At 43.3% G+C, this 57671-nt stretch carries 48 protein-coding genes (1 of these 48 running past the window's edge); 19 read left to right on the plus strand and 29 right to left on the minus strand.

Features of this window, described 5'->3' with window-relative positions; genetic code table 11:
- Positions 1–237 precede the first annotated feature (237 nt).
- From JMY05_RS08525 to ispH, 3 genes are read right to left on the minus strand one after another with little or no spacing between them, the layout of a single operon-like run.
- Positions 238–1056, minus strand: a complete 819-nt coding sequence (locus JMY05_RS08525) for a thioesterase family protein (protein ID WP_201614824.1) — start codon at positions 1054–1056, stop codon at positions 238–240.
- 14 nt (positions 1057–1070) lie between these two features.
- Complete coding sequence (locus JMY05_RS08530; RefSeq protein WP_045444226.1) at positions 1071–1316, minus strand: hypothetical protein; 246 nt, start codon at positions 1314–1316, stop codon at positions 1071–1073.
- Positions 1317–1368: 52 nt separating this feature from the next.
- Positions 1369–2325: a 4-hydroxy-3-methylbut-2-enyl diphosphate reductase gene (ispH, locus tag JMY05_RS08535; RefSeq protein WP_045444223.1), complete on the minus strand. Its 957-nt coding sequence runs from the start codon at positions 2323–2325 to the stop codon at positions 1369–1371.
- Positions 2326–2807: 482 nt separating this feature from the next.
- Between ispH and gmk the strand changes: the two genes are divergently transcribed.
- The 8 genes from gmk to JMY05_RS08575 all read left to right on the plus strand — a co-directional run bounded on the left by gmk (position 2808) and on the right by JMY05_RS08575 (position 14293).
- Positions 2808–3434 carry a guanylate kinase gene (gene gmk, locus JMY05_RS08540; RefSeq protein WP_045444220.1) on the plus strand — a complete coding sequence of 209 codons (627 nt, stop codon included), beginning with the start codon at positions 2808–2810 and terminating at the stop codon, positions 3432–3434.
- 197 nt (positions 3435–3631) lie between these two features.
- On the plus strand, positions 3632–3892 hold the full coding sequence (gene rpoZ, locus JMY05_RS08545) for a DNA-directed RNA polymerase subunit omega (protein ID WP_045444217.1): 261 nt from the start codon (positions 3632–3634) through the stop codon (positions 3890–3892).
- A 412-nt stretch (positions 3893–4304) separates the two neighbouring features.
- A complete protein-coding gene (locus tag JMY05_RS08550) occupies positions 4305–6503 on the plus strand; it encodes a RelA/SpoT family protein (protein ID WP_045444214.1) in 2199 nt (732 codons plus the stop codon).
- A gap of 238 nt (positions 6504–6741) precedes the next feature.
- Positions 6742–7122, plus strand: coding sequence for a RidA family protein (locus JMY05_RS08555; protein ID WP_045444211.1), 381 nt, complete (start codon positions 6742–6744; stop codon positions 7120–7122).
- A gap of 234 nt (positions 7123–7356) precedes the next feature.
- Entirely contained in the window at positions 7357–9642 is a 2286-nt protein-coding gene (locus tag JMY05_RS08560) for a primosomal protein N' (protein ID WP_045444209.1), read from the plus strand.
- Positions 9643–9860: 218 nt separating this feature from the next.
- Positions 9861–11051 (plus strand): cation diffusion facilitator family transporter, encoded by a 1191-nt coding sequence (locus JMY05_RS08565; protein WP_201614826.1) that lies wholly within the window; start codon positions 9861–9863, stop codon positions 11049–11051.
- Between the two features lie 575 nt (positions 11052–11626).
- Positions 11627–12331, plus strand: coding sequence for a hypothetical protein (locus JMY05_RS08570; RefSeq protein WP_045444206.1), 705 nt, complete (start codon positions 11627–11629; stop codon positions 12329–12331).
- A 75-nt stretch (positions 12332–12406) separates the two neighbouring features.
- Entirely contained in the window at positions 12407–14293 is a 1887-nt protein-coding gene (locus JMY05_RS08575; RefSeq protein ID WP_045444203.1) for a monovalent cation:proton antiporter-2 (CPA2) family protein, read from the plus strand.
- Positions 14294–14372: 79 nt separating this feature from the next.
- Here the strand turns inward: JMY05_RS08575 and JMY05_RS08580 are convergent, their stop codons facing one another.
- Positions 14373–15302 (minus strand): pilin, encoded by a 930-nt coding sequence (locus JMY05_RS08580; protein WP_045444200.1) that lies wholly within the window; start codon positions 15300–15302, stop codon positions 14373–14375.
- A gap of 298 nt (positions 15303–15600) precedes the next feature.
- Between JMY05_RS08580 and trmB the strand changes: the two genes are divergently transcribed.
- The 3 genes from trmB to JMY05_RS08595 all read left to right on the plus strand — a co-directional run bounded on the left by trmB (position 15601) and on the right by JMY05_RS08595 (position 19707).
- Positions 15601–16452, plus strand: coding sequence for a tRNA (guanosine(46)-N7)-methyltransferase TrmB (trmB, locus tag JMY05_RS08585; RefSeq protein WP_045444197.1), 852 nt, complete (start codon positions 15601–15603; stop codon positions 16450–16452).
- A gap of 1026 nt (positions 16453–17478) precedes the next feature.
- Positions 17479–18531 (plus strand): recombinase RecA, encoded by a 1053-nt coding sequence (gene recA, locus JMY05_RS08590; protein WP_109591711.1) that lies wholly within the window; start codon positions 17479–17481, stop codon positions 18529–18531.
- A gap of 57 nt (positions 18532–18588) precedes the next feature.
- The gene (locus JMY05_RS08595; protein ID WP_045444195.1) at positions 18589–19707 is read left to right on the plus strand and encodes a regulatory protein RecX; all 1119 of its coding nucleotides are present in this window, start codon (positions 18589–18591) and stop codon (positions 19705–19707) included.
- Between the two features lie 63 nt (positions 19708–19770).
- Here JMY05_RS08595 and JMY05_RS08600 read toward each other — a convergent pair whose 3' ends face one another.
- The 7 genes from JMY05_RS08600 to JMY05_RS08630 form a co-directional block, all read right to left on the minus strand.
- Positions 19771–21228, minus strand: a complete 1458-nt coding sequence (locus tag JMY05_RS08600; RefSeq protein WP_201614828.1) for an anion permease — start codon at positions 21226–21228, stop codon at positions 19771–19773.
- A 307-nt stretch (positions 21229–21535) separates the two neighbouring features.
- Positions 21536–22264, minus strand: coding sequence for a YidB family protein (locus tag JMY05_RS08605; protein ID WP_201614830.1), 729 nt, complete (start codon positions 22262–22264; stop codon positions 21536–21538).
- A 302-nt stretch (positions 22265–22566) separates the two neighbouring features.
- The gene (locus JMY05_RS08610; RefSeq protein ID WP_045444193.1) at positions 22567–23010 is read right to left on the minus strand and encodes a protein YgfX; all 444 of its coding nucleotides are present in this window, start codon (positions 23008–23010) and stop codon (positions 22567–22569) included.
- 92 nt (positions 23011–23102) lie between these two features.
- Positions 23103–23384, minus strand: coding sequence for a succinate dehydrogenase assembly factor 2 (locus tag JMY05_RS08615; protein WP_045444191.1), 282 nt, complete (start codon positions 23382–23384; stop codon positions 23103–23105).
- A 29-nt stretch (positions 23385–23413) separates the two neighbouring features.
- The gene (gene folP / locus JMY05_RS08620) at positions 23414–24310 is read right to left on the minus strand and encodes a dihydropteroate synthase (protein ID WP_045444626.1); all 897 of its coding nucleotides are present in this window, start codon (positions 24308–24310) and stop codon (positions 23414–23416) included.
- 203 nt (positions 24311–24513) lie between these two features.
- Complete coding sequence (gene ftsH, locus JMY05_RS08625) at positions 24514–26409, minus strand: ATP-dependent zinc metalloprotease FtsH (RefSeq protein ID WP_055124711.1); 1896 nt, start codon at positions 26407–26409, stop codon at positions 24514–24516.
- A 401-nt stretch (positions 26410–26810) separates the two neighbouring features.
- Positions 26811–27443, minus strand: coding sequence for an RlmE family RNA methyltransferase (locus JMY05_RS08630; protein WP_045444188.1), 633 nt, complete (start codon positions 27441–27443; stop codon positions 26811–26813).
- 343 nt (positions 27444–27786) lie between these two features.
- Here JMY05_RS08630 and JMY05_RS08635 point away from each other — a divergent pair, with 343 nt between their 5' ends.
- Both JMY05_RS08635 and JMY05_RS08640 read left to right on the plus strand, forming a co-directional pair.
- Positions 27787–28095, plus strand: a complete 309-nt coding sequence (locus JMY05_RS08635) for a YhbY family RNA-binding protein (protein WP_045444184.1) — start codon at positions 27787–27789, stop codon at positions 28093–28095.
- Between the two features lie 228 nt (positions 28096–28323).
- Complete coding sequence (locus JMY05_RS08640) at positions 28324–29052, plus strand: hypothetical protein (protein WP_201614832.1); 729 nt, start codon at positions 28324–28326, stop codon at positions 29050–29052.
- A gap of 114 nt (positions 29053–29166) precedes the next feature.
- On the opposite strand, the gene JMY05_RS08645 is transcribed toward JMY05_RS08640, so the two are convergent.
- Positions 29167–29895, minus strand: a complete 729-nt coding sequence (locus JMY05_RS08645; RefSeq protein WP_045444182.1) for a CHAP domain-containing protein — start codon at positions 29893–29895, stop codon at positions 29167–29169.
- 259 nt (positions 29896–30154) lie between these two features.
- Between JMY05_RS08645 and JMY05_RS08650 the strand changes: the two genes are divergently transcribed.
- The gene (locus JMY05_RS08650; RefSeq protein ID WP_045444180.1) at positions 30155–30670 is read left to right on the plus strand and encodes a hypothetical protein; all 516 of its coding nucleotides are present in this window, start codon (positions 30155–30157) and stop codon (positions 30668–30670) included.
- Between the two features lie 298 nt (positions 30671–30968).
- Here the strand turns inward: JMY05_RS08650 and lpxC are convergent, their stop codons facing one another.
- The 12 genes from lpxC to JMY05_RS08710 form a co-directional block, all read right to left on the minus strand.
- On the minus strand, positions 30969–31886 hold the full coding sequence (gene lpxC, locus JMY05_RS08655; protein ID WP_045444177.1) for a UDP-3-O-acyl-N-acetylglucosamine deacetylase: 918 nt from the start codon (positions 31884–31886) through the stop codon (positions 30969–30971).
- 372 nt (positions 31887–32258) lie between these two features.
- A complete protein-coding gene (gene ftsZ, locus JMY05_RS08660) occupies positions 32259–33464 on the minus strand; it encodes a cell division protein FtsZ (RefSeq protein WP_045444174.1) in 1206 nt (401 codons plus the stop codon).
- Positions 33465–33699: 235 nt separating this feature from the next.
- Positions 33700–34992, minus strand: a complete 1293-nt coding sequence (gene ftsA, locus JMY05_RS08665; protein ID WP_198329470.1) for a cell division protein FtsA — start codon at positions 34990–34992, stop codon at positions 33700–33702.
- A gap of 162 nt (positions 34993–35154) precedes the next feature.
- Positions 35155–35949 carry a cell division protein FtsQ/DivIB gene (locus JMY05_RS08670; RefSeq protein WP_045444168.1) on the minus strand — a complete coding sequence of 265 codons (795 nt, stop codon included), beginning with the start codon at positions 35947–35949 and terminating at the stop codon, positions 35155–35157.
- Between the two features lie 544 nt (positions 35950–36493).
- The gene (locus JMY05_RS08675) at positions 36494–37501 is read right to left on the minus strand and encodes a D-alanine--D-alanine ligase (RefSeq protein ID WP_201614834.1); all 1008 of its coding nucleotides are present in this window, start codon (positions 37499–37501) and stop codon (positions 36494–36496) included.
- A gap of 26 nt (positions 37502–37527) precedes the next feature.
- Positions 37528–38967 carry a UDP-N-acetylmuramate--L-alanine ligase gene (murC, locus tag JMY05_RS08680; RefSeq protein WP_201540480.1) on the minus strand — a complete coding sequence of 480 codons (1440 nt, stop codon included), beginning with the start codon at positions 38965–38967 and terminating at the stop codon, positions 37528–37530.
- Positions 38968–39050: 83 nt separating this feature from the next.
- On the minus strand, positions 39051–40136 hold the full coding sequence (gene murG / locus JMY05_RS08685) for an undecaprenyldiphospho-muramoylpentapeptide beta-N-acetylglucosaminyltransferase (RefSeq protein WP_045444165.1): 1086 nt from the start codon (positions 40134–40136) through the stop codon (positions 39051–39053).
- Positions 40137–40474: 338 nt separating this feature from the next.
- Entirely contained in the window at positions 40475–41458 is a 984-nt protein-coding gene (gene gshB / locus JMY05_RS08690; RefSeq protein ID WP_201614836.1) for a glutathione synthase, read from the minus strand.
- Positions 41459–41516: 58 nt separating this feature from the next.
- Positions 41517–42239 (minus strand): orotate phosphoribosyltransferase, encoded by a 723-nt coding sequence (gene pyrE, locus JMY05_RS08695; RefSeq protein ID WP_413786569.1) that lies wholly within the window; start codon positions 42237–42239, stop codon positions 41517–41519.
- Positions 42240–42300: 61 nt separating this feature from the next.
- The gene (locus JMY05_RS08700; protein ID WP_045444163.1) at positions 42301–43299 is read right to left on the minus strand and encodes a hypothetical protein; all 999 of its coding nucleotides are present in this window, start codon (positions 43297–43299) and stop codon (positions 42301–42303) included.
- Between the two features lie 56 nt (positions 43300–43355).
- On the minus strand, positions 43356–44213 hold the full coding sequence (locus JMY05_RS08705; protein ID WP_201614838.1) for an SDR family oxidoreductase: 858 nt from the start codon (positions 44211–44213) through the stop codon (positions 43356–43358).
- Between the two features lie 83 nt (positions 44214–44296).
- The gene (locus JMY05_RS08710; RefSeq protein ID WP_227678149.1) at positions 44297–46351 is read right to left on the minus strand and encodes a DUF4105 domain-containing protein; all 2055 of its coding nucleotides are present in this window, start codon (positions 46349–46351) and stop codon (positions 44297–44299) included.
- A gap of 291 nt (positions 46352–46642) precedes the next feature.
- Between JMY05_RS08710 and ampD the strand changes: the two genes are divergently transcribed.
- The 3 genes from ampD to JMY05_RS08725 all read left to right on the plus strand — a co-directional run bounded on the left by ampD (position 46643) and on the right by JMY05_RS08725 (position 49716).
- Positions 46643–47230, plus strand: coding sequence for a 1,6-anhydro-N-acetylmuramyl-L-alanine amidase AmpD (gene ampD / locus JMY05_RS08715; protein ID WP_045444158.1), 588 nt, complete (start codon positions 46643–46645; stop codon positions 47228–47230).
- A gap of 194 nt (positions 47231–47424) precedes the next feature.
- A complete protein-coding gene (gene murJ / locus JMY05_RS08720) occupies positions 47425–48975 on the plus strand; it encodes a murein biosynthesis integral membrane protein MurJ (RefSeq protein WP_055124723.1) in 1551 nt (516 codons plus the stop codon).
- Positions 48976–49086: 111 nt separating this feature from the next.
- Positions 49087–49716 (plus strand): hypothetical protein, encoded by a 630-nt coding sequence (locus tag JMY05_RS08725; RefSeq protein ID WP_201614840.1) that lies wholly within the window; start codon positions 49087–49089, stop codon positions 49714–49716.
- 117 nt (positions 49717–49833) lie between these two features.
- Here the strand turns inward: JMY05_RS08725 and JMY05_RS08730 are convergent, their stop codons facing one another.
- A complete protein-coding gene (locus JMY05_RS08730) occupies positions 49834–50433 on the minus strand; it encodes a GNAT family N-acetyltransferase (protein ID WP_045444155.1) in 600 nt (199 codons plus the stop codon).
- 263 nt (positions 50434–50696) lie between these two features.
- Between JMY05_RS08730 and ribF the strand changes: the two genes are divergently transcribed.
- On the plus strand, positions 50697–51737 hold the full coding sequence (ribF, locus tag JMY05_RS08735; RefSeq protein WP_045444151.1) for a riboflavin biosynthesis protein RibF: 1041 nt from the start codon (positions 50697–50699) through the stop codon (positions 51735–51737).
- A 115-nt stretch (positions 51738–51852) separates the two neighbouring features.
- Here ribF and JMY05_RS08740 read toward each other — a convergent pair whose 3' ends face one another.
- The 4 genes from JMY05_RS08740 to JMY05_RS08755 form a co-directional block, all read right to left on the minus strand.
- Positions 51853–52092, minus strand: coding sequence for a DUF2789 domain-containing protein (locus JMY05_RS08740; protein ID WP_045444148.1), 240 nt, complete (start codon positions 52090–52092; stop codon positions 51853–51855).
- A gap of 219 nt (positions 52093–52311) precedes the next feature.
- Complete coding sequence (locus JMY05_RS08745; RefSeq protein ID WP_045444617.1) at positions 52312–53295, minus strand: malate dehydrogenase; 984 nt, start codon at positions 53293–53295, stop codon at positions 52312–52314.
- 377 nt (positions 53296–53672) lie between these two features.
- Positions 53673–54314: a hypothetical protein gene (locus JMY05_RS08750; protein ID WP_045444146.1), complete on the minus strand. Its 642-nt coding sequence runs from the start codon at positions 54312–54314 to the stop codon at positions 53673–53675.
- 529 nt (positions 54315–54843) lie between these two features.
- Positions 54844–56982 (minus strand): lytic transglycosylase domain-containing protein, encoded by a 2139-nt coding sequence (locus JMY05_RS08755; protein WP_201614844.1) that lies wholly within the window; start codon positions 56980–56982, stop codon positions 54844–54846.
- Positions 56983–57368: 386 nt separating this feature from the next.
- Here JMY05_RS08755 and miaB point away from each other — a divergent pair, with 386 nt between their 5' ends.
- A protein-coding gene (gene miaB / locus JMY05_RS08760; RefSeq protein ID WP_201614846.1) for a tRNA (N6-isopentenyl adenosine(37)-C2)-methylthiotransferase MiaB crosses the window boundary here: on the plus strand, positions 57369–57671 show its beginning. It continues 1188 nt past the right edge of the window; 303 of the gene's 1491 nt are visible here — the first part of the coding sequence; the start codon lies at positions 57369–57371; its stop codon lies beyond the right edge, outside the window.

Below are 57671 nucleotides of genomic sequence, written 5' to 3' on the forward strand. Positions count from 1 at the left end.
GATACTATTACAACCCATTACCGTTAATTTGTATAATTAATTAATTACATGCTTTCGTTTTGTTTTTCAGAACCACTTAACTTGTTTTTTACTCATCCAAATACTTTATTCCTTAGGATAGTTGTTATTAACAACGATAAATATTAACAGTGCAAGCACTCTCTATCAGCCTTGCTATCACTTTTTTAAAGCGAATTGACCATATTAAATAGAGCTTAATTAAATACCACAGAGCAATTAACGCGGCATCGGACGAATGGTCAAAATTTGCTCACTACGACCAAAAGGCCCATGAACGTCATGCAACACGGCGCTCGTTAAGCCAATGCCATCATTGCCATACTGCTGCACCGCTTCGATGCCAAGCCAGCGACCTTGCGGCGCGCGGTGCATATGAATTTGCAAATCCGTATTGGGAAACATCCATTCTAATTCTGACAAGCCAAGCCCAAGCCGAGGCACAACGCCATTGGCCGTATCGACCATGCCCAATAGATGCACCAAGTCATCAGTTTGCTTGCCCTCGATCATCTCCACATCATTAGTGATCCAGACCATACCGCGTCCTGGGCGACGCTGCGTATCATCAGCGACCAAGCGCACACTCTCAATAAACCCGCCCGGCCAGCCTTTCATGTCTTCCCAAATGGGCAACTCTTCGGGCTTATGTAACGCTTTTTGGTCTTCAATGCCCGCAATCTCGCTGGTATCTTGGGTCATTAGACGCCATGCCCGCGCAATAATCGCATCACGACCGCGACTGCTCATGACTGCTTCAATAAGCTCAATGGTCTTGCCCGGACGAATACAACGCGTGGTAATGGTAAAGTCATCCAGTGGAATCAATCCTAAGATATCTAGGCTAATGCGAGCGATACGCATGTTTTCTTGCGGCGCATAACCGTTTAGCTCAGCCGTGAGCAATCCTGTCGCTGGTGCCATATGCTGTTCATGCTCATTCCAAGCGCCTTGGGCATGTTTGGTTGGCTGATAATGTGCGACGTTGACGCCGTCTTCTCGCTGTTCGCGTTTGATAAAGTTATAATAAGCTGACATGACTGTCCTATGATTTATTTGATAAGCTCTTGTTGTTTTAACTTAAGAACCTGTCGACTCTTAATGACAAAAAATAATGCAACGACCATCGCGGCAATTAATACGCCATAAAAAACACTCTTTTCTCGCATAAAATGCAGAATATTACTGCCTAACACGAATCCCACCACGAGGATGACAAACAAATTCACTTTCAATTGTTTGTTAACCTCAGCGAGAGTGGCTTCTGCCAATACAAATCCTTTTTTTTGCTTTTTCATTTTGCGTTACCTACTATACGTTACCTATTAGATGTCTTGTACAAAGCCTTATCTACTTACCCACTTGGGTGACTGGGATACGCAAGGCTTTAGGCAGACTGAAAGTGACATTTTCTTCGATGCCTGATAGCTCACTCGGTAAATCGCCACCCCAATCTTGCAGCTGCTGTAGCACTTCTTGAATCAGTACTTCGGGTGCTGATGCGCCAGCGGTGACGCCGATACTCTGCACACCATCCAACCAGCTTTTATCCATCTCACTGGCATTATCGATTAAATACGCACGGCAATTCATCCGCTCAGCCAGCTCACGCAGACGATTAGAGTTTGATGAATTGGGCGAGCCGACCACCAAGACCACCTCACAGCGACTGGCTAAGTCTTTTACCGCATCTTGGCGGTTTTGCGTGGCATAACAGATATCGTCTTTGCGCGGACCTTGAATACTAGGGAATTTTTCACGCAGTGCATCGATAACGCGCGCCGTGTCATCCATAGATAAGGTGGTTTGGGTAACAAATGCCAAACGTTCGGCATTTTGTACGCTCAATGCTGCCACATCGGCTTCGTTTTCAACCAAATGAATGTGACCGCCGTGGCGACGGTTAAAGCGCCCCATCGTGCCTTCCACTTCAGGATGTCCAGCATGCCCAATCAATACCGCATCCATACCCTCTTGCGCAAATTTAGCGACTTCGATATGTACCTTAGTGACCAGCGGACAAGTGGCATCGAATACGGTCAAATCGCGGCGCTCAGCCTCATCTTCGACAGCTTTTGATACGCCATGAGCAGAAAAAATAACGATAGAGCCATCAGGCACTTCATGAAGTTCTTCCACAAAAACCGCACCGCGATTGGCCAAGTCAGAGACGACAAATTTATTATGTACCACCTCGTGACGGACATAAATGGGCGGTTCAAAACGTGTCAATGCTTCGTTCACAATCGCAATCGCGCGATCCACACCAGCACAAAATCCACGTGGATTAGCAAGATAAATTTGCATAAGAGGGCCTATCATTAGATAATTTATTATTAAAGCTTAAATACACAACATTACTGTCAAAAGCTTTAACTCAAAAATTGGGATGAATTCATTACGCTACTTTAGCATAATTTACTTTTATTGCCTTTGAAAATAGCACGGTACTAGAGGCTGTTTTAACTAGAAGCACACACATATTCATACGTTCAAAGTATTTATCCATAGTGGCAGCGTTAACTGCACTCAATGCACCAAAAACGTGATTTATACTAAGTCGCCCTATGCCATCTTTACGCCGCTTCGATGATAACAACTGATCAAAGGCGGCTTTAATTAAAATAAAAGCCACAAAAGCAGTTTATAATAGTGCATCGATGACAATGTCTATCGCCATACATGATGGCGATTTTTCTTTTTACCAGTTTTGAATTGTTTACTAAAACAGCTTTGGCTCTTTTACTCGCACAGATTTGACTAGCACACACTCCATTAGGACACATTGTATGACAGGTTCATTATTTATTATTACTGCCGCCTCAGGTACGGGCAAAACCTCACTGGTAAAGCAGCTACTTGCCACGACTAATGACTTAACCGTCAGCGTATCACACACCACGCGCACGCCACGTCCCGGCGAGATTGATGGTCATCATTATCATTTTACCGACGTCGAAAAGTTTGTGACTGCCATCGGTGAAAACAAGTTTTTAGAACATGCTGAGGTCTTTGGTAATTACTATGGCACCTCGGAGCAAAGCGTGCGGACACAGTTAGAAGCAGGCGTCGATGTTATTTTAGAGATTGATTGGCAGGGCGCACTACAAGTCAAAAAAATCTTTACTGACGCCATTATGATTTTCATTTTACCGCCAAGTATTGCCACTTTACGTCAGCGCTTATCGACGCGTGGGCAAGATACTATGGAGGTAATAGAGCAACGTCTGGCTGGCGCAGTGACTGAGATGGCGCAATATGTCCATTTTGATTTTGTGATTATTAATGACAATTTTGAGGTCGCTTTGACTGAGCTAAAAGCCATTATCGTGGCGGACAGGCAGACGCTTAAGCGTCAACAGCAGCGGTATCATCGCACCATCAGCAATTTACTTAACAATAAAGTAGAAGAGTAAAGCAAGAGCGAAATACTACTGTCAACACAGTCGATGAGCGCTTATTAATAGATACGTTAATAGACACGCAAAAAGCAACTACGCGGCTGGGCAAAAAATGCTATAATGTCTCGCTATCCCCCTTTATATTTTGATATTATTTTTATTGAGTGGCGGGCAAGCTCCGTGACTAATAAAAACAACCGAGGTAGCTACATATGGCACGAGTGACGATTGAAGATTGTTTGGATAATGTTGATAATCGCTTTGAACTGATTTTAGTGGCAAGCAAACGCGCACGTCAATTGGCCAAAGGTATCGCAGAACCATTGGTTGATGTGGATAATGACAAGCCTACGGTATTGGCATTGCGTGAAATCGCTGCTGGTAAAATCACTCGCGATATCCTAAATCAGCCAGAGCACAACTTTGCCACCAGTTCATTAGATTTGGCACTGTCAGGCGATCATGGTTTTTAAGACACTGTATTATTAAAATACCGCATTGAAGATTTGTCGTATGAAGCCTATAAAGCTAACCACTGCCTTATAAGACAAATACACACAGTGATGACATATTGACGAGAGACCACAGCATAGGCTGTGGTTTTTTGGTTGTAATGGCTGGTTGCTGTGATATTGCTTTGACTGTTTTAGTCACCATTTATACCTGAAAACCTACCATTGAGTTAGAATTTCTAAATTTTTATAGCACCTGTTCGCTTAGCAGTTGACATTGAATGCGATTTACGATTAATTAGAGGATGGTCTACCTATTTTTATCTTTTTTCTCGAAATTTTTTATATTGATAGTATTCCAGCATTCATTCAGTCACCATTTACCCGATAGACAGTCAGGCAAACAGGTAATGGAAAATAGGATCGTTACTTTATGAGTCAAACCTTACCCAAACTCAGCCATCATTTAGTCGATGAGGCTCAATACAATTTACTGCGCTCAGTAGGTTACCTCACTGCTGCTGAACGCCGTGATATTATTGATGCCTGTGAGTTCGGTGATATTGCGCACATCAAAGATAAGCGTAAATCAGGAGAGCCTTATATCACCCACCCGATTGCGGTGGCCGAGATACTGGCAGGTTTTCGTTTGGATCGAGATACGATTATTGCAGCGATTTTGCATGATACGGTCGAAGACACCGAGGTGAGCGATGAGCAGATTGAGCAGCGCTATGGCAAAATAGTGGCGAGACTGGTCGACGGTGTGACTAAGCTAAAATCATCCTCACACAATAAACAGCAAAACAAAGCAGCCACCTTTCATAAAATTTTGACAGCTACCCTTGCTGACCCACGCGTATTGATTATTAAGCTTGCTGACCGCTTACATAATATGTCGACACTGGATGCAGTACGCCCAGAAAAACAACGCACCACAGCACAAGAAACGTTGGACTTTTATGTGCCGTTTGCGCGGCTAATGGGTCTTAATGATATTGCCGATTATATCGAGGTGCTCTGTTATCGTAATCTTGATTCTGACATGTACAACAAACTGTCTGACAAGCTACTACAGCACGGACTTGGGCGTAACTTTCAAAGAGAGGCGATACATCGCTATTTAAGTATTGTCCTCAATAATTTGGGGTTGAATGGTCTGGTCAAAGTTTTAGACAATCGCGTGGTCATCTACCGTCAGTTTTTCCGCAATCGCGGTGAAATCAACGCTCTACTCCGTCATTATGCCTTTGAGATTGTCCTTGATAATGTCGAAGCCTGTGACAAGCTGGCCTATTACTTAATTAAAAAATACCAGATTGATGACTCTCATATCGCTGATAATATTCGTCGTCCGCTACCAGGTGGCAATCAATCACTCACGCTTATCTATGAGCGCGATAACGATGTCGTCAAAGTGACGATTTTGACCAAGCAAATGCAAAGCGCAGCGCGGCTTGGTGTCATTGGTGCAGAGCATGCCTCAGACGTTAGCCAATCGGTTATCCAAGCCTCATTACGCAATATGAAAGACTTGGTCGATGAAGACAGCTTAGATGAAAATAGCCCAGACTTTTCAGCAGCAGTCTCTACCATTAATGAGCTGATGGATTACCTACACTCCAGTAAAATCATCTGCTATAGTCCAAAGGGTCGCGCTTATGAGCTACCACAAGGCGCAACCGCGCTAGACTTTGCTTACGCTGTCGGACCGATGGTCGGCAATGTAGCCGTTGGCGCCAATATCGATGGCAAAAAAGCCAAACTTGGCACGGTCGTTAAGAATGGGCAGCTGGTTGAAATAGAAGTCAATAGCCACTCAGAACCAAAAGCAGAATGGCTAGGATTTGTCGTGACCAATAAAGCGCGTGAAGAGATTTTGCGTTGGTTTAAAGACTTGTCTCCTGCTGATAAGCAACACCATGGTCAACAAGCCTTAGATCGGGCGCTAAAAACCTATCAAAAAAGTCTCGATGACTTAACCGATAGTGATTGGAAAAACCTCACTGAATGGCGTGGCTTGACCGAAAAATCCGAACTATTTGAGCAAATAAGCTCTGGTACGTTACTACCACAGCTGGTGGTAACTCGCTTGTTTAGCGATGAAGTCAATGATTTACAAGCACAAGAACACAGTGATGATATGACCCAACCACAGCAGCTGATCGTCAATGCGTCTGGGGTTGAGCTTGATTTTGCCAATTGTTGTCATCCTATTTATGGTGACCCTATCGTCGGTCACTTGTCCCGTCACGGTCTGGTTGTTCATCGACACAAGTGCTTTTCACTTGACGATATTCGTAAAGACAATCCTTATCAGGTTATACAACTGCGCTGGCGTAATGACAAGGCCGTAAAACAAGGTGACGCTGGCGAGCATGACATAAAAAATACCGGAAAGATTCGCTTTCCAGCCTATTTAAAACTATCTATTGCCCTCAGCGACGAACAAATTACTGAAGTCATCTATCATTTACGCCAACTAAATATAGGGGTAGAAAAAGTAGACGTGCGCAGTAGTGACACCATCATCCATATCATCGTTCGCAGTCGCAATCATCTAGCTCAAGGCATTCGCGAGCTACGCTCCTTGCTAGGTTTCCCAAACATCATCAGGCTGTATCAGCTGTAGTGCTGGTAACAAGGTGTAGTGCGCGTGATACATTGCTACCAACACTCACTCAATAGAACATTGAATAATGGATTTAGAAAATTTTAGAAATACCTGAGATAATGATAAACTGTGTTTTTTGATTTTTAACAAATAAACGTAGAGCGTGTCATCATTTGTATGGTGAAAAACAAGATGTAAATGATGAATAATGCGCCCTTACCTACCAAACCAGAAAAAGATAAAAAGGATATATAATATGACTCGTCAAACCATTCAAACTGATAAAGCCCCTGCTGCCGTTGGTACTTATTCACAAGCCGTCAAAGTCGGTAACACCGTCTATATTTCAGGACAATTGGGTTTTGACCCTGATACCATGGAATTAAAAGAAGGTTTTAAAGCACAGGCTGAGCAAGTGTTCGAAAACATTAAAGCCATCTGTGAAGCGGCTGGTGGCAGCTTAAATGACGTAGTTAAATTTAACGTATCATTAACAGATTTGAATGATTTTGCGGCATTAAACGACGTGTTCGTTGCCAATCTAAGCGAGCCATATCCTGCTCGTGCAGCCGTCCAAGTAGCAGCGTTACCTAAAGGCGGTGTGGTCGAGATTGAGTCAATTTTATATATTGAGTAACTTAAGCCGTATCATCATGTAAATGGTAAGGCTTAATACATAGACGTACTTAATTTTCAAGTCGTTACGTCAAAAAAGCCACTGCTAAAAGGTAAGGCCAGAGTAAGCCCAAATATCACTATTTGGGCTTACTGCTATTATTCTTATCAATATTACAATCTAGTTATCTAAAAGCTGGTTATCTAAAAACTGTTTATCCAATAAACCATTTACCTGAAACTGGGAACGCATTTTATGTTGGTACAAGTTGCTCTACCCGTGCCCCTTTATCGGGTATTTGACTATAGCGTACCAGCAGATATAAACGCCTTATCAAGCCCTTCTTTACCCCCTATTGGCTGCCGTGTCGAAGTATCTTTTGGTCGTCAAACTTTAATCGGTATCGTCGTCGCTCATATTCCAGAAGCAAATAGCAGCGTGCCACTTAATAAGCTAAAACCTATCAATAAATGCTTGGATGCTGAGCCTATTTTGGACGCCAGTATGCTAAAGCTGGCCCATTGGCTGGCGCGTTATTATCACTACCCGCTTGGTGACGTTTTAGCAGTCATGCTGCCAACTCTCGTTCGTCAAGGTAAGCCGCTGGATTTACTGATTACCCATTGGCGAATTTTGCCACAGGTAAGCGACGCTGACTTTCGTGCCAACGCCAAAAAACAAAAACAACAATTTGATATGCTTAAGCTGCATGGCGAGCGCGGCGCGAGTGAAGATGTTTTATTGCTAGAGGGCATGGAGAGGAGTTTTTTAAAGGCGCTCGAAGACAAAGGGTTAATCGAGCGCTATATTCAGCCCAAACAATCACCTGCGCCTGTTAAATTAGCAAAAATGCCCCTTGATCTCAATGACGAGCAACAACTCGCCGTTACCGCCATTATTGCGTCTCATGAAGCTAATCGCTACACGGGATTTTTATTAAATGGCATCACTGGTAGTGGCAAGACAGAAGTCTATCTGCAAGCGATGCAAGCCGTATTGGAAGCTGGCAAGCAGGTATTGATTTTGGTACCAGAGATTGGATTGACACCGCAAACGCGCGCGCGTTTCGCCAGTCGCTTTGCCGCTCACATTGTCTTATTGCATTCTGGCATGAACAATACTCATCGCTTACAAGGCTGGCAAGACTGCCGTACCGGTCATGCCCAAATCATTATCGGCACGCGCTCAGCGGTGCTATATCCTTTTACAGATTTGGGCTTAATTGTCGTGGATGAAGCGCATGATGGCTCTTATAAGCAGCAAGATACCTTGCGCTATCATGCCGCCGACGTGGCACTTTATCGCGGACTACAAGCCAATATCCCTGTCGTACTGGGTACGGCGACGCCATCTCTTGAGCATCTAAAACTGGTCAATGACGGTAAGCTGGTGGAGTGCCAACTGCAAACTCGTCCCGGTAATGCGAAGCTTGCAACCATGCAGCTGATTGATGCGCGCCTGCAAAGTACTCATCAGCAAACGACGGACGACGGCGCGCGCTATGATACTGGGCTGACCGATGCGCTGATTGGGGCAATACGGCAAACGCTAGAAGCGGGCGATCAAGTATTAATATTCTTAAACCGTCGCGGCTATGCGCCAGTTTTGCTATGCGAAGCTTGCGGTTGGCAAGCAGATTGTCCGCGCTGCGACGCGCATCTAACCGTTCATTATAACAGCCAGTCCCAACACAACGCTTATAGTAGCTCCTATCTAAAATGCCACCACTGCGACTGGCAAGCTTATATTCCAAAAGTTTGCCCTGATTGTGGCAGTCAAAATTTGGATGCCAAAGGGATGGGCACGACAAGGCTCAGCGAAAACCTGCATGCAATTTTTGCCAATCCGCAAACCAGCAAAGAGCTATATCCCATTATCCAAATCGATCGCGATACCACCAGACGTAAAGACAGCTGGGAGAATATCTATCAGCGTATCAATCAAGGCAATCCTGCCATCTTGGTTGGCACGCAGATGGTCGCCAAAGGTCATCATTTCCCCAATGTTACGCTTGTCTGCTTACCCAATGCTGATCGTGGCTTTTTATCCGCCGACTTTCGCTCGCCGGAACATACCGCGCAGCTCATGATTCAAGTCGCAGGGCGTGCCGGTCGTGGTGATAAATCCGGGCGCGTACTCATTCAAACATTGCAACCTGACAATGAGCTGTTATTAAAATTGGTCAAAGATGGTTATTTATCCTTCGCACGTGAGCTATTGCAAGAGCGTAAAATGATGGGTTTACCACCGCACAGCCATGCTGCCTTGATACGCTGTGAGGGCAAAACCCTTGCTGCCACGACCCAAGCCCTTAAAGATGCCATTACCATTCTACCAAATGGGCATAATCTCGCCGTACTAGGACCTATCGATGCACCAATGAGTAAAAAGAATAGCCGTTACCACGTCCAACTGCTACTTTTAGGCAAAGACAGACAGCAATTGCATCGGGTATTACAGCACTGGTGGCAGCCTGTACTTGCCCTTCCAAGCGCCAAATATCTGAAGCTGACCTTGGATATTGACCCTGTTGGTTGGTAGCCGCCAACGCCTAGCCATCACTCTTTAAGCTCAATTACTCTTCTATAGCTCGCCGTCAATAAAGAACATTATTCAAAATAGGAAATTCATCGTTTACTGCCTAGATACAGCAAGCGTTTATTAAATATGCTAAATTCTTTATATCTGGCTAGTCCGCGAACAGCAAGCCCAGCCTTATAAGCAATCAAATTTCCTCTTCTGTCATTCTGAGTGTTGTTATGAGTCAAAATAAATCAAATGCTGAACAAGGCAACCATTCTCATCAGAATGATACTGTTAATGTGGCTAACCATCTGCATAAAGATGATGAGAGCAACTACACTCATGGCAATCAAGCCACTCACGATCACGATGAACACTTAGAGCAAACAACAGCCCCGCGAGATACCAAGGGCTATCAGCGCACCTTGCTGTTCAGCTTTATCATTATCACAGGCTATATGTTTATTGAAGCCATCGGTGGTTGGCTGACTGGCAGTTTGGCGCTATTATCTGATGCAGGTCACATGCTAAGTGATGCAATCGCACTTGGCGCCACTTTGATGGCCTTTAAAATTGGTGAAAAAGCAGCTACTCATCAAAAGACGTTTGGTTATAAACGCTTTGAGATTTTAGTCGCAACAGTCAATGGTGCGACGCTGGTCATTATTGCGCTAATGATTTTTTATGAGGCGATTAAGCGCTTTAATTCACCGCCTGAAATTGCTACCCAAGGCATGCTTATCGTTGCTACTATCGGTATGTTGGTCAATATTTTGGTTGCGTGGCTGATGCATCGAGGCAGTCGCGGCGAAGATGCACATGGACACAGTCATGCGGGTAGTCATAAAGACAGTCTTGAAGACACTCAAGGAAAAAATGAGAGTAAAGCACCGGTCAACCTTAATATGCAAAGTGCTTACCTGCATGTATTGAGTGACTTAATGGGTTCGGTTGCCGCTATTGTTGCCGCGCTTTTTATGATGAGCTTCGGCTGGGTTTGGGCGGATGCAGCAGCCTCGGTGATTGTCGCGATACTGATATTATTTAGTGGTTATCGCGTCGTGCGTGATTCCGTACATATTTTGATGGAAGGCACGCCAGAAGGCATATCCTTAGTGGATGTCGAAGATAAATTACTTGCCCATCCGCAAGTACGACAAGTCCATGACCTGCATGTTTGGAGTATTACTAGTGGTCTAAACGCCTTATCTTGCCATGTGGTCGTCGATGGTGAAATGAGTATTTATGAGTCTAGTATCTTGATTACCAGTTTAGAACAAAGCTTGCTTGCGCTCGGTATCCATCATGCGACCATTCAGGTAGAAAGCGCATCACATCCGCAGACTGAGGCACATAGCGATGCGCTGGTCTGCGACATCTCAGAACAACAAACAGAGGGTAATAATCATATTGGTCACAATCATTAAGCATGAGGCATTGAAAATCAGACTTTGAAAGTCAGACATTAAACATTGAAAAGACCATTTTTCATTCAAATATCAATTTAAACGTCGCCTATGATTGGCTACGTTTTATCAAGTGGTGGCAATCATAACGTCATATGCACCAAATGAGCCAAAGTGCTGTTATTAACCAAATACCTAACCCCAACGATAAGAATATGATTCAAATCCAAAAATCTCATGCGCCAGTCCTAATGTCCGTTACATAATCAGATGTCAAATATGACGCAAGCAGCAACCAAAATCCAAATAACCGCGCCAGTCCTGCCCCGAAAATCCTTAAAATTATTTTGCTAAAAATCTTTAATAATCCGCGCAACTTACTATCAGTTGGCTAATCATCATGCATGAACATAACGCCTTATTCGCCGACATAAACAGGCTTTACTTTAAATAAGCTGATATCACGCCGATTTTTAGCATTGTAATGGCATGTTAAAAATGATGGGAAATTTAGCCTCGCCGTCATATTTTTCATATAAATTCTGTATACTTAAAGCTGAAACACCCAATTTACCACTAATGGATTATTTTCTGCCATGTCGAGACGCTCAGCTCCTTTTGTTGCTCCAAGCTACATTGATGACCCTATCTCAGCAGAGGGTAAAAAGCATGCCAAAGCATTGTTATCAACATTGCAAGAGGATATTGCTAGCTTTCGAGATGAGCAGTTTCCGCCTGATATTTTGCGTCAAATTCGTGATATGCCAATTTATGAAGGCAATATTGCCGAAGTCCAAGCCTATCAGCAGCGTTGGCATAATCTTCTTGAGCGCGCCATGGCGTTTTATCCTGCTGCCAATCTACCGCCCGATCATCTGCCGCTACCAGCCAGCCTTGAGATACCGCAATTTATCTATCATGTTCAAAGGCTACATTTGACCAAGACTCGTGCAAAAGAATCCAAAAGCTTCGGTTCGGTCGGTGCGCTTACTGATAAGTGTGGTGACTATAGTGCTGATGAAATTGCGCGTATGAGTGCCGTATTTGATAATGATGATGAGGCGCGTTTGGTGGCGCATCGTGAATTTATTGATTTGCGCGCCTATGTATTTTGCCGTGATAGCAAGGGCGAGATGCTGGATCCTGAACGCGTACGTTTTTATCGAACGGGTCTTATCGTCCATGCTCTGCCCGATTTCAAAATCGTAGACAGTCGCCAGACCCCGCGTAAACGCCGTAACGATGCTTATAACAATCCACTTGCCGATAATGGTGTGTGGAAGATTTATCGTAAAAAATAACGTATGCTAAGATTTTTTATTTTTGCCATGCCCATATTGTGTTGCTTATTTTATCATGACTGCTAAGGATTCCAGATGTTCGCTGCCGCCACCGGCTCACCAAATTTAATGTTACAAGCTACAATCTTCTTAGGAGCAGCCCTGCTCTTTGTACCCCTTGGTAAACGTTTTGGCATTGCGACGGTCTTAGGTTATCTCATTACAGGATTGATATTGGGGCCCAGTGGTCTAGACGTCGCAGGCGATGCTGAGAGCTTGTTGCACTTCTCTGAGTTTGGCGTGGTCATGCTGCTATTCATTATCGGACTTGAGCTGCAACCCTCACGATTATGGGCACTGCGGCGTTCGATATTTGTCCTCGGTGGTTTGCAAGTTGGTCTGACTGGCACATTATTAATGGGGCTGTTACATCAAGTTTTTGGCTTACAGCTCGATACTGCTTTTATCGTCGGTTTTGGCCTTGCCTTGTCGTCCACAGCTTTTGTACTACAAATACTGACTGAAAAACAGCAGCTTTCTAGCACCCACGGTCGTGAAGCGTTCACGATTTTATTATTCCAAGATATTGCAGTTATCCCTTTGCTAGCCGTCATTCCTTTCCTATCAGGGGTGCGCGAACAAAGTTATGATTTGATTTATTTTGGCAAAGTTTTTGCGGTTTTTGCTGGACTGATTTTTGCTAGTCGTTATGTCGTTCGTCCCTTCTTTAAGTTTGTAGCCTCTAGTGGTGCATCAGAACTGCTGACCGCCGTTGCGCTATTTATCGTGATGGGTGTGTCTATTTTGATGGGTCAAATTGGTTTATCCATGGCATTGGGTGCTTTTTTGACAGGGGTACTGCTTGCAGATTCTGAGTATCGCCATGAGCTAGAAGCCAGTATTGAGCCGTTTAAAGGATTGCTACTTGGCTTGTTTTTTATGTCGGTCGGTATGCTGACTGATGTCAAACTCATTTTGGCAAAACCTATCTTTATCATCGGCTGTGCAATGGCATTGATGGCTATCAAATTTGGTGTCATTACCGCCATTGCAAAGATATCAGGCAATCGCTGGCCAACCAGTATCAGACTGGGTGTGACACTCGCTCAAGGTGGTGAATTTGCTTTTGTTTTATTCAGTGTTGCTACTGCTCAAAATGTGTTGCGACCTGAGCTTGCCAACACCCTGAACCTTATCGTCACTATCTCCATGGCACTCACACCGTTGGCATTTTTGTTACTTGAGAAAATCGGTGAGCCTTTATTTGCCAAAAGCAAACCCAGCCGCGAATACGATGCCATTCCCGATCATGAACATCAAGTCATTATTGCTGGCTTTGGGCGCGTCGGTCAGATTATCGGTCGTGTACTACGCATGCATAACATCGAATTTACCGCCATCGAACGCTCAGCGAATCGCGTCGATTTCGTTCGTAAATTTGGTAACCAAGTCTATTACGGCGACCCAAAAAACCCTGAGATATTGCGCGCGGCTGGTATTAAAAAAGCCCGTGTGTTTATTTTGGCCATTGATGATTTAGAGCGCTCTATCACCACGGCTCAATACTTACGTAAAAACTATCCAGACTTGATTGTCTTGGCACGGGCACGTGACCGTCAGCATTATTATCGGTTACGTGAGGTCGGTGTGCGTCATATTTGGCGTGAGACTTACCTATCGTCCTTGGATATGTCGCGTGAGTCGCTACAACTGCTTGGCATCTCACCAGAAAAAGCGCGCGAGACGGTGCAAACTTTCCGCGATTACGACGATGACTTGATTGAACGTCAGCAAGCGATCTACGATGATGAAGCCAGCATGATTGAATCCGCACAATCAGCGATGGCAGAGCTAGAAAGCTTGTTTGATGAAGACATTGATAAAGCCCGAAAAATGGACTTAACAGATTTTTATGACGCGCTAAAAAGTAAAGCAACACCCATTGATAAAAAGGACGATGTTGCAACTGACTCTAACACCTAAGTATTGATATATTTTAAAACGTATTTGAGGATTCACAAATAGGCACTGTCAGTGTCATCGTTAGATCATCAAACATGCCCTAATCGGGCATACAGCTTGCTGGTGCCAGTTTCTTATTTAGTGAACTTGTACAGTTCCAACTATCGCTGTCTGGCACATGGTAAAAAACCAGTGTCTGCTGATTTAGATAGCGGATAGGGAACTGAACATTTTGTATGGTCGCAATGACTGCACAATCCGTTTCTACTACGCCAGCGGCCTCTTTATCGATATCAATTCGTATCTGCTGAGTGCCTGTATCGATAGGCAAATCCATTGGACATTGCCCTGTCTGTTGATAAATCAGTGCCACACGATTTTGTGCCGTTTTGGCTATATCATACGCATCGAACAGCACTTCATTGGCTTTTGGCTTGGCAATAATTGGCAGAAACTGTATCTTAATGACCATTAAAGCAAAAGCAAAAATACCAAACCCCAATCCTAACCCAAATAAACTGACCCCACCTTCTCGGCGCAGATGCACCTTTTGCGCTGCTTCATCACGCGGATAATCATCGATAGCATCTGCAATCTCACGTCGCGCCATGCGGTAATAATACGCATCCGTCCAACGCGCCACCATGAACGACCAAAATAACCAAATGATCGCGGCAATACCTATGCGTGTCGCCATCTGGTAAGCATCAGGGATGAAGGACATTGCCAAAAATTCAAACGCAACCAATACCAGTGCCACATTGAGCTGAATAAACGACCAGCCAGCCACGCTATAGACAATCGCATCCATATAGCGTTTGCGATAGAGGAGCCAAGGAAAAGTCACAAAAAATGCTGCCCAATGCCATTTTGGCGAAAGATAACCTTGTGCATCGAACTGCTCAAAGCGTTTTAGATAATAATGCTGGCTACGGTGACCGATGAACCATTTATCAAGTTGTGTACGCTTAGCAGGAGTCAGCTGTTCTTGGTAAAAAGGGGGCGGCGAATCCGTCTCGATAAATAGCATAAATGACCCCTATTAACGATGAAGAAAAATTTAAATCCATTACTCACTTTATATGATAACGCCAAAACCGATGTGCAGAACAGTAAAACGACAGATAAATACCGCTAATTCAATGTAAAAGAGCGTCAAGGCAGCCGAATGGCAATCTATATGTGATACGTCAAACAAGGTCAACGCTTTCACTCTTTTATGCTGGATCAGCGATAACAATATTAAAAAAGGATTGTGCGTTCACAGCTGTATAGATTTAACTTATAATAAGCATACATCACCCATTTTATTAAGCCTTGTCAATCCTATGAGTCAACATCCTGATATTAATGATAACATCGATAGTACGAATACTACTGATGAGCAAAAAGTCCTCAGCACTAACACCGAAAGCAATACTGATATTGACATTGAAGCCCGTATTAGTAATGAGAGTAAGCCTGAAGAAAGCAAACATCTACGTATCGTCAATACTTTTATGAAACGACGTACGCACATGAATAAAAATGCCGAACTGGCACTAACCGCGCCAGAATTTTCTGAGTACCTGGTCAATAACAGTTTCGGTGATGGCAATCTTGATGGTATTGACAATCTACGAACGCTATTCGCTGATAGCCCTAACGGTAGTGAAGCACCACTTACTTTAGAGATCGGTTTTGGACTGGGTGATTCGTTCATTGAGATGGCGGCAGCAGAACCTAGCCGCAATTTCGTTGGTGTCGAAGTGCACGAGCCAGGTATCGGTAAATGCGCCTATATGGCAGGTACGCAAGCGCTAACCAATGTCAAAATCATCAACGGTGACGCCATCCAATTGCTCAAGCAACTACCAGAAAACCATATTGATCGTATCCAGCTTTACTTCCCTGATCCATGGCAAAAAAAGCGCCATCACAAACGCCGCTTCGTCAGTGCTGAACGCATGGCGATTGTGACTCGTAGTCTAAAGCAAGGCGGCTGGTTCCATACAGCAACCGACTGGGAGCATTATGCCTTTTGGATGGTTGAAGTTTTAGACGGTTTTACTGGTTTAACCAATCAAGCAGGCGCAGGTAACTTCACCGACCGCCCTGACTTTCGTCCAATGACCAAATTTGAGCGCCGCGGTATAAATAGTGGACATGGCGTTTGGGATTTAATCTATATTAAAGACTAGATTCGGCTCACTTATCTTCGGTGACGTCTGCATAGCGGCTAAATTATTTAGCCGCTTTTTTGTGCTTGCAAATTATCTAATGACAATATTATTTGATTTTTTCAGCTACAACCCTTAATAGACAAGCTATAAGTATTTTTATTAAAAATAATAAAATTTTTTTAATACGTGAAACATCGTCTATTTTTATAGAATTTTTAAATTAATAATGCTACATATAGGGGTAAAAAATATATTCCAGCGCCACACTCACAGGTTACCTATCTACTCAAACATTGATAGTATAAGGGATTCATGAGTTCTCCCCATAAGCTGTGGATAACCCTGTGCATAAGTACGCACTTGACAACAATTCCCTAGATAGCTCAAAGGATGAGGTAAAATCGTTCATTTTTATACAATTTAAAAAACCTTTTAAATCAGTAAGTTAAATGGTGTTTCATAATACTGTAATTTATTTTTAATATATTTTTAAATTAAATTAATCCTCACTGATGTTTCACAAAAGCTAAATTTAGACGCTTTATTTCATGTGGACAACTTTTAATGCTATTGACAAAGGGCGACATTATCCTATCCAAAATTAGGATGTATTCAGCAACTAGATTATACAAGTTATCACTTATATACAATGCGACAGTTAGTGTCGTTTAGCATCATCTAACCTTCTATATGCTCCTTGGTTTTTGTTATAATCACCTTATCTAATCAACTGCACTTTAGAAAACGTTAAGGCTCAACGAGCATAATGTTACCTACAAATTACACCTGTTGGCGCTGATTATGAACTTAATTTTACTTTTATCGTTATTCGATTTTACTGTATAGTAGAGTGATATATCTAATATTGCTGCCTACATCATCGATACCCTAACCCATTCATCCTAGATAGACATTGAACGAACGCTGCCTATTATTTAGATAGCCATTAGTACTATTGAGCCGTTAACCTTCTTAGCTACGAACATTTTATTTATCATACCAAATTTATAGTTTTAACCAATGATTGAAGACAAGGAATCCAGTATGGACGACAATAAAGCCAAAGCCCTTAAAGCAGCACTCGGTCAAATCGAAAAGCAGTTTGGTAAGAATACCATCATGCATTTAGGTGACGACTCAGCTATTATGGATGTCGATGTAGTATCAACAGGTTCGTTGGGTCTGGATATTGCACTTGGCATTGGTGGTCTACCAAAAGGCCGTATCGTAGAGATTTATGGCCCAGAAAGCTCAGGTAAAACGACCATGACGCTACAGGCGATTGCAGAATGTCAGAAACAAGGCGGCACCTGCGCCTTTATCGATGCTGAGCATGCGCTTGACCCTGTTTATGCGCGCAAACTTGGTGTAAACACTGACGAGCTATTGCTTTCTCAGCCTGATAATGGTGAGCAAGCACTTGAAATTACCGACATGTTGGTGCGCTCTGGTGCTATCGATATGATTGTTATTGACTCAGTTGCTGCTCTAACGCCACGTGCGGAGATTGAAGGCGAGATGGGCGACTCACATATGGGCTTGCAAGCACGGCTCATGAGCCAAGCCCTACGTAAAATCACAGGTAACGCCAAACGCTCCAATTGTATGGTGGTATTTATCAACCAAATTCGTATGAAAATTGGTGTGATGTTTGGTAGCCCTGAGACCACGACTGGTGGTAACGCACTGAAATTCTACGCCTCTGTACGTATGGATATCCGCCGTATCGGTGCGGTCAAAAATGGTGATGAAATCATCGGTAACCAAACCCGTGTCAAAGTCATCAAAAACAAAATGGCACCGCCTTTCCGCCAAGCAGAGTTTGAAATTACTTATGGTGAAGGTACCAACCACTTAGCCGAAGTGATTGACTTGGGTGTTGAAATTGGTGCAGTTGGCAAAGCAGGCTCTTGGTATAGCTATGGCGACGAAAAAATCGGTCAAGGTAAAGCCAATTCTGTACTGTTCTTAAAAGAAAACCCTGCGATTGCGCAAGAAATCGAAGCTAAAATTCGCGAGGAAAAGCTTGGATCAAAGAAAGAAGCCAAAGCCGAAGATAAAGCCAATGAAGCGTTGGTTTCTGAACCTGTACAATAACGGCGCAATTATTCACCGCTATTAATAATCATGACTTGTTATGAAAATTAAATTGTTATGAACATTAAAACCTTAGCTGAAATACTCGCTGAATCCGATGCCGATTCAGCGAGTAGTCCGACTATCAAATCAAAAAAACCGTCCAAATCTTCCAAACACTCTGAATCCTCCAAATTTTCTCAGCATTCCTATCAAGGCAATCCTAAAAAAACAACTAAGACGCGCAAGCATTCAACTTACTATCATGAAGACCATTCATTATCTGACGATGCTGACTTTTCAGTAGAATCCGTTGAGGCTCACTCTTCTACCAATAAAAATCCTGCTAAAACTAAGAAACGTAAAAAGCGTTTTCACCCAGCGGCTAACTTTAGCCCTGAGCCTAGTGACGTGCCTGCTTATCAGCAACCAGAAGCGCAAAGTATCAAAGAGATGCTGGCTGAAGTTAAACAAAATATTCATGATGAACCAGACGATAGCACGGCTACTGATGATGAATTTAACAAAGAATCACAGTATACAACCGATGCTGCCATTACCAACACTTCTGCGCACAGCACAGTCGACAGTCAGATGGATAACCTACCCGCTGCTCTTAAAGCCTATTTGCGCACGCCTGAACAACGACAAGCAGAAATAGATGAGATCAAAGCCGAAAGCCGCTTGCGTTGGTTAGCTTTTTATTATTTATCGCGCCGTGAGTACGGTAAGGCTGAGCTTAAGCAAAAGCTTATTGATAAAGAGCAAGCCTTAGATAAAATTGATGCGCTACTCGATGAGTTTGAAGAAAAAGGCTACCAAAGTGATTATCGCACGACGCTCATGCTCATTCGTGAAAATATCCGTAAAGGTCGGGGACGCGGACGTATCAAGCAGGAGTTTTATCGTAAAAAAATTACCATGCCCAGTAATATCGATGAGTTAATCGATATGGCAAATGCAGAGTCAGAAGAGTTTAGGGAGTTTGTAGATGATAGTGCAGATAATCTGGTAGATGGTGTCGATTGGCTCAAACTGGCGGTCACAGCCCGCACTAAGAAGTACGGCGATGACATACCCACTGAACAAAAAGACAAAGCAAAGCAGCTACGGTTTTTGCAATATCGAGGCTTTCAGAGCGATATCTGTTTTGCCGCGCTCAATTATACGTTAGACACATTAGATGAGCGCTTTTAACCTACCCTCACTTTTTTTAAAAACACCCATCTGTACATAAGACAATATGACTTGAGCGATCTATTAATAATAGCCGAGCACTTTCCACCAAATCAAACCAGCACCGATCCAAATGACTAAATTGACCACGCTCATTATTGCGCCAATACTCCACCACTCTCTTAACGTCACATAGCCAGAGTTAAAAATGACTGGCGCAGTACCAGTTGCATAATGCGTAAGCGTCATCATGATGTTGCCCGCTGCGGCTAAGATAAGCGCATATAACATCGGCGGTGCGCCCAAGCTTAAACCCACCGCATAAAATGCTGCAAATAGTGCAGTAATGTGAGCCGTAGTACTAGCAAAGAAGTAATGGATATACAAGTACACTAGGGTCAAAATAGTCACAGCGCCTATCCAGCCAAGCCCAGTCGTGCCAATCATCGACTCGATATTGCCAGAGAACCAGCTTATCAGTCCAAGCTTATTAAGATAAGCGGCCATCATAATAAGGGCGCCAAACCAAATAATGGTATCCCATGCTGACTTCTCTTTTAAAATATCGTCCCAAGTCAGTACCCCAGTCAATATCAAGGTCGTCAAACCAATAAATGCTGTGGTTGTAGCATCAACGCTATATTGCTCACCTAATATCAATGCGGGAATATTCGCCCACAATAACAGCATGAGAGCAAATACCCCGAGCATGATTTTTTCTTGGCTACTTATTTTTCCCATTTCTGCCAAATTTTCCTTGGCAAAACCTTTTGCATCGGGCGTGATTTTAACATCAGGGGGATAAATTATATAAATGACTAACGGCATCACAAGCAAACATAGCATGCCAGGTACAAACATCGCCACCGCCCAAGTGGTCCATGACAGCTGAATATCACCGCCTGTGGCTTTATTCACCAAATCTACAACCAGCGGGTTGGGCGCAGTAGCCGTGATAAACATCCCAGAAGTAATCGGGTTGGCATGATAGTTCACCATCGCCAAATAACGACCAATCTTATTTTGAGTGCCTTCTTCTGGCGTCGAATGAAAGCTTTGCGCGATAGACTTCATAATAGGATGAATAATACCGCCGCCACGCGCCGTATTAGAAGGCGTAATGGGTGCTATCATCAATTCAGCCGCAGTCAAAGAATAAGCCACGCCGATGGTTTTTTTACCAAAAATAGAAATAAAATAATAGGCAATACGCCGACCCAAACCCGTTTTTATCAAGCCACGCGATATCATGACTGCAATACCAATTAGCCAAATCAACGGACTTGAGTAGCTTGATAGTGCATTACTAATGGCTTGTGCTGGGCTATCACTAGTCACGCCTGTCAGTGCGACTAGGGTGACTGCAATGATAGCAATGGCACCAATGGGTAATACTTTGCCGATGATGGCGACAATAGTGGCGATGAATAACGCCAGCATGTGCCATGCTGCAGGGGTAACGCCAGTAGGCACTGGTATCACAAACCAAATGATCAAGCCGACCAAAATGGCAACCGCTGCTTGAATAGGCTTAAATGGCATGATTAAGTATCCTTATAAATGCTTATACCATCACGCAGTCATATTATATAAAGGATCATCAAAGTAGCCACTGCGACAAAAGACTCAATGAATCATATAACCATCTTATAAGATTTATAGAATTATTTTTCTATTATTCACCATTTTTAACATATCTATTTAGAATAAAGAGTAAATATTCAGTAATTGAGTACCAATAGTAGGGTTAAACTAACAGCCATAAAAAAGAGCACGTTGGATAACGTACTCTTTTTTATGGTATTAACTTTTTGGCATTAACGATTGCGACTTTCTTTAAAAGATAAATTTATTTTAACGCACCTAGTCGACTAGATAGTTGATTAATGATTTGATCAATCTCTTCATTGGCTTCAGATTCATTATCCAAATTGCCACTTGGTGTCAGCTGATTCATTACTTCTGGCAGCAATTCAGCAAGACCTTGACGGACTTCTACGTCGTTAGCACCAGTATGTGCTGCAACCTGCTGAATCTCATTTTCATCGAATAACTGACTGATATCATTTGGATCAAGATTGTCATTGTCTTGCTGGTTACTCATCCAAGAACGCGCTTGGTTTTCATAACCCATACCTGTAATTTTCGATAATGCACCACTCAAGCCACCATTGCGTTTGATCCAGCTTAGTACCATTGGCATGAGTGCAGCGATTAGCATACCTTTACCACCGAATCCGCCTTTGGTACGCTGACCACCCAATACGCTGCCTAAAATATCGCCCAGACCACCAGCACCAGCATTGACGCCGCCACTTTGATTGCCACCAGTGAGTCCACCGCCTGTTAACCCACCGAGAATATCATCTAAGCCAAAACCATTGTCTGGCTGACGATCATACTGGCGTGGATTGTAGCCACCAGTTTGACTACCACCGCCGAGCACGCTACCCAATATATCCCCAAGACCACCTGTACGACTTGGATCAATGCGTTGATTTACAGGATTACGCTGCGCATCTTCAGGATCCATCGCACGACGGGCCACCTGACTAACCAAATTCCCTAATAAGCTCATTCTCGATTCCTTTTTGTCATATTATTTATTATCTATAAACCGCTAAAAACTTCGCTGCTAATTTAATATATTAAGCAACAGCGTGATTTACTTATGCGATTCACAATTCTCTTGCAATATAACAAATCTCTTTCGCTATCCAGATAGGTGTTTTGTTATGACATGTAGGCGTTCGTAAATTCATGGAAAAAACCGCTCATTGGGTGCTATAAAAAAATACTGCCTTAACTCGTATTTTCGGCGTTTATGTTAGGCATATTGAACATTCGGTCATGGCACTGATAAGCACCATTCATGAATATTCAATACAATCTAGCCAAAACATTCAACTCTCGCCATTGTTCAGGGCTCACTTGATCTCGAAAGATGGTCACTGATAAAGAGCGCTTATAAGGCTCTATAACATTGAATTCAAAGCTTATCGCCCATCGATATCCAGAGACATTGATTAATTGTGCCTGCCATAGCTCATCACCGCGACCCGTACGGAGCAGTAGCTGCCAATGTTGATCAACAAGATGGCTAAGTGGTGGTTGGCTAAGGTGCAGCAGTATGGGTCGTGATAATGTTAAATAAATAATCACCGCGGCGGTAACGATTAAAATAAGCACATATTGCCATAACAGTAAAGAAGCAAGCCATGCCAGTACAACCATGACGGCGGTCAACCCACTATAAAGCAGCAAACGAAAATAGCTGGCAGGCCGAATAGGCGTATCAATACGTAACGAATTTGCCAAGGTCATATTTTATCACCAAAAAAAACGGCAGACCATTATGTTGCTCAAGCTTAGCTATGCCAGCTCTGGACAACCATTTTTTATATCTAAATCAGTTTTTAAGTCAAATCTTTGGTATGACGCCATGTCTTAATTTTATTGACTAGCGCCCATATCTCTTCATTTTCTGGACGATTTTGATTGGTGAAATAATCCAACAAATCAGGGTCTTCATGAGTCAGCATTTCTGCAAACGTCTCTTGTTCAGCAGGCTCTGCCGTTAAGTAAATCTCTTTGACATAAAGGTCAATATAAAAGTCTAACTCTTTTAATCCACGGCGTGCTTGATAGATAATGCGGCGCTGTTCATTGGTTGGTTCTGGCTGAATCGGTGTGGTCATAAAAGTACTCTCATTATTTTAAATTGGGATTAAGGATAATTATGCGCAGATAATTGACGCCATAAGGCGACTGCTTGCTGCATCATCGCCACATTATGGGTGCGTATAATGCCAGCGCCTTGCTGTAGGGCAAAGATACCAGCTGCCGTACCTACCACATCACGATCTACCGCGTTAGTAGTAGCAACGACTTCGACGCCACTCTTACTCAATACTTCCGCTAAAAAACGTTTGCGCGAAATGCCAAACATCATCGGTAAACCAAGCGCTTGTAGCCTGCCAAGCTGGCTTAATAGTGCACAATGATGCTCATAATCTTTCGCAAAACCAAAGCCTGGATCGATAATAATTTTCTCACGCTTAACACCGATTTTTGTTACTTCGTCAATACGCGATAATAGCTCAGCCCTTACATCACTAATGATGTCGTCATAGTGTGCCAAATTATTCATCGTTGTTGGCTCGCCGCGCATATGCATGAGCATGACTGGTATATCAAGCTCAGCCGCTAGTACTGCTGCACCCTCGCATTTGAGTGCACGTACATCATTCCAAATATCAGTACCAGCGTCAAAAGCCGCTTTCATAACCTCTGGATTGCTGGTATCAATGGATAGCCAAATATCCTCCCCGCAATGCTGGCGAATGGCTCGAACCACTGGCACAACACGTTGCATCTCTTCAGAAGTGCCCACAGCATCCGCATTGGGACGAGTAGACTCACCGCCAATGTCGATAATAGTCGCACCTTCTTTTATCATCTGCTGGCAATGAGCAACTGCTTTATCTACCACGTTGAACTGTCCACCGTCTGAAAACGAATCGGGTGTGACATTAAGAATACCCATAATATGAGGCTGCGATAGATCTAGTGTTTTATCACGACTTGATATCTTATAGCTGGGTAAGGGCTGAAATAAGGACATAACCAAATTATCTCTCATCAAAACATTCTAATTATTGCACTGTGCTTGTTATACGCTGTGCTTGTTATACGCTGTGCTTGTTATACGCTGTGCTTATGATACCAGTAAACTCTATTCTGTACTAAACCCTTCACGAAATATGGACAACAAAAAAGCCCTTTATGATAAAGGGCTTTTTCTATTGGATATGAAACAATTAACAATTACATCGCTGGTAACGGTGGCGGTGTTGAGTTGGTTGTTTTAATATCATTTTTCGATAAGTTGACTTCATTGTGCTGATAAACTCTAGGTGGACGAGGGTCTTCACCTGCTAAGATATCTTGCAACTGATCTCGGTCAATGGTTTCCCACTTCATAAGAGCATCTACCATCGCATGCATTTTTTCTTGATTGCCTTCAATCAATTCGCGCGCGATATCATATTGCTCCTCTAACATACGGCGAACTTCTTCATCGACCTTTTGCTGTGTGGCTTCTGAAATCGTACGACTGCTAGAGCCAAAATAGCCTTGCGAGCTGTCTTCATCTTCATAAACCATAATACCAAGCGCATCAGACATACCGTACTTCGTCACCATGGCGCGAGCCATCTTGGTTGCACGTTCGAAGTCGTTAGAAGCACCCGTCGACATTTGATTGATAAAGACCTCTTCAGCGATACGACCGCCGAATAAGATAGCAATATCGCTCAGCATTTTTGATTTATACATGCTGGTTTGGTCATGCTCTGGCAACTGCCAAGTAACCCCAAGCGCAAAACCACGCGGCATGATCGTTACTTTATGCACAGGATCGGTACCTGGTAGTAGCTCAGCGACTAAGGCGTGACCTGCTTCATGATAAGCAGTAGCACGGCGCTCTTCTTCACGGATGACCATTGATTTACGCTCAGGACCCATATATAACTTGTCTTTTGCATCTTCAAAGTCATTCATATCAACACTGGTCTTGTTGCGACGTGCTGCAAACAATGCCGCTTCGTTGACAAGGTTGGCCAGCTGCGCACCACTGAAACCTGGTGTACCGCGAGCCAATGCATTGGCATCCACACCGATAGTATTCGGCAGCTTTCTCAAATGCACTTTAAGAATTTGCTCACGGCCTTTGATATCTGGCAAGCCCACTTGTACCTGACGGTCAAAACGACCTGGACGCAATAGCGCTTTATCAAGCACATCCGCACGGTTGGTCGCTGCAATGACGATTACGCCTTCATTGCCTTCAAAACCATCCATTTCGACCAATAATTGGTTCAGTGTCTGCTCACGCTCATCATTACCACCGCCCATACCAGAGCCACGATGACGACCGACCGCATCAATTTCATCAATAAAGATGATGCAAGGCGCGCTCTTTTTAGCCTGTTCGAACATATCGCGTACACGTGAGGCACCGACACCGACAAACATTTCAACAAAATCAGAACCTGAGATTGAGAAGAACGGCACTTTAGCTTCACCAGCAATGGCTCTGGCTAACAAGGTTTTACCGGTACCTGGAGGACCTACCATTAAGATACCACGTGGAATCGTCGCACCCAGTTTGGTAAATTTATCAGGGTCGCGTAAAAACTCGACCACTTCAACCACTTCTTCTTTGGCCTCTTCACAACCAGCCACATCTTCAAAGTTCACCTTGATTTGGTCTTCAGTCAGCATTTTAGCTTTTGACTTACCAAAGCTCATAGGGCCGCCGCCTTTACCGCCAGCGCCGCCTTGCATGTTACGCATGAAGAATAAAAACAGACCAATAATCAATAGAATTGGGAAACTGGCTATCAGTAATTGCATCAAGACGCTTTGGCGTTTTGGGGCAGTCCCTTGGACTTCGACTTGATTCTCACGCAGCAATGGCATGAGCTCATCATCTGACACAGCTGGTCTAATGGTCTCAAATGATGAACCATTTTTCTTTTCGCCGGTGATTTGCTCGCCATCGATTTCAACGCTGGCTACTTGGTTTTCTGACACAGCGGTCACAAACTCAGAGTAGTTAAGGCTATCCGGCTCGGATGATTGATCAAAGCCGCTAAACACCAGTACCAAAACGCCGATTACCACCAGCCACAATAAGGTATTTTTTACCATGTCGCTCACTAGTTATTCCCATCCCTTACTTATTGGTGTGTTTATTAAACACGTGACGTCTATAAACGTATCGCTCATTTTTTAGTAGATATATTCATAGCCAAAATTTATGAGTCAGACTCACACAACTCAAATGCTGCATGGGGACTGTTTTCACAAGTTATAAATATCAATGACCTATATATCTATCATAGATGAGCACATCAGGCGCTTATTGTCAGACGACTTTGCCTAAAACATATGCTTGAAACAAAGTTAATATACCATGATATGTGGTGCTAACCTGCATAATTCAAGCAGGTTTCGCTATTATTCAGTTAACGATTGTAGCGGGTTCAATACGCTCATGAGACTATGTTATGGTGACACATTATCTCGCTTACAATGGCTGTGACATAACGACTTTATGATTATTTAATCGCTATCCAAAACATCTCTTTTGACCGTGGTCTTGACGCACCTGGTTTGATACTACGGATTTTACTAAAATCCTGCTGCATCTGCTTGCGTAATTCTTGTGTGCCTTCACCTTGAAACACTTTCATAATAAGTGCGCCACCTTCTGGTAAGGTTGCAAGCGCGAAGTCCACTGCCAGCTCGCATAAATACATCATACGTGGCTGATCGATTGCGCTGTTTCCTGCCGTATTTGGTGCCATATCGGACAGCACTACATCGACCTGTCTATCACCAACCTCTGCCATGATCGCATCAAATACTTCTGCTTCGCGAAAGTCGCCTTGAATAAAGGTCACATCAGGCAATGTATCCATCGGCAGAATATCAGAGGCAATCAAAATACCTTTTTCGCCTACTAGCTGACCTGCCACTTGAGACCAACTGCCTGGAGCACTGCCCAAATCTACAACCGTCATGCCTTTTTTAATAATATTGGTCTTTTCATTAATTTCTAGTAATTTATAGGCGGCACGGGCACGATAGCCATCTTTTTGCGCTTTTTGCACATAATGATCGTCAATATGCTCTTTCATCCAAGCGCTACTACTCTTTGACAGTTTTTTATTTTCGATACGCGTGGCCAAAATACCTGCTCCTATTGCTTTGCAAAACATTCATACATATTACTGAAGTAGCTAAAAGATTTATGAAGCACTTTCGATATGGGTTAAATTCATTCGAATATGCTATCAATCAAGATTTTTATACATTTACAGTCTTAGACTGGCGAAATTCTATTGGTTAAAACACTGATTTATCAGACAGTAGCGTTTATAATGTGCCCAAACATTCAGTTTAACATTTTCATCACGTAAAATCGTGCAAAATCCTGCTGATCTCATGCAAGATGACCACAGATTATCTATAATGGTCGTCAACTGCTCTTAATAGCACTGTCTTTTATTTTTACCAACACCTAGGAATTCTATGCAACTCGATAACGCTACCATCAAACGCCTAAGAGGCATTGGTCACGACCTCAAACCTATCGTCATGATTGGCAATAAAGGTATTACCCCAACCATTACTGAAGAAATTGACCGCGCTCTATCAGATCATGAGCTCATCAAAGTAAAACTGCCTGCTGGCACAAAAGAAGAACGCGATGTCATCGGTGCTGAACTTGCCAAAGCGGCTAACGCGTCTTTGGTTCATTCTATTGGTCGTATGGCATTGTTACTACGTAAAAATCCAAACGCCAACCCAAAATTGTCTAACTTAGCACGTCATGCATAATAATATGTGATGACCAGCTGGTTTGAGTGATGGTATGGTATGGTATGCCATATCAACTCAAATCATAGCCAAATGGCGACGATAAACATAAAAGCCGCGATGCATCTTGCTCGCGGCTTTTATGTTGTCTGCTCGTTTTAGATTTACTTAGCGTGTAATATTAGCTCGCTTAGTCGGTACAACTTTTCTTATGGTTACTTCTATATTTTTATTGTCGGGTCTTAACTTATGAATCAATCATTCAATCTCTATGTGGCCACCGAAACCATAGTAAATGATGCGCAGCAACTGGGTGTAACAGTGGATGAGTTGCAGCGCATCTCTATAAATGTGAGTGCTCAGGTCATTCGACAACCATCACTATACTTACAGCTAACCTATCAACTCACCTTGCCCAACCAACTGCTAGCAAAGCAGCTAAATTGGTCAATGTGGCAGCAATCGCAAGTAAAATTCGATGATTACTTGTGGGAAGAGACTTGCCTTGAGTGTTTTATCGCTGGTCGTCTGATAAATGATGAAAATCTAACGGATGCTCAAAAGGCAACGCCCTATATCGAGATTAATGCCAATCCAGACGGTCGTTATGCGCTATATCAATTTGCAAGCTATCGTAATCCTGCGACCTTACCGCCAACACCCTTATATGCAGCTGATGGACAGGCGCGCGCGTCTATTAATTGGATAAATAATGTAAAGCCAACATTAAGGTACGTGGAGAATCCTTTATTTAATGATCCATCAGTCGCAAATAAACCTCATCATTATGAGCGCAGCTTTAATGTACCAGTAATCCAACGACCCAATCAGCAGTACGCCATCGCAAATACTGTGATTGAGCAAATACATCCTTGCGTTATTTTATGGTTTGGTGAGATTGCTTTATATTTTGCCCCAAACCACGCCTCCCCGCCTGACTTTCACAATCGTAGCCACTGGTCGAGATTTGAGCTTTAACTCTACTTTTAACTTAAGCATTACAACTCAAAGCGCAAAAAAAACCAGCAACGCTATAAAGAGCATTACTGGATTTGGAGAAAACTTTTAACTTAGACTATATCTAACTGGCTACTATTTATCAGCCATCGCAAGGTAAATACCACGGTCTGATGCATCATCGACATATTGCGAATCACGCCATGTCGTATAGCTGTAAGTGCCACTGTATGGGCTAATGCTGTTTTGGCGGAAATCAGATACCCAATCGTTACCATCAAAGATCTGGATATGACCATGTGGACGGTTTGACGTACGATTATAGACAACGACGTCACCCACTTGTGGCTGCATATCATTACTGATCTTGGTAAAACCTGCTTGAGCAAGTGTGCCGCGAGAAGCATACTGATAAGCTGAAGGGTTAGGCGTAAATTCGTAACCTGCTGATTGTAGCGCTTTACGTACATAGCGAGCACAGTAGCCAGAGCTTCTAGATAATGCTACTCGCGATGCACTTGCCGCTGCAATCGCAGGAGCAGAATTGCGATCAGGAGCGCGGCTTGATTGCTGCTGACGCTGCTCATAAGACAAACGGCTGGTAAGCGAAGCAAGCTGGTATTCTTTTTGCTTGGCATGCGCACTTAAATTATCAATGGCTTGACTGATCTCATCATTGCTATATACATGAGCACCACTGTTAGTGCTATAGATATTGCGGCTAGAACCGTAGTTCGCAGAAGCAGAGATATTAGTGATGGTATGACTCAAGGTATTATTTGGTTGAAAGGTTGTTTCGACAGCACCACTTGTCTGTGCTATACCCATTCCCAATACTGACAAAATTAATAAAGCTTGTTTCATAAATTTACTACCTATTGTTAATACAAGACCGCTCGTCATCCGTGACAAAGCATCAATTAGTTTAGAGGAGATGATCATTACAAAACATGATAAAATCCTTATTAAAACAGCCCGCTATTCTTTCTGTAGTGACTAATACTGGTATTATCTGTTGATACCATCCGCTTAGTTCACTGTCTCGCAAATCGTTCAGTATCAATTGCTTTCAGCATGTCAATTATGAATATCGATTTTGTCACCTATTAGATGAGTCATCACGATGTCAAAAAAACAGCCAAATCGGCTTGCCCAACTTATCGACCATCAAGCTTTTGCTGGTAGCGCACTACCCCGAACGCTTGCTGACAATATGCGGCTATACATAGAAGCGACCAACGAGGTAAAAGAGCTATTGGTAGATTGTCTACCTGAAGAAATTCTTAATACCTGTTGGGTCGTAGGCCTCACCTCCGAGCAATTAATACTCAGTGTGGGCTCAATGACTGCTGCCAATCATATTCGCTATTTGCAGAGCGCTTATTTGCAAGTCTTAACAGAGCAGTCAATTACATTTAAACAACTCAAGCAAATTCGCGTCGACGTAGCTAAAAATTCAGCTGATAATCATTCATCTAAACAACTATCAGCAGTATCAGCAACTTTGTCAAAGTCTAGTAAAGCCAATGAAAATCAGGCTCTTAGCCAAAACACAAAGCGGACTATATCACAGGCCGCAGAGCATGTCACCACTGATGAAAATCTCAAAAAAGCACTTTTGCGTCTGGCAAATCATTGAAATTATTAATATTGCTATGTAAAGTTGTGTAAACAAAACCGTAAAAATCAGCTGATAACGCTGCGATTTTGTAATGACGCAAACAAAAAAAATCACCTGCTAGCTCCGTTCACATTATGAACGTCACCAACAGATGATTGAAAAACTATCCACAGCTTTGATATTCTCTACTCTAGAGCAGAATTGTTAAAATAATCTAAACAATACATTCAAAAAAACGAATATTATTAGAATGTAATTACTGCTGGATTATGTAATATTGCGTAAATGTTTCGATACTTCGTGTATATTCCTGTATTCATCCTTCAACAGTCAAACCTTCGAGAGGTAAATACTGAATTGGGCACGTTACATTGTCATCAAAAGTTACAATTTCAAAATTATTATGGTCAGATAGTATCTCACGTACCAATAAATTGTTTAACGCGTGACCAGATTTATAAGCATTAAAGCGACCCAAAATCGGATAGCCAATCAAATATAAATCACCTAAAGCATCCAAAATTTTATGGCGAACGAACTCATCATTAAAACGCAGACCTTCTTCGTTAAGAATATTTACCTCATCAATAACAATAGCATTATCCATACTGCCTCCTAACGCCAAATTATTCTGACGTAAGGCTTCTATATCTCGTAAAAACCCAAAAGTACGGGCTGAGCTCAATTGCTCAATGAAGTTTTGCGTCGAAAACTGCAACTGTGCATGCTGAAAATCTTTGTCGATAGCAGGATGATCAAAATCAATCTCAAAATTTAGCTCAAACCCTTCATAAGGACGCAGTTCTGCCCATTTATCATCCACTTTTACTCTTACAGGTCTGACGATTTTTATAAACTTCTTTAAAGCGTCTTGCTCGCAGAATCCTGCGTCAAGCAGCAACGCTACAAAAGGAGCGGCACTACCATCCATAATCGGTATCTCTGAGGCCGATACACGAATTAAAAGGTTATCCACGCCAAGTCCTGCAATGGCACTAAGCAAATGCTCGACCGTCCCCACACGTGTGCCACCAAACACTAGGTTTGACGACATCATAGTGTCTTGCACCAAAAAAGCACTGGCTGGAATCGGCTGACTGCCTTCGATATCAGAACGCTCGAAAACAATACCCGTATCAATAGGTTGCGGATGAAACTCTAAGTCAACAGGCTGACCACTATGGAGACCAATACCTGTAACAGCAATCGCAGTTTTTATGGTTCTTTGGTTCATGGCTGTCTTCTCACATATTTTGTTACAATTGCCATAGTGTATCATTACCCGCCCCTAGTTCGCCATAGTTAAAACTCGCTAATTTCCTTATCTCCTTGATTGATAACACTTATCGTCAATAAATTTTGATGGTTCTCATGTCTTATTGATCACATTGCCTCTGTTAACACAGGGAAATAACAGCCAAATGTTACAATCATAAATTGTTTTATACGCCTATTTATTAATGATTATTTTCGCATTGAGAGGCGATTTTTATAAATAGAGCGCGCTCATAGCTGAATCAGTTTGCTAATATATCGACATTTTCTATACACACAAAAAAGCCAGCAACTTAGTACTGGCTTTTTTTATCCCAAACATCTGAAAATATTATTTATTTTGTTGACGTTTTAGATAGTCTTGAATGCTATTGGTTTTGGTTTTCGCTTGCTCTTGAGGCGCGCTTGAGCGAGTAGCACTAGCCGTTTCTTGATACATCTGAGCTTGCGATTGCTTCTGGCTGTTTAAAGCACTGGTATGCACGTTGGGGTCAACAGGCTGAGTGCTATTGACAGAAGGAACTGGTGTCTCGACTACTTCTGGCTCTTGCCCAGCGTTTTCATCTAAAGTCAGACCCGTTGCAATAACAGTGACATGTAAGTCATCACCCATTTTTTCATCAATCACTGAACCATAGAAAATATGTGCATCGTCAATATCTGTAATTTCTTCGACAATAACACTGATTTTGCTCATCTCATCTAATGAGAGTGATTCAGAAGAAATTACGTTAACAAGCAAACCTTTTGCATTTTCTAAACGCAAGTCATCAAGTAATGGTGATCTGATGGCTTTCTCAGTTGCTTGACGCGCACGATCATCGCCGCTAGCACGGCCGATACCCATCATTGCATGGCCTTTAGCAGTCATAGCAGTGCGGATATCGTTAAAGTCGATATTGATCATACCTTCACTAGCGATAGTTTCAGCAATACCTTGAACCGCATGTAACAACACATCGTCCGCTTTTTTAAAGGCATCTTGCATAGAGATATTGCCATAGACACTCATCAACTTATCATTCGGAATCGTAATGATAGAATCAACAAAGTTAGTCAATTGCTCAATACCAGCTTTAGCAGCCTTGATACGTTTGCCACCTTCAAACTTAAATGGCGTAGTCACGACGGCAACTGTCAAAACTTCCATTTCTTTAGCAATTCGAGCAACCACAGGCGCTGCACCTGTACCCGTACCACCACCCATACCAGCAGTAATGAACACCATGTCTGAATGCTCGAGTAATGCACGGATGGCTTCTTCTTCGCTTTCTGCTGCTTCACGCCCAACTTCTGGGTTCGCTCCTGCGCCCAAACCGCGATTCGTTTTTGCGCCAAGTTGCAATTTATGCGGTGCAGTTAAACGATCAAGCGCTTGTTTATCCGTATTAGCACAGACGAACGTTACACCTCTAATCCCTTGTTGTACCATATGTTCAACCGCATTACCGCCACCACCACCAACACCGAATACAGTGAAGCTTGCTTGGCCGTTATTTTGAGGCTGGTTATCATCTGGCATGGTGTATTTTGACATAAAAAGGTTTCTCCAGTTGCAGATAGCGTGATGGTCGATACTTGGTAACACACTTATATGGCGCGCTATCGACTTACTATATATAATTGTATTTAAATAAAACAGGGCAATGGCTTAGATAATTGTGCTAGCCAAAATATGCCAGTATAGTACAGGGTGTTACTTTTCGTATTCTTGCCTATTATATAGCTGCATACTCTTATGCTGCTTAATATAAGTATGTTTTGCTAACAGATTATAATATCTTTTTGAGTACACTAGCAAAACGCTGCCCTGCACTTTGAAAAACACCAGTGACTCGATTTTTTTGAATCGCTTCAGGCTCGCTTTTTTCACTACGGCGAAACTGCTCGCTTTGACTATATAATAGTGTACCAAATGCCGTTTGATAAGCACGATCATTTACTTGACTGTTTAGCTGCTTAAATGACTCATCATTATCAAAATGGTTATGAGCACTAATAGCAGGATGAGTGTTGGTTAATACTACGGGCATTTTGAGCAATTTTTTGGTAAAGGGTATCATACCTTTAATCGCCGTACCGCCACCTGTGAGTACGATACCTTTGTCGATATAGCCGATGAGATCAGCCTCATGTAATTGACGAGCAACTTCCGTAAATATCTGCACATAGCGCGCTTCAATAATACGGGCTAGATTATAGATACCAATATTAATCTCGTCACCTGTTCCTTGTGGTTTAAAGATAAAGAACGAGCTGGGATCGACACTATTGACATCGACAGTACCATGGGTTTTTTTCAGCTTTTCAGCCTCAATCATGGAAATACCAAAATCAGCTGAGATATCCATCGTTACTTCGTGGCTGCCTGTCGCGATACAATGGGTAAATATCAGCTTGTTTTCTTTATAAACGCAAATACTGGTCGTACTAGCACCAATATCTACCAAACAAACCCCTTGCTGACGCTCGTCACTCATCAAACTATATTCAGCACTCGTCACTGCATCAAATACAATGTGGTCAATACCAACATCACAGCTTTGCAGTAATTTTTGGATATTCTGACGGCTAGCAACGGGCATCATCATCATGTGATACATCACAGTAATATTATGCGCCATCATTTCGATCGCATCATCCACCATGAAATCTTGATCATCAACATAGATACCCTGCTGACAGCAATGCATTAGATAGTAGTCTGATGATAGATCGCGTGACTTGGCATTAGACAACGCCTGCACCATATCTTTGGCACGTACCGCCTCATCTTCTACACGTACCTCGCCTGCACTATTTTTGCTCGATAACTCCGGTGTTGCTAGGGTCAACCACACACTGTGCACGCGGCAATTGGCAGTATCTTCTGCTTCTTGAATGGCTTGCTTGATAGCACCTTGTAGACGTTCACGGTGTTTTATTTGACCTTGGTAAAAATCGCTATTTTTGACTTGTCCCACGCCCAGAATACGGATGTCTTTTGCAGAGACAACGTTACCAATAACGACATAGACTGCCGTGGCACTTAGATGGACAACAACCAGATTTTCAGTATTTTTCATGGTACCAGACAAATTATCGCTAAACAGGAGACCAAATGACGTCTCCATTAGATCATTAAAAAAAGCGTTATCAACACGCTATGATGTTGTATATTCTGTGCTAAAAACTATCAAAATAGCTCAAACTAAAATGCTAACCAGTTTTTTTTATGCTATCTATCGTTATTTTGCTTCATCAATCTTTGGCTGTGCCATATCCCAAGCGATGGTAAAACCATTTTTATAGCGCAAATCTACAGACTGTATTTCGCCTCGACGCTCACTTAACTGATTGCCGAGCAGCTGACTTAAACTCAGCAGCTTTTGCGCAGTATTCTCGTTATCAACAATCACACGCAGTCCATTGTCAAAACGAATCAGCCAAGTCATTCTTGGTGACAGGATAATATCTTCGACTTGCATACCAAGTGGCGCATACCAGTCGTTAACTTGCTGCATCTGCTGCATGATAACTGGGGCTTGAGTTATCTCACCTTGTAAGGTGGCGAAGCGTTCTTGCGTCAGATCTTTACTATCAGCAGGGACAAAAACCGCACCTTTTGCATCCACCAAACGCTCTGTACCAAAATTAGCAACCGCTTGCTTAGGTAATGCGGTAACGACTATGCCCCGTTGCCAATCACGAGAAATACTGACCTGATCAACCCAAGCCAGACCCGTCGTAATATCTCTTAACGCTTGCAAATCAGAGGTAAAAAAGCTGCTTACCTTTTGTTGATTCATAACCTGTTGCAATGCGCGATATTGGGTAACTGTCAAACCCTGATTATTCACATGGATAGAAGCTGGCGGTGCATCACGCAACGCTTTTCCACCCATTATCAATATCAGTACGAGCAACCCTAGTACCAATACCATAAAAAAATATTTGAGCGAAGTCGGTACTTGGAACTTAGAGTTTGGGCGACGGGTTTTATCACTCATCAAGTCAGTTACCTCGTTGACAGTTTGAGCCATAACGACCTTTGTCCCTATATTTGCATAAAACTGATCATGCTATTTATAAATGTAACTCTGCATATTTTTGCAGAGGCCTATTAAGTTGACATATTATCAAAATATTTTACTAAAACGATTTATAGGATGACATTATGCTCATTTAAACGTAACATTTTTCTTAATTTATGAATAACTTATGGGCTAAATTCATAGAAAACAGAAATATCACTAAAACAGACCTATAATTACAATATTAACGTATTTTATGGTTAAACAATAGCTTAACCCCTACTAGTGACAACGAATTTACACAAGTTTACATGACGCTGTGGTATAGCAGCTCTAGTGATACATTAACCCGTTCTCGTCTAGTAGTATTCTCAGGCTATAAGAAAAATTTAACTCTAATGATTCATAAGTTTTATCACTGGTTTATTAAGACAGCCTATCAATGACAACTGTCTCAATAAATATCAATAGCATTATGAACAATGTTAAAAAATGAGCAATGTTAAAAAGTAGCATTGCTAAATAACTATTTAAGCAATAACTGCTATACCAGTCACTCTAATGTCTGCGCTAAAATATGCCAGCACAATGCATCAAAGTCCATGCCTCGAGCCTTGGCTGCCATCGGAACCAAGCTATGGCTGGTCATGCCTGGCACTGTATTGATTTCAAGCAACCAGAAGTTGCCTGCTTCATCTTGCATAGCATCGATGCGTCCCCAGCCTTTGGCATCAACGGCACGGAACGCTGCAAGGCTCAGATCTTGTAAATGCTTTTCGTCAGCAGCGCTCAGACCACAGGGAATATAGTAACTGGTATCATTACGATTATACTTGGCTTCAAAATCGTAGAAGTTGGTAATATCAGCAGGTTCAAGACGAATGACTGGATAAGATTCATCGTCGATAATGACGATTGTAAACTCGCGACCAGTAATCCAGCGCTCAGCCATAACTGCATCACCGCACTGTACCGCCGTTGCATAAGCCGCTGGCAACTCGTCAAGATTGTTGACCTTAGTCATACCAATACTGGAGCCTTCATGAACGGGCTTGATAATAAGTGGTAAACCTAGCATGTTAACTACTTGCTGCCAGTCAGTTTCAGCTGTTAACAATGAAAATGGCGCGGTTGCTAACCCACAACCCTGCCACAATTGCTTGGTACGAACCTTATCCATACCCAGCGCTGATGCCAGAATGCCTGAACCCGTCTGCGGAATATCAAACCATTGCAGCACACCTTGCAACAAACCATCCTCGCCGCCGCGACCATGCAGTACGTTGAACACACGGTCATACTCGCGTAGCTCTGTGATGTCTTGATGCTTAGGGTCGAAATGAGTGGCATCAACGCCTTGGTTTTGTAGCGCTTGCAATACGGCAGCACCACTGTCTAACGACACGCTGCGTTCATTGCTACTGCCGCCATAGACAACCGCCACTCTACCAAACTGTCTGGCATCTTTTGCATCACTGGTCGTCGTGTTTAGAGTGGCATCATTGCTCTCTAAATTATCTGAATTTTGAGTGCTGGTATTTTCTTTAGTATCAGTCGTCATGAAGATCGTTCCTAGAATTTTTTAGCTTACTTAATGTAAAGGTTATTGGCAGCCAAGTCGACAGCGATCTGCCCTACATTACCTGCACCTTGAGTAATGAGCATGTCATTGGCTTTTAATAAACGCTGCATGACAGGAGCTAAATTGTCCTTGTCAATAATCGTCGGTTCAACTTCACCGCGCAACCGAATACTACGTGCCAACGATTTGGTATCAGCGCCAGTAATTGGGCTTTCACCTGCTGAATATACGTCTAATAATAATAATTCATCAACGCTAGAGAGTACTTCAACGAAATCATCAAAGCAATCTCGGGTACGACTATAACGGTGCGGCTGAAACATCATTACCAAACGACGTTCAGGGAAGCTTTGACGCGCCGCTTTAATGGTGGCATCGACTTCTTTTGGGTGATGACCATAATCGTCAATCAATAAAACATTACCATCATCAAGACTGACAGAGGCATGCTGCTCAAAACGGCGACCAACGCCTTCAAATTTTTGCAGAGCGCGTTTGATCGCTTCGTCATCGACCCCTTCATCGGTCGCCATGGTGATAGCGGCAAGCGCATTGTAAACGTTGTGAGTACCAGGAATATTGAGGGTCAGGCGTAATGGTTCACGGTCACGGCGCAGTACCGTGAAGTGAGTTTTCGTGCCTTCCGTCACCAAGTCGATGGCTTGAACGTCGTTAAAAGGCTCAAGTCCAAAGGTCAATACGGGACGACCTATATCATCAATCATGGCATACAATTCTGGGTCGTCACCGCAGACCACCGCCAAACCATAGAATGGCATGTTTTGTAAAAACTGAATATAAGCAGCTTTTAATTTATCAAAACTATTCTCATACGTTTCCATATGGTCTTGATCGATATTGGTGACAATCGCGGCCATCGGATGTAACGATAAAAACGACGCATCAGACTCATCGGCTTCTGCCACCAAGAAACGACTGCTACCCAGTGCAGCATTTTTACCAGATGCATTCAGCTTACCGCCGATCACGTAGGTAGGATCGAGTTGCCCTTCTGCCATCATGGTAGTCAACAAACTGGTCGTCGTGGTTTTGCCATGAGCGCCAGCAACAGCGATACCGTGACGATAACGCATCAACTCGCCCAGCATATCGGCACGGCGTACCACTGGCAAACGTGCTTCTAATGCCGCTTTTACTTCAGGGTTGCTGCGATCAATCGCTGACGATACAACGATGACATCAGCATTAGCGATGTTCTTAGAATCATGACCGATCGCAATATCAATACCAATCTGTGCCAAACGTTTGGTTACTAAACTCTCAGCGATATCGGAACCACTTACTTGATAACCTTGATTGTTCATCACCTCCGCGATACCGCACATCCCCGAGCCACCAATACCGACAAAATGCAAATGCTGAATACGACGCATTTCTGGTATTTCAATCAAACGCTTAGGTAGAGCTTTCGCAGGGTTAGACATAGGGCTTCTCTTTATTAAAGGCTAATACAATTTAGTGTATCAAAATAATTGGTAATAAAAACAGTCAGTTATAAGAATATAGGCTACAGCGTTTGCCAAATAATATCAGCAACTTGCTTGCTCGCACTTCGATTGGCAAGGGCATGGCCTTTTTTGGCCATCGCTAGGCACTTCTCTCGATTAAGGGCAGCAAGCTCATTGCTCAAACGCTGCGCTGTCAACTCAGACTGCGGTAACAAAATCGCCGCATCGTGTGAGGTTAAAGTGCGGGCATTAGCAGTCTGATGGTCATCTACCGCGTGCGGCAGCGGTACAAAAATTGCGGCAATACCAACGTTCTGGATTTCCGTAACCGTCAATGCGCCTGCTCGGCAAACAATAACATCTGCCCAATTATAAGCGGCGGCCATATCGTCGATAAAAGGCTGTACCACAAACTTGTGCATACTCAAGTCTTGCTCATCGTAAGCCGCTTGTGTGGTAGCCTCATTGTTACGCCCGCATTGATGATACACTTCAAAAGGCTGATTGAGCAATGCCAGCGCTTTTGGCACAGTGTCGTTTAAGGCTTGTGCACCAAGTGAGCCACCCACCACCAACAATTTGAGCGGTGAGTTGTCATTAACATCATAACGCACCGTCGGTTCAGAGACACCAGTGATGGCATTGCGTACTGGGTTACCCACCGTTTCAAGCTTAGCATCCTGTGCACTATTGGCAAAGGTGTCCTCAAATGCTTGCAGCACCTTGGTTGCAATCTTGGATAGGTAGCGATTACTCATGCCTGCAATGGCATTTTGTTCATGGATAATCAGAGGTGTATTGGTCAGACGTGCGGCGATACCGCCAGGCGCTGTCACATACCCACCAAAACCGACAACTATGTCAATTTGATTACTACGAATCACCTTTATAACTGCCATCGTCGCTGACAATAAAGTCACTGGCAACTTCAATAAACGCCCGATTCCTTTACCGCGTAAACCCTGCATCTCAATCGCATGAAAAGGATAACCAGTCGGTGCAACCAAGCCATTTTCCATACCATTTGGTGTTCCTAGCCAATGAATAACCGCACCACGCTGAGTCAATTCCTCAGCCACTGCCAGCGCTGGGAACACATGCCCGCCAGTACCCGCGGCCATCATTAATATATGCGGTGCTTTCATGAACGCCTGCCTATCTTTTCTTTATTTATATGAAGGACTTATTATCCTATGATCATCTTAGTCACCAGCCAATAATGACCCTATAAAATCTCGCATAGTATAGAGTAAATCGTTGGCTGATATATAGCACTTTATGCACTGTCAATAACAAAAATCCAAGCCGCGAGCAATCACGACTTGGCTTTTATAAATACTATCGAAAAATCATAAAAGCATCGTTTATAAATGACGTTTTATCGCCTTTCTATGCGCTATGAAAAGATGCTGTTTATCAATCTATCTTAGCACAGTGTTTTTTAAGTATTGTGCGCATAGCTTAGTGATAAATCACTCTATCCTTACAGTGTTGCGCAAACTGCTAATTTATTCTCAATGGCGATGATAAAATCGGTCGCAATATCTGTACCGCATTGATCATCAATCTCACGTACACACGTTGGGCTGGTGACATTAATCTCGGTAATACGACCGCCGATTAAATCGAGCCCGACGAACATGAGACCTTTTTCTTTAACAATAGGTGCCACGACTTCTGCCACTTGACGTTCGATATCGGTGAGCGGCATCGCAACACCGCTACCACCCGCCGCAAGATTACCACGGGTTTCGCCTTTGGTAGGAATACGCGCCAAGCTATAATCGACCACTTCACCATCAACGATCAACACGCGCTTATCGCCTTCTTTGATCTCTGGCAAATAACGCTGCGCCATAATCGGCAAGGTTTCAAGCTCGGTTAAAATCTCAAGCGTGACGCCGATATTTGGACTATCTGCGGTCAAGCGGAAAATACCCGTACCACCCATACCATCTAATGGCTTAACAATGACGTCTTGCTGCTCAGCGATAAACTTGCGAATATGCGCCTGTTTACTGGTCACAATCGTCGGGCTCATATAATCGCTAAACCACGTGGCAAATAGCTTTTCATTACAATCACGTATCGCTTGTGGGTCATTGACCACTAGCACGCCTGCCGCTTTGGCATGATCAAGCATATAAGTGGCATAAATAAAACGCATGTCAAACGGCGGATCTTTACGCATCAACACCACGTCATAGTCGCTGATTGCCGCTGTCGCTTTATCCCCTAATGTATAAAAATCTTTAGGATCACGCTTGACGGTCACTGACTGCGTATCAACCATCAGTTGCCCACGATCCAACCACAAATCATGAATCTGACAATAGCCAAGGCTGTGCCCACGGTCTTGTGCCGACCACATCATCGCAAGGGTCGTGTCTTTTTTATAATTAACCTGCTCGATAGGATCCATAATAACGAGTATGTTTAACGATTTTTTTTGATTTTCTTGGCTCATGATAAGGCTCACTTACGTTATATTATTAATATAGAACAGCTTCGAACTCAGTGCCCAACTATACGCCGTACTGCTCGCGATAATGTTGCATCTTGGCAAGTTGGGTCGCGTCTTTATGCTGACCGCTTTGTACGCCATGGTCATCTGCCAAATAACTGATTAAATCATCGATATCGACGAGTGCGCGTACGGGTACATCTAATGTTGCGGCCAGCTCTTGAATAGCAGAATGCTCAGCCTGACCCTTTTCTTTACGGTCAAGTGCAACGATAATACCAGCAACGCTAGCGCCTGCTTGCTCTAAAATCTCAACCACTTCGCGCATCGCCGTACCAGCGGTAATGACATCATCGAGTACCCAGACTGCTTTACCACTAACGTCAGCGCCTACTAAGTTGCCACCTTCGCCATGAGTTTTGGCTTCTTTACGATTATAGCCCCACTTGGCATTGATACCATGATGAATCCATAAAGCTTGCGCGGTTGCTGCCACAAAAGGAATACCTTTATACGCTGCCCCAAATATCACCAGCTCCTGCTCATCTGTACCGTTATGACTAGCAGCCATTTGCTCAGCCAAGGCATCAGCATAACCACACGCGAGCAACGACAACATCTCACCCGACGCCAGCAAGCCTGCATTAAAAAAATACGGACTGATGCGACCAGACTTGAGGACAAACTCGCCAAATTTGAGAACTTGATTGTCTAAAGCCAGTTGGATAAATTGATGTGAGGAAAAAGAAGGGTGTTGCGCATTAGGCATTGAGGCATTAAGCATGGAAGCGTTCCTATTGACAAAAAGAAGAGCAAAAAATTGGCGTTATTGTACGCATTATTGATCAGCTTGACCAACCATTGATGTCGTAATCCTGCATGTTAGGATAACGAGTCAATAGGCCACTGCGCGATGAGAGATTAAAATAACACTGACCGTCCTCACTCACTTGTATCTCCCACCCTAAATGATACGCGGCAACAATAACATGTCCTGTAAAAATGCGTATTTGACGGTAGGCATGGCGCTGCGATGGCTCACAAATGATTTGACTCAGCAGATAACTGCGTATGTGCTGACAGATTTGCGCGGCGCTGTAGCGGTGATTGATACTTTTGCGTGTCTCGCACTGCCTCAATGCATGGACAGCGACGCTACACGCCATAATGTCAGTAGCCAAACTGCCCTCGCCTGTCTCAAATTGCTGCGGCTGCAACACCACCTGCCAATCTTCGGCGTAAACACTGTTAAGCAACTCATCTGGGTTATAACGTTTGGTCAATGCACGGAAAGAAGCCTGTTTATTTTTAGCATTACTACTAACGCTCGTATCGGTACTTACAGAAGAGCCATTCAGTGCAAAACCGTAACGATGCAGTTTTGGATAAGCACGAAGCGCCTGCTGAATATCGGCCATGTCGAGCAAAGTCATACCATTTAATGATGATAATAATGGTTGCGCGCTGTGATTGTGATAAAAGCTGTCTGGAAACTCGACAAGCTTTGCCGCCCGCAGTAATGACAGATGCTCGCCCAATACTTCTGAAGCAATCAGCGACCATTTTGACAAGCTGTGTTCTTTAGGCTGGTAAAAACGCGCAGAGCGACCATAGAGTCGTTGCAATTGACCATTTAAGCGCCTAGCAGGCTCTGGAATATCGCTCAAGGGTCTGGCAGGATCAAGTGCCAAGCGACTCGGGTCAAAATTAGGATGTACAATCGCAGGTTGGGTACTATCTGGCAAGATAGACGACTGCTCAGCATTGCCTTCTGAAATTGTACCGCCTGCTGCTGTAAGATCAGCACTGGGTAAATGAGTGTCAGAAGTGGAAGGCTGGGTCATGAAATCTCCATAAGCTATAAAATATAAAATAATTAAATCAAACTGGCATATTACTCTTAATGTTGTTCTTGATATTGTTCTTGATGACGCAAAATATCACGGTAACCGACTTGCCAATCAGGATATGCCAACCAAGCTAATGGAATATTACTGTGCAAGCGTTTTCCCGTAACCGCTATTTTTTTATCTTCAAGAGCAGGAGGCGTTTCATTGATCTGCTGACTTAACCAAACGCCCAACTCAAAAGTCGTGACTGGCGCATAATCAGTAGCAATATAAAGGGGCTTGGGCGCATCGATAGTCAGTACGTTAGCGATGATAGCGACCAAATCGCGATCCATAATCCGATTGCTCCAATGCGCGGCTGCCACTGCTTCCTTTTGTGGCTCGCGGGCTTTACGCAGACGCATGAGACGCGCGCGTCCATAAATACCGCTTGGACGGATGATAATGGCTTTATCACCAAAGCCTTGTTGCAGGACTTGTTCTGCTTGCAATATCACCTGCGATGCTTCACGCTCTGGCGTTGCAGGCGCGGTATTGTCATCAATCCATTCGCCATTATCTTGCCCATAAACACCCGTTGATGAAATAAAAACAATGCGTGAAAGGTTGGTGAGTTTGTCCGCAAGCGTTGCCAAATGCTGGCTAATTGCTAAGTAGCTATTATGATAGCCACTGGTCGAATAATCATCGGGGGTAACGATAATTGCTATCGCCGTAAAATCTCGCAGCTGCTCAGCCGTCAGAGTCAATGCATCGGCTTGCATAAATTCAGCGTTATCATCCAAAGAGTAATGATGGCGCTCACCACGAGCCAAACCTGTGACATTCAAGCCGTCCTGTGCCAGCTGGTTGCTGACTGGCAAACCAATATCACCTTGACCAATAATCAATAAATTTTGCGTACTCATCATTTATCCTTTATTCGAACGCCATTTCTAATGACTGCCTATACATCTTTTTAATAATCTATACATTTTTTCAGTAATAAATGTTAAAAATAGCGTCTGTACGACAGCTGTACATCTTCATTGGCATCAACACGATCTTGCCAATCATAATTAGCATTAATGCGTAATGCTTGTTTTTTATCGATATCGTACTGCAGCCCTAATGTCGATATCGGCTGCCAATAATGACCACGGGCATTAGACTCATCGCTGCTGCCATGATACCAATATGGCAGTTGCAATTCAGCCTGCGCGCGTAACTGATTGTTAATCTGATAACGACAGCCTGCATTCACGCCAGCACCAACGCGAAAGCCTTTATTGATACCGCGTCCTGCTTGCGCTGTGCCGGACAAAAAGGTATAGCATAGCTGCGGCGGCATCTCGCCTGTACCTGTGCGAGGCGTACCAAATGCCCATGACCAACCTGATTCATAGCCCAAGCTCCCAACTAAATGATCGCGACCGTCTTGCTGGGAGCCATCATTCACGCGCGTCGCTTCAATGCTGGCGCCCCACGTTTTGCCTTTTTTGGCAGAATTTATCGGATTAAATGATCGCCCACGAATCAATGTCACATTTTGCAAAACCACACTGTTTGGCTGATTGGCTTTGTCATTATCAGTGTCGTACAGGCGCAAAGTCGCAGATGCACCTTCTAAGTCAAAAAACTGTGGGAATCCTGAGGGACGATCGAGAATATCATGATAGCCCGCTCGTAAGCCCAAATCGATATAGTTATTATCACCGCGCTGCCCTAGTCCCATATGAGCCAGTTGCAGTGGATGTCTGTCTATTGGATTATTATCTGATACCGCTATAGTAGGCTGCAATAACGTCTGTCCGTCAGCTGACATGCTCGAAACCGTATTGAGTTGGGCAGATTTAATCTCATTGATCGTCTGTTTTGCGCTGTTGTGATAGCCGAATTGCTCGCGCTGCTCTTTAACCTTGTTTAATTGCGCTTGGCGTAAAGTGCTATCGGCAGGAGTATAGTTGGTGCTGGCAAGTAAGCCCTCATCATCAAGTAATTGCACGACATCTGAGGGAATAACCGCATAAGGCAGCTGACTCAATAACTGCTGCTGCGGACGCACCACATCAATTAAGCGTAAAATCTCAGACGCACAGTTATCTGTGGTGAAGTAATACGGCAATTTTAAATCTTTGGTTTCCCAAACGTGTAACATAATCTGCTGCACTTCCGCTGGAGTCAAATCCAATTGATACGTCCATGCGTCACGCTCGTCTTCTTGCAGATACTTCGCCAGCCTTGCTGGATAAGGATCGATTTCAATGAGATTGTCATAACCGCCGGTCATTGATTTGATGGCATACACCACAAAATTGTCTTTTGGATTACCACCAACCGTATAATTCAGCGCAACCGCGTGATGAATCTGGCTCGGATCAGCCACGCTCGCTTTTGAGTCGATACGTAATAAAGTATGAGCAAAGGCCGATAAAGGGTTGTCTAAATATTCTTGGGCAAACATGATAGATAGCTGCTCGGGGGCAATCTTCTGCATCCATTCATTCAACTCCGGACAGTTAATTTGTAGCGTCGCCTTGTCAATGTTTAATGTATCGGTCAACCATTGTACACGCGCTGGAAAACGACATAATACCGAATTGTTGGCAGTATTTTTTTTGACAGTACGGTTATTCGTCGTCGCTACCTCATTAGCAAGAGCTATCAATAGTGCATCAAGCTCTGCAGCTGAATCATACTGTCCATTCTTACTTAAAAAAAAGTCAGCCTCATCAACCATGCTGGTGTCTTTTTTCTTACCAATCAAATTCTTTTGATCATCAAAGAAATATAATAAACGTCGCCATGTCGTATCTTGGGCTAAGTTTTGTGTTGCTGCTTGCTCACGCCACTTGGCTAATAATTGCTCAACGTTGCTTTTTTCTAGCCCTTGGGTATCTTCTGGAGCGTCATTATTTGGCGTATTATTAGCGATTGCAGCAGATTGCGGCGTAGGCGCTAATGCCTCTGTCGTTACTAATGATGCTGGGGTTGGCAAAAAAGCTTGCGTTTGTGCAGAGAGTAGCAATCCTGCAATAGCAAGTGGTAAACGCGCTCGTTGACTCATAGTAGTTAGGGTACAATCTACAGATAAAAAATTAGCCTTTAGAGACATGGGGTAAACCTCGCACGTTATTATTCATACGCCGATAGCGTGATTGGTAGCTGGTTGATAATGCCGATTGGATCGTTCACTAAAATAACCTTAAAAACCATATACGAGCTAAGTCATTGAAATATCTTAGTCAAAGTGGCTGTTATCAAGGTAGTTACTGTCAGAATGGCTATTAATTGATAGAAATGGCTAGCAACCAGCGGTCAATGCCCACTTATTAATATCATGATAAAAGAGAATATTATGTCCATAACACCAATAACGATTAACGATGGCAGATTATCTGCCGCCACATACCTTGCATCACCAAACTGCAATCTGCGACCAACAGATATGAGTATTGATACTATTGTTATTCATAATATCAGCCTACCGCCGAACGAGTTCGGAGCGTCTGATGCTGACGGCATCCATTACGTTAAAGCATTATTTACCAATCAGCTAGACTGGGCGGCGCATCCCTATTTTCAAACGATTAAAGGCGCGGAGGTTTCGGCTCACTTATTTATCGAGCGTGATGGCGCGATAACTCAGTTTGTTAATTTTAATGAGCGCGCGTGGCATGCTGGACGCTCTAGCTACTTGGGTCGCCCTGAATGTAATGATTATAGCATCGGTATTGAGCTTGAAGGGTCTGATTTTGTGTCCTTCACCGCCGCACAATATGCGGTACTGGCAAAAGTGGTCTGTGCCATTTATGCCGCCTACCCCAAAACTCGTCGTCATCTAACAGGTCATAGCGATATTGCCCCTGGTCGCAAAACGGATCCCGGTGATTATTTTGAATGGGCAAAATTGCGTGAGATGGTCGCCAACACCCAACACTCTTGAAGATTAGGTTCGTATAGATAATTATTTTGTCAGCTATGTCAAAAACTCTATTAACCCTACACATCAATTCCACATCCAATCCATTTATCTCGATTATGAAAATGCTATAATCCGTCAGCTTTTTGATAGCAGCAACTTAGTAAACAACCATCAGTAAACAACCTTCATTAAACAAATTAGCACAATAGGTTCTCATGGCAAAAAGTCGGTTATTTCGTTCAACCATGGTGGTCAGTAGTATGACCATGCTATCTCGTATCTTAGGTCTGGTACGCGATGTCGTATTGTTAGGCGTCTTTGGCGCTGGTGGTCTGATGGATGCCTTTTTGGTCGCCTTTAAGATACCTAACTTTTTGCGGCGTTTGTTTGCAGAAGGTGCTTTTAGTCAAGCCTTCGTCCCTGTGCTATCTGAATACAAAGAAAAATATAGTTTGCAGCAGGTACAAATCTTAGTCAGTCGTACTTCAGGCGCTCTGTTGTTAATTTTGTCGATGCTTACTGTGGTTGTTATTTTAATGGCACCGTGGGTCGTGACTTTATTCGCGCCTGGTTTTGCCGACCAACCAGGTAAGTTTGCTATTACCGCTGAATTACTGCGTCTGACCTTTCCTTATTTGCTATTTATTTCTATGACCGCCTTTGCCAGTGGCATTTTACAAAGCTACGGACGCTTTGCTGCGCCTGCTTTTGCACCCGTGTTATTGAACTTGTGTATGATTGGCGGCGCGCTAATTTTTGCCCCTATGTTCGATGTTCCTATCATGGCGCTAGGGTATGCGGTCGCTATCGCAGGATTGTTGCAATTCTTACTACAGCTGCCTCAGCTATGGCAACAAAAGCTGCTGGTCGCACCCAAGGTCGACTTTCAGCATGAAGGCGTTCGCCGTATTTTAAAACTCATGCTGCCTGCCATATTTGGCGTCTCTGTCACTCAGATTAATCTGCTGCTCAATACCATTTTTGCGTCATTGATGATTGGCGGTTCGGTTTCTTGGCTGTATGCCGCAGAGCGTATGAGTGAGCTGCCGTTAGGCTTGATTGGCGTGGCAATCGGTACAGTCATTTTGCCAAGCTTGTCAAAGAGTGAGGCGCAAAAAGACGATGTTAGCTTTAAAAAAACCATCGATTGGGCGGCACGCTTAATCATTTTAGTCGGTGTCCCTGCATCAGCAGCGTTGTTTATACTTGCCGATGTACTGATGCAAGCACTGTTTTTGCGCGGTGAGTTTACCTTACGCGATGCGCAGATGAGTTCGCTCGCATTACGTAGTATGGCTGGTGGTATTTTAGGCTTTATGCTTATTAAAATCTTTGCCCCTGCTTTTTTTGCCCGTCAAGATACCAGAACACCCGTAAAAATCGGTATCATTTCTGTCTTTGCCAACATGATTTTTAGTGTCATTTTCATCGGTATATTTTATTTCTTAGAGATTCCACTACATGGCGGCTTGGCCTTAGCAACCACGGGCGCGGCCTTTGTTAACGCAGGCTTATTATATTACTTCTTACATAAACGTGATATTTTCCGCTTTGGCAGTCATTGGAAAAAACTATTCACCCAGTTTGCGATTGCGACTAGCGCTATGATTGGCGTACTTTATGTCATGCTGCCTTACTTCCCTAGCGATGATGCGCAGTGGCGACGTATCGCCGCTTTGCTCATTATGTGTGCCGTAGGGGCACTGGTTTATGGCGTGGTATTACTAGCCACTGGTTTCCGTCCGCGCCAGCTAAAGCATGGTTAAGCAGCTTCACTTACGAAACCAAAACAAGCTTAGTAAGAGAATGGATAGTGAATGACGCGGATAGTTGCCATAATTAACCATTAACGAATAAATAAAATCTGAGGGCTAATAATGACAACCAAACGAGTAACCTTACTACGCTTACCAACTATCCTGACCGCTGGTGTACTTAGCACTGGACTGCTTTTAAGTGCTTGTAGCGATAACGATAAGACAGCTAATAGTGCCGAAGATACGGCAGCCATCGCTGAAGGCAGTACTGATGAAAGCGTTGATGCTGAAAATAGCGCTGCTAATCAAACGTCAGCAGTGGATGCGAATAGCACAGTTGACAGCAAGCAGATGGCTGAGAGTGGTAAAGAGGAAACGGTTATTGATAGTGATGATATCAATCCAGTAACCTCTGCAACCAAGCAAAAAAGCCTCGTAACCAATCCCACCCAAGCTGGTACGCCGGAAGATACTGTAAAGCAAGCACTAGATAGCTTGTATTATGGCGAGGTAAAGGAAGCTGTTAAATATTATAAAGTAGATATGGCAAACTTCGAAGAAGAGCTGGCTAAAACCCAGTATGCCTTTCAGCAAACGGTTGATGGCGTCACTATCACCGATACTAAATACAGTGATGATAAAACCCGTGCCACCATCATTGGGGAGCTGATGTTAAAAGGACAAAGTGCGCCTGCACCGTTGACTTATGAGCTACAAAAAATTGAAGGTCAATGGAAAATCCTAGGATAAGACGCCTTGCTGTCCTCATTTAAAATCACTTTAGCTTAAGTTATTTTAGCTTAATTCACTTGAACTTGAACTATCTTATCTTCAATGATTTTATTTGATACCAATCTAAATTTAATATTAATCTGACGACACTGGCTTGCCAAGCATTACAACATCAGCGATAAAGCCTTGCATATCACACACTTTTGGCATATATCCCCATTGCTCAAAACCAAGCTTACGGAATAGCCCTAAGCTTGGCTGATTGTGCGCAAAAATAAGCGCGATCACATTATGAATGCCTAGGCTTGGCGCTTGTGTCAACATCCAGCATGTCAATAAGCTGCCCAACCCTTGACCGTGATAATCCTGATGCAAGTAGATACTAATCTCAGTGCTGATATGATAAGCCGGTCGTGCATATAAATCGCTAAAGCTGCCCCATGCAACGATTGTTGCTGTCTCTGTTTTCGCTGCATTCTGCGTGGTCTTATGCATCACTTTTACGACATAAATAGGACGCGTCGGACTATTTATATGCTCATCAAACCAATCTGCACGCTCTTCACAACTCACTGGGGTAAGATTGGCAGTGGCTTGTTTACCTGCAATAGTCTGATTATAAATCGCCAAAATCTCTGACAAGTCATCTCTACTTGCACGCTGCACGACAAACTCATCAGTGAGATAGTGTTCTAACAAAACAGTTGGTACAGCATTCAAGGCAGCAACGAGCATAAGGTCTCCGTAATTATTAATTAATAGTCTATGGGTGATAATTGTTGCAAGATGATCCATCTATACAGAGGGTCATTACAAAAGCATGTGGACAAACATCACGGTATTTTAAGATGACAGAGCGGATAGCGCCATACTTTTATTGTCAGTAGACTATAGGATGTTAGTGTGGTCATTTTACTTTATAATGGCTGATTTTAAACACATTGATTTTGGTACGGGTGTGTTTCTTATCTGGTTTTATCTATCATAGCTGAAAATTTATGAACACCTATTTTCTTGAGCAACTGATTGCCTCGCCAAGTAATTTGACTGCAAATACTAGTCCAGTAGATTTAGCGCCCTGTGTGCTTACTATCGGTAACTTCGATGGTGTCCATCTTGGTCATCAAGCGATGCTTGAACAAGTCCGTGATATTGCCCATGCACAAAATCTTGGTTCTGCTGTCATGATATTTGAGCCACAACCTCGTGAATTTTTTGCGCCAGCTGCCGCGCCTGCTCGACTCACCAATCTCGCTGAAAAACAAGCTTTGTTAGCAGAATATGGCGTTGAGACCTTGATTGTGGCAGGATTTGATGCAGAGTTTCGCTCCCTATCTGCCCAAGCATTTGCGGATATTTTAGCCCTGCGCTTAAATGTCAAAGCGTTGGTGTTGGGTGATGACTTCAAATTTGGTCATGACCGTACTGGCGACAGTCAGTTTTTACGGAATTATGGCTTAGATGTGACCAATCTACATACCGTCATCGATGATAGTGGTAAAGCGGCACGTATCAGCTCTACTCGCGTTCGGGACTTACTATTGGCTGGTGATATTGACGCTGCTAATGCGCTACTTGGTCGCGATTATGCGATTACAGGAATGGTCATTGGTGGCGATAAAATAGGTCGCACCATGGACTTTCCTACTGCGAATATTGACCTACAGCGTTTAAAACCTGCCCTGCATGGTATCTTTGCTGTTGATGTCGTCAGCCTCGACGAGGATGGGCAAGTGATTGCTGATGGCTTATCGGCACTTGCTATAGATGGCAAATCAGGTATCTCAGGATTACGTTCCAATAGCCTCTTTGGGACAGCCAATATCGGCACTAGACCCTCTGTCGATAAACAACATGATTGGCGTTTGGAAGTGCATTTCCCAGAATTAAATGCCGATTTATATGGATTAACTTTACAGGTTCGATTTTTGCATTATTTACATGGTGAACGACATTATGATGGCTTAGAAGCATTAAAAACAGGCATCCATAATGATGTCAAAGCATTAATTGAGTGGCGAGAGCAGCAGTCCAGTTAGATTGCTAGTAAGCTTAAATGCGGGCGTCGATATTTATAATTTATAAAAAAACCCACAGCGTTTATAACGTTTGTGGGTTTTTATTTAATAGTTCTTTTTTTAATAGTTGGTTTTTCTAAGCATCTGGATGCATACGTACGTTTAAGTCATCGATGACCTCTACCCATTCCGCATCTTTTTCCCATTCTTCTTGTAGAAAAGCACGCTGATTGTCTGTCCAAATGCTCGCTTCTATCAACTTCTCTTCTTTATCCAACTGATTATTTTCAATAAAACTATCAATCGCTGCATCTGAGCTATCAAGTCCCAACTGTGCAAATAATTCATTCATATTGTATTCTGGTTCACCCAACATATTTTTCTCCTTAAATGGTACGAGTGTCTTTGTGTTTATTATCTAAATTGACACATTTATTGTAGCAAGCTTTATTTTAATAGCTGTTAATCAACGTGTATCTAACGTTATCAATTGTATTTTGATAGGCAGACAAGACACAAAAAAGCCCTCTAATGTAGAGGGCTTTTTTAGATCAATTTCTATATAACAGTTTTATGACATGATGACATTGGCGGCTTATGGAAGCAGGTGTGCTACTGCATCACGTTCTTCGCTAAGCTCTTGCTCAGTCGCTGCCATTTTCTCTTTAGAGAAATCTGATGACACATCAACGCCATCTACGATAGACCAATCGCCGTTAGTACATGTGCATGGGAATGAGTAGATTAAGCCTTTTGCGATACCGTATTCGCCGTTTGAATAAACGCCCATTGATACCCAATCATTCTCATCAGTACCCAATGCCCACGTACGTACGTGTGCAATGGCCGCGTTGGCAGCAGAAGCGGCAGATGATGCACCGCGTGCTTTAATGATTGCAGCGCCACGTTGTTGTACTTCTGGGATATAAGTCGCTTCGTACCATTCGCGATCAACCAAATCTAATGCAGACTTACCGTTGACAGTAGCAGCAGTCAGATCAGGATACTGCGTTGATGAATGGTTGCCCCAGATGATCATTTTTTTCACGTCATTGACGGTGCTGTCAGTTTTGCCAGCCAACTGTGCCATGGCACGGTTGTGGTCTAAACGAGTCATCGCAGTGAAGTTACGTGGATCAAGATCTGGTGCATTGCGCTGAGCGATAAGGGCGTTGGTGTTGGCAGGGTTACCGACAACCAATACTTTTACGTCACGGCTTGCAACGTCATTCAGCGCTTTACCTTGTGCTGAGAAAATCGCAGCGTTGGCTTCTAGCAAATCTTTACGTTCCATACCTGGACCACGAGGACGTGAACCGACTAGCAGAGCATAGTCAACATCTTTGAATGCAACGGTCGCATCATCAGTCTGCACAACACCTGCTAATAAAGGGAATGCACAATCTTCTAATTCCATGACCACACCCTTTAGGGCGTCAAGTGCTGGAGCGATTTCAAGCAATTGCAAAATAACTGGCTGATCTTTACCTAGCATCTCGCCAGATGCAATACGAAATAACATAGCATAGCTGATATTACCAGCTGCACCAGTGACGGCAACACGTAAAGGCTGTTTCATTGACATTGAATACTCCCTAATTATAGATTAGATAATTCATGATTCTGATTGATGGTTCTAATTGATGACTATCGTTGTAAATAGCGACTTGCCTACTGAATATAGCAGTCATAAACCGAGAGCTAGTGTAGCACTTCGTTCAGCAAATCGTCTAGAGACAATAAGACGCCGACCACCGATTATATTGTTACATTTTATACGGGAGGATTTTTATACCTACTATAAACCTATATGGATACAGCGCTAGAAAGCAATCAAAGGCAGCTGATAACAGCATTTAGAAGCGTGATACACAGTGGATACAACACTTAAAATAAGGGAGTATTATTAGGGCGTATCCTCAATTCAAACAATAAGCATTTAAACGAGCTAAAAAACTATTTTCCACCCGAAATGACGAACTTACTGCCACAATTATTCACAACATTATGACATGTACCAAATTCGCTCCCTTCATAACAAATATGGATATCCGTCAATGTTGATTGACGACGACTGCCCGCTTGGCAAATCAAATCAATACTGTTTGAGGACATACCACTATTAAGCTGGGTCATTTGACTGATAAATCGAGATTTAGAAACCGTATAGCTATTACCCGTATTAAGCTCGTTAGGCAGCTTTAATGCGCCAGCGTAATTGGTAATCTGGCGAAAATAACTACTGGCACTAAGCGGACTACACGCCCCATAACGCTGCCAAGCTTGGCTACGCACTGTCGTATCAGGCATAATACGGTTGACGACTTTTAACTGTAACGGTGTCAGACGTGGCTCACTACCACGTCCGCAGCGCTCACCATAGCCCATATCTAAACCTGATACTGTCAACGAATAACCCTCCAAGCATTGACGCATACGGGCACGCGTCGGCTGTATGCTACACAATGCTGGCGTCATCTCAATCATCAACACACGCTGTCCGCTCTTAACAGCGCTCGCGGCATGTACCGGCATCATCATAACGCCTTGCAATATCACTAATGCACCGATACTTAGCGTCGTATTTAGTTTATCCATAGATGTATTGGTTATCGAGCTTGATTGGTTTAAATCTGGCGTCAGAGTAGATAGCGAGCGCACCTGCATCTGCTGAATAGATGACTGATGCCGAACTTTGGATAACAGAGACAGATTGAAATATTTTTTGATCATAGGGGCTGAAGGCATCTAGCAATGATAAAAACATGGGCTATCGTTTAGCTCAAAGTATTCGACGTATGAACACTGATGAAACTAAGAATAGAGCTAACAAAAATGTGTGCGTTGATTGATAAGCACTTATTATAAGGACGTATAAAAGACACTAATTGATGCAATGGTAGCAAAACGTTTTTTTTAATCTATAGCAGAAACGTAAACATAAGCTAATGATAGCATCAATAGTACAAAAATATTGCAACGTTAGCATGTCATCATCAGCGAGGTTGGGTGTCGAATTCGGCATCGCGTCAAGACAAAGCTAGCTTTGATTGCACGATAAAAAGTGACATAAAAAAACCATTAATGATTGCTCACAAATGGTTTTTTTAATTTATACATTAGCATTTTAGAACGCGGCAGGTATCGTGCCCATGCGCTGGCTAATAGGCTGACTACGACCTAATAGACTGCTATAAATGGTGGCGTTTTCCATCACGTGCTTGACGTAATTACGGGTTTCAGGAAAAGCAATCGACTCGACGTACTGGTCGGCTGCGAGCGAACCATATACTGGTTGCCAACGCTTGGCATTGTTCGGACCCGCATTATAGCCAGCCGTTGCCAACACAGGCTGACGGTTTAGCTTACCGAAAATATCGCCCATATACCACGTGCCATAACGAATATTGGTATCGCCACTATTGGCACGGCTGGCGCTATAGGTCTCACCTAAATTTCGAGCAATATATTTTGCTGTGTCAGGCATCACCTGCATAAGACCACTGGCACCAACGTTTGAGCGTGCTGATGCAACAAAACGGCTTTCTTGACGCATGATGCCATAAGCCCAAGCAGGATCGATACCAGCAGACTGACTATAACGTACGACTGCATCTTGATGCGGCATCGGATGTGATAACGCTAAACTGTCTACTCTATCAGTATTATCAACGGCATAAATTGCTCGGTCGAGCCAGCCCATATCATAGGCTTGACGAGCAGCGGCAATAATCAAGTTATCATCACGCTTGTCGCGCGCCTGTTTTACCGCCCAGTTCCATTCACGATTGGCATAGGCACGGCTGGCGTCAGCATTATATAGAGCAAAAGCACGCGCAAAGTTGGCATCTTGCATGACCCGTGCGCGATCAGCGGTACTGACATTTGGTAAGTTATTACCACCCAAACGACTGGCATCAAAACGCTGACCCACTTTATCCTTTGCCATTAAGCCATAATAGTCATTATTTTTTGCCAAGTTTTGATACATTTTTTTAGCAGTATTACGCTTGTTAGCATCGCTTGATTGCTCGTAAGCGCGAGCCAGCCAATATTGCCACTGATCACTTTTTTGGGTTTCAGCCTCCATTTTTGAGATGGCTTCGACCACATCATCCCAGCGGCTAAAGCGAATCGCTGCCATGGCATAATCTTCGGCTTCTTCAAAATTAAAATCTTCGTCTAGGCTATTGCGGAACCAGTCAACCGCCTCAGCATTAAAACCATCATCCGTATTATGATTCATACGTTGCACCCCAAGGATGCGATACGCATAGCGACGAGTCTCGGCATTCAACAATTTAACTGAACGCTGATTGTCTTGCTTAACATCAAAATCTAACTGTAATGCAGCTTCACGGTAAGACTTATCAGCAACGCGTCCCATGGCATATAGATATAAGTATTGATTGTTTTGACTGGCAGGCTCTCGACTAAAACGGCTAAAAAAAGCAGACGGATTCAGTTGAATCTCACTCAATGCTGAATAAGCAATGGGCATTCCTAAACGTGATGACAATGCCATAATGTCACCCGTTTTGCCTTTGCGTAACATACGCTTGAGACGCGCCGCGCGATCCTGATTGCTAATTAGCGCGTTATTATTCATCTCCATCGCGAGCTGGTCACACAAGGCGGGCTGCCTTTTGGTCGTCAACCAAACTTCAGACTTCGCTGCCATAGCCCGCATAGTATCGCCGCCATTATTGAACCCAAGCGCCACCGCACAGCGCTCACTGGCATCCGCATTGGTAATCAAATTCGCAACTTGGCGTACTGAGGCGTAATCATTGGAGCCTGCTTTGGTCTCAGCAAAATCAGCCACTAGCTTTTCTGCCATCACCGTATTTGGATATTGACGCACAAACTGTGACACTGCCGCCGAACTTTGCGAATTAAGATCTAAATTCATCCGCCAATAAGTGGGATACATGGCAAACAAACCGCCGCTCATGGCTTGCTCATAATTGTATAAGGCACTGACATCACCGCGTTCTGCCGCAATTGCCGCTGCTGTAAATGAGCTCACACCATTGTCTGACTGATAGCCACTGTTTTGTTGATAGCTGCCTTCTTGCTGATAACTGTCCTCTTCGCCCCACGTCAGCTCAGCACAAGCCACCTGTGACAATCCTAGCGCACTCATTGCTGTCGCCAAACTTAACGCACTGACTCGTAGCGTCCTTGCTTTCATTCGTTTTGCATCTTCATTTTGCTTAATAGATTCTCTATCCTTGATGCTATGAGCAACCTGCGGCTTTGTCATACTGACTCTCTTTGTAATGTGTCCAAATGATTTGGCTAAATAATATGTTTAGAATAACAATGCCAAAACGGCGTAAATCGCGATTTAATCAATCGCGCTAATATGGTCGCATTCATCATACTATACTCGTTGCACTTTCAACCATCACCTTTACCTTTTGTTAATAAATACGATAGCACGGTGTAACATAGAAGTGATAGCAAGCCATAATTTTTGCCAAACGCGTTACTAGCAGCAGTAAATAATTGATACTGTTATAAATAATTGATCATAACGACCAACAATTGACGCTGCTAATTTTTCACATTGTCATAGGGTTGTGATAAAATACGCCACCCGTTAATCACCTATCACGCTATATTTTAGTCAATCATGGACTTATCCTTATGAGTGTTACTGTATTTAATCCCCGCATCGATGACACTGCTGTCGCTGAAACAACCGCTACTGCACCTGCTGTCACTGCACTCAAAGAATCAAGTTCAGCCCAAGCACCTGTCAAAACAGGGACTAAGAAAGTCTTTGTCACCACGCAGGGCTGTCAGATGAACGTCTATGATTCTGGCAAAATGCTGGACGTGCTCGGTGATTCCCACGGTATGGAAGTCACACACGATATCGATGAAGCCGATGTATTGCTGATGAATACTTGCTCTATCCGCGAAAAAGCTCAAGAGAAAGTATTTTCA

The sequence above is a fragment of the Psychrobacter sp. JCM 18902 genome (assembly GCF_904846615.1).
Lineage (GTDB): Bacteria > Pseudomonadota > Gammaproteobacteria > Pseudomonadales > Moraxellaceae > Psychrobacter.

Coding starts and splice junctions, on each gene's coding strand:
- JMY05_RS08565 (WP_201614826.1), top strand. CDS start 9,861: ATGAGTCAAAATAAATCAAATGCTGAACAAGGCAACCATTCTCATCAG.
- folP (WP_045444626.1), bottom strand. CDS start 24,310: ATGTCCTTATTTCAGCCCTTACCCAGCTATAAGATATCAAGTCGTGAT.
- JMY05_RS08610 (WP_045444193.1), bottom strand. CDS start 23,010: ATGACCTTGGCAAATTCGTTACGTATTGATACGCCTATTCGGCCTGCC.
- ftsZ (WP_045444174.1), bottom strand. CDS start 33,464: ATGTCAAAATACACCATGCCAGATGATAACCAGCCTCAAAATAACGGC.
- JMY05_RS08615 (WP_045444191.1), bottom strand. CDS start 23,384: ATGACCACACCGATTCAGCCAGAACCAACCAATGAACAGCGCCGCATT.
- gmk (WP_045444220.1), top strand. CDS start 2,808: ATGACAGGTTCATTATTTATTATTACTGCCGCCTCAGGTACGGGCAAA.
- JMY05_RS08650 (WP_045444180.1), top strand. CDS start 30,155: ATGTCAAAAAAACAGCCAAATCGGCTTGCCCAACTTATCGACCATCAA.
- JMY05_RS08710 (WP_227678149.1), bottom strand. CDS start 46,351: ATGAGTCAACGAGCGCGTTTACCACTTGCTATTGCAGGATTGCTACTC.
- JMY05_RS08730 (WP_045444155.1), bottom strand. CDS start 50,433: ATGCTCGTTGCTGCCTTGAATGCTGTACCAACTGTTTTGTTAGAACAC.
- JMY05_RS08635 (WP_045444184.1), top strand. CDS start 27,787: ATGCAACTCGATAACGCTACCATCAAACGCCTAAGAGGCATTGGTCAC.
- JMY05_RS08705 (WP_201614838.1), bottom strand. CDS start 44,213: ATGAGTACGCAAAATTTATTGATTATTGGTCAAGGTGATATTGGTTTG.
- ribF (WP_045444151.1), top strand. CDS start 50,697: ATGAACACCTATTTTCTTGAGCAACTGATTGCCTCGCCAAGTAATTTG.
- murC (WP_201540480.1), bottom strand. CDS start 38,967: ATGTCTAACCCTGCGAAAGCTCTACCTAAGCGTTTGATTGAAATACCA.
- ftsA (WP_198329470.1), bottom strand. CDS start 34,992: ATGAAAAATACTGAAAATCTGGTTGTTGTCCATCTAAGTGCCACGGCA.
- JMY05_RS08670 (WP_045444168.1), bottom strand. CDS start 35,949: ATGGCTCAAACTGTCAACGAGGTAACTGACTTGATGAGTGATAAAACC.
- JMY05_RS08530 (WP_045444226.1), bottom strand. CDS start 1,316: ATGAAAAAGCAAAAAAAAGGATTTGTATTGGCAGAAGCCACTCTCGCT.
- rpoZ (WP_045444217.1), top strand. CDS start 3,632: ATGGCACGAGTGACGATTGAAGATTGTTTGGATAATGTTGATAATCGC.
- pyrE (WP_413786569.1), bottom strand. CDS start 42,239: ATGCTTAATGCCTCAATGCCTAATGCGCAACACCCTTCTTTTTCCTCA.
- gshB (WP_201614836.1), bottom strand. CDS start 41,458: ATGAGCCAAGAAAATCAAAAAAAATCGTTAAACATACTCGTTATTATG.
- JMY05_RS08600 (WP_201614828.1), bottom strand. CDS start 21,228: ATGCCATTTAAGCCTATTCAAGCAGCGGTTGCCATTTTGGTCGGCTTG.
- JMY05_RS08555 (WP_045444211.1), top strand. CDS start 6,742: ATGACTCGTCAAACCATTCAAACTGATAAAGCCCCTGCTGCCGTTGGT.
- JMY05_RS08755 (WP_201614844.1), bottom strand. CDS start 56,982: ATGACAAAGCCGCAGGTTGCTCATAGCATCAAGGATAGAGAATCTATT.
- JMY05_RS08700 (WP_045444163.1), bottom strand. CDS start 43,299: ATGACCCAGCCTTCCACTTCTGACACTCATTTACCCAGTGCTGATCTT.
- JMY05_RS08645 (WP_045444182.1), bottom strand. CDS start 29,895: ATGAAACAAGCTTTATTAATTTTGTCAGTATTGGGAATGGGTATAGCA.
- JMY05_RS08745 (WP_045444617.1), bottom strand. CDS start 53,295: ATGAAACAGCCTTTACGTGTTGCCGTCACTGGTGCAGCTGGTAATATC.
- JMY05_RS08580 (WP_045444200.1), bottom strand. CDS start 15,302: ATGCTATTTATCGAGACGGATTCGCCGCCCCCTTTTTACCAAGAACAG.
- JMY05_RS08640 (WP_201614832.1), top strand. CDS start 28,324: ATGAATCAATCATTCAATCTCTATGTGGCCACCGAAACCATAGTAAAT.
- JMY05_RS08570 (WP_045444206.1), top strand. CDS start 11,627: ATGTCGAGACGCTCAGCTCCTTTTGTTGCTCCAAGCTACATTGATGAC.
- JMY05_RS08560 (WP_045444209.1), top strand. CDS start 7,357: ATGTTGGTACAAGTTGCTCTACCCGTGCCCCTTTATCGGGTATTTGAC.
- JMY05_RS08675 (WP_201614834.1), bottom strand. CDS start 37,501: ATGACGACTGATACTAAAGAAAATACCAGCACTCAAAATTCAGATAAT.
- murG (WP_045444165.1), bottom strand. CDS start 40,136: ATGAAAGCACCGCATATATTAATGATGGCCGCGGGTACTGGCGGGCAT.
- JMY05_RS08550 (WP_045444214.1), top strand. CDS start 4,305: ATGAGTCAAACCTTACCCAAACTCAGCCATCATTTAGTCGATGAGGCT.
- JMY05_RS08725 (WP_201614840.1), top strand. CDS start 49,087: ATGACAACCAAACGAGTAACCTTACTACGCTTACCAACTATCCTGACC.
- lpxC (WP_045444177.1), bottom strand. CDS start 31,886: ATGAACCAAAGAACCATAAAAACTGCGATTGCTGTTACAGGTATTGGT.
- trmB (WP_045444197.1), top strand. CDS start 15,601: ATGAGTCAACATCCTGATATTAATGATAACATCGATAGTACGAATACT.
- JMY05_RS08575 (WP_045444203.1), top strand. CDS start 12,407: ATGTTCGCTGCCGCCACCGGCTCACCAAATTTAATGTTACAAGCTACA.
- JMY05_RS08605 (WP_201614830.1), bottom strand. CDS start 22,264: ATGAGCTTATTAGGGAATTTGGTTAGTCAGGTGGCCCGTCGTGCGATG.
- JMY05_RS08740 (WP_045444148.1), bottom strand. CDS start 52,092: ATGTTGGGTGAACCAGAATACAATATGAATGAATTATTTGCACAGTTG.
- ispH (WP_045444223.1), bottom strand. CDS start 2,325: ATGCAAATTTATCTTGCTAATCCACGTGGATTTTGTGCTGGTGTGGAT.
- ampD (WP_045444158.1), top strand. CDS start 46,643: ATGTCCATAACACCAATAACGATTAACGATGGCAGATTATCTGCCGCC.
- JMY05_RS08750 (WP_045444146.1), bottom strand. CDS start 54,314: ATGGATAAACTAAATACGACGCTAAGTATCGGTGCATTAGTGATATTG.
- JMY05_RS08525 (WP_201614824.1), bottom strand. CDS start 1,056: ATGTCAGCTTATTATAACTTTATCAAACGCGAACAGCGAGAAGACGGC.
- recA (WP_109591711.1), top strand. CDS start 17,479: ATGGACGACAATAAAGCCAAAGCCCTTAAAGCAGCACTCGGTCAAATC.
- murJ (WP_055124723.1), top strand. CDS start 47,425: ATGGCAAAAAGTCGGTTATTTCGTTCAACCATGGTGGTCAGTAGTATG.
- JMY05_RS08595 (WP_045444195.1), top strand. CDS start 18,589: ATGAACATTAAAACCTTAGCTGAAATACTCGCTGAATCCGATGCCGAT.